The sequence below is a fragment of the Candidatus Symbiobacter mobilis CR genome (genome assembly GCF_000477435.1).
Lineage (GTDB): Bacteria > Pseudomonadota > Gammaproteobacteria > Burkholderiales > Burkholderiaceae_C > Rhodoferax > Rhodoferax mobilis.
In genome coordinates this window covers 460,696-518,366 of sequence record NC_022576.1, presented here as the reverse complement: position 1 = coordinate 518,366, position 57,671 = coordinate 460,696, and the positions used below count along the sequence as shown (strand labels likewise).

Here is a 57,671-nt window from a genome sequence, read left to right as displayed (position 1 = left end):
CTATCCTCTCAGAAATTCTCCCGGTCCTCCATTCTGGTGAAAAGGTACAAGCGCATATGGGTCGCCCAGGTATGTCGCAGTGGCAAATTCTTGTCATCGGTGTGGTTCGATTGGGTCTGAATATCGACTACGACCGATTGCAAGAGCTTGTGAATCAACATCGTACATTGCGACAAATGCTTGGGCATACTGACTGGTATGATGAGACAAAATACAACGTGCAAACCCTGAAAGATAATTTGAGGTTATTTACCCCAGAGATTCTTGATCGAATAAATCAAGTTGTGGTCAAAACCGGCCATACGCTAGTAAAAAAAAGCCCGGACGACGTTCTACACGGTCGTTGTGATTCCTTTGTAGTTGAAACAGATGTACATTTTCCAACCGATTTGAATCTTCTTTTTGATGCTATACAAAAGATCATTGCATGGAGTGCAAAATTGGCGGAAAAACATAAATTGTCTGGCTGGCGTCAGCATGAACACTCTTATCGCCAATTCAAAAAGCAGTATCGCCATATTCAGCGGCTTCGGCGCTCTCATTCCCAAAATGAAGCCAAACGTGCAGCAAAGGAAGCTGCCATCCACGAAGCATGCGAGGAATATCTCAAGCAGGCCAAAGAGCTGTTCGAGCGTGCCACCCAAACAAGGCAGGAAGTCGTCTTGGCTACATCGCAGATCGGCGCACGGGAGCAAGGGTTGGTATCGAAGCTGCAGGTCTTCATAGGGCATGCAGAAAAGTTATCAGATCAGATTCGCCGTAGGGTGATCAACGGGGAACGCATTCCGCATTCGGAAAAGATATTCTCGCTGTTTGAACCGCATACGGAATGGATAAGCAAAGGCAAGGCTGGTGTGCCAGTGGAATTGGGAGTCAAGGTTTGTATTCTGGAAGATCAATATCGTTTTATTTTGCATCACCACGTTATGGAAAAGCAAGAAGATAACGAAGTTGCTATACTAATGGTTGAAGCTGCAAAAGAACGATTCCCGACTTTGAATGCCGTGAGTTTTGATAAAGGCTTTCACAGCCAAGAGAATCAGAAGAAATTGGCAACATTATTAGGCTGTGCTGCTTTGCCAAAGAAAGGGCGCTGTTCCCAAGTGGAGAAAGAACGAGAATCGAGCGAGACATTTGTGAAACTACGGAAAGCGCATTCTGCTGTAGAGTCGGCTATCAATGGATTAGAACACTTTGGTTTGGATATGTGCCCCGATGAGGGAATAAAAGGATTCAAACGCTATGTTTCGTTGTCAGTCTTGGCACGGAATTTTTACCGAATTGGAATGGTGGTTCGTCAGCAATGGATTGATGCCAAGCGAAAAACGCCATCGCCCATCCGTCGTGCGGCTTGATGCCGCTCGACGGTCTTTTTCAAGGGATGCATGAGTGGTTGCAGAGGATAGCTTTCCCTTCATTCACCAATAATCAAATTTTTTGGGTAGGAAACATGGTTTTTGTCAGAATTCGACCGCAAAAAAATTTGTAATCCGGTCTCAATTCCGGATCACATCCCGAAAGTATCGGGTACACGCATCAAAAATCCGACTTTTCTGTCAGACACGACATAGGGGGATTCTGTCGAGCCAACCACGCGGTGCCGACCGCGCGCTGCGCCTGGTGGCAGATTACGCCATGCCGAATGTTGCCGACAAGGTGGTGCGGATCATCCACAGCTATACAGACTATGTGAACCGCGTGGTTTGGAAGCGGTATTAGGGCGACTAGGTGGCCAGGAGCAAGGAACGATGCGGCTCGCGCTGATTGCAGATACCTTTCCACCATTGCGCACTTCGGGCGCAGTGCAGCTTCGCGATTTGTCGCGGGAGTTCGTGCGCCAAGGCCATGCGCTGACGGTTCTGCTCCCCACCCCGGGGCTGGAAACGCTCTGGCGGATCGATGACTACGAAGGCGCGGAGGTATTGCGCCTGCGCGCCCCGCAAACCAAGGACATCGGTTACGTACGCCGCACGCTGGGCGAAGGTTGGATGCCGTTTGCCATGCTCCGCAACCTGCGCGCCAGCCCTTTGTCCGCCCAACGGTGGGATGGCGTCGTCTGGTATTCCCCTTCCATCTTCCATGGGCCTTTGGCCGGGGCGCTGAAGAAATCTTCCCAATGCAAAGGGTATTTGATCGTTCGGGACATCTTCCCCGAATGGGCTGTGGATATGCAATTGATGCCACGCGGCATTCCTTACCGTAAAGTGGACCCCGAATTCAAGACAAAAATTTAAGATGTTCTTCAATCCAGGGGATCCAGAATCATGAGTGAAACGAAGAAGCGCAAAGTCCACACCGCAGAGTACAAAGCGAAGGTGGGGTTGGAAGCCTTGCGCAGTGGCAAGACCATCAACCAGATTGGTCAGGAATTTGATGTCCACCCGGTGCAGGTTTGCCAGTGGAAGAAAGCCATCCAAGAGCAGGCCAAGACACTGTTCGAAGGCAAACGCGGCCCCAAGCCGCTGGATGCGCAAAGCGAACCGGATCGCCTGTATAGCGAGATCGGGCGTCTCAAGATGGAACTCGACTGGCTCAAAAAAAAGTCCGGGATGAGCCTGTCATGAAACGCCAAGACTGGATTGACATGAATGACGACCTGGCGGTCACCCGCCAGTGTGATCTTGTAGGCGTTTCCCGTGCGACGGCCTACGCCCAGCAGCAGCCCAAGGTTGTCGACGAAGACGACCAGAAGCTCAGCCGCCTGATTGATGAGGAGTACACCCGACATCCGTTTTACGGGAGCAGGCGCATGGCGGTCATGATGAGCAAGGCCATGGGTTGCGGTGTCAACCGCAAGCGCATCCAACGCCTGATGCGTCAGATGGGCCTGCAGGGGATGGCGCCAAGCCCCCACAGCAGTAAGGCACACCCGCAGCATCCGGTGTACCCCTATCTGCTGCGCGGTGTGGAGGTCACCCGGCCCAACCAGGTCTGGAGCACCGACATCACCTACATCCGCCTGGCCAAAGGCTTCGTGTACTTGGTGGCGGTGATGGACTGGTACAGCCGCAAGGTGTTGAGCTGGCGCATCAGCAACAGCATGGATGCCAGCTTCTGTATGGACTGCTTGGAAGAGGCGCTGCGCAACTTTGGTAAGCCCGAGATATTCAACAGCGACCAAGGCTCGCAGTTCACCAGTGCGGACTTCACCGGCGTACTTGAGCGAGAAAAGATCGCCATCAGCATGGACGGGCGAGGCCGTGCGTTTGACAACATCTTTGTCGAGCGGTTGTGGCGCAACGTCAAGTACGAGGACATCTACCTCAAGGGCTATGCGACGGTGGACGAGTTGCTGCTGGGACTGAGCGACTACTTCGTGCTATACAACAGCGAGCGGCCACATCAGTCATTGCAATACGAAACGCCAGATGCGGTCTATGCGAACGCTAGCGGCGGCGGCGCGTTGATCATCGACAAATACGCAGATCAGGCCAGCAACGAAAAACCAGACAACCCGAGTACGCAGGCCCGCGCCATGGCACTTGCTGGATAAGCAGGGGGTCGCTGTGGGGATGTGGACAAGCTTGCAAAACGCCCAGCTTGCCCACATCCCCACAGCTCTCACCCGTGCTTACCCACAAGGGTTTGCCTTCGGCCTGACGCGCTTCGCTTGCCAACAGCCATGGGAGAGGAAAGAAAAGGAGACCAAAGACCAAGACAAAAACCGGGGCAACGCCGTGCAGTTGTGTGTGTCAACAGCTACAGCTTAAATCAACCGAAAAATTGTCTTGACATTCGGGTCCACTTTACCGCATATTCAGCGCAATCGCAAAATATCAATATTCCGTTGCAGACATCATTGGCGTGCAATCCCCCGGCAACCTTGGCTATTTTTCCAAGCAGACAAGCGCCGGGAAGAAGATAGAGGTTTTGCAAAATTGGCTGGGCACGGTGGGAAAGAAAGCCTGCTCTATCTGCCTGCAAGATACCCACCTTGCAGGGAGAAAGGTTTTTGTTTATGCGGGGAATATGGGCGTTGCGCAAGGCATGGATATTTTCATCGACCTTGCAGAACGCTTGCAGCCACGCAAGGATGTGGGGTTTCTTTTTGTGGGCCGTGGTAGCGAAGCCAGGCGATTGCAAAAAGAAACCGTGCGCAGGCGGCTCAACAATGTGTTGTTTCAAGACGAAATCGAACCGGATGAAATCCCCGCACTGTATGCCCAATGCTGCGCTGGCATTGTTGCGCTCGACCCCAAACACAAAACCCACAATATCCCGGGGAAGTTTTTGACCTACATGCAAAGCGGGTTACCCGTGTTGGCCAACGTCAACCATGGCAATGACTTGGTTACTTTGATCCGAAAAGAAGACATCGGCAAAGTCTGTGAAACCCATTCCGTGGATATGCTGGAAACCCTGGCATTGGCATTGCTGGACAAACTCGATCAAGATACTGAATGCGCCGAATTACAAAACCGCTGTAGAAAGCTGTTCGAGAAGGAATTCGCCGTGGAACGCGCAGTCCGCCAGATTGTGTTGGCATTGGGGGGGTGAGGGAACCTGGTCCATGACATTGCACAAACGCCCTAAATCAGGAAAGTCATGGCAGTTGTCCACCACCCCTACCCTCGTGGATGGTGCCGGGCATGCAGATCATGCAGGCGTTGGCGGGCGACGTGGGTGTAGATCGTCGTGGTGGAGACATTGGCATGCCCCAGCAGGAGTTGGACGGATCGCAAATCGGCACCGTGATCCAGCAGGTGCGTGGCGAAGGCGTGGCGCAGCGTGTGGGGGGAAAGCTGTTGGGTGATGCCCGCCGCAACGGCATATTGGCGGACGAGCATCCAGAACATCATCCGGCTCATCGCCGTCCCCGGTGTGCTGCCCCGGTGGGTGACGAACAGATCGACCGAGGCCTTGCCCGCCAACAGTTCGGGACGTGCATGCGCCATATAGCGTTCCAGCCACAGCCCGGCGATCTCGCCAAACGGAACGATCCGCTCCCGGCTGCCTTTGCCCACCACACGCAGCACCAGTTCGGTCATCGAGACCTGGTGGCATTGCAGGGTGACAAGCTCGGTCACGCGCAACCCGCAGGCGTACATCAGCTCCAGCATCGTGCGGTCCCGCACGCCTTGCGCGGTGTGGACATCCGGCGCGGCCAACAGAGCTTCGACCTGGCGCTCGGTCAGGCTGTCCGGCACGCGCAACGGTTGGCGGGCGGAAAGCAGCGTGAGCGTGGGGTCCTGGGCAATGCGGTGTTCGCGTAGCGCCCAGCGGTAGAACCGCTTGCAGACCGTCAGGCGCCGGTTCGCCGTCGTCGCCTTGGTGCGCGCGTGGTGTGCTGCAAAAAACCCTAGCAGATCGTCAGCGTCGGCCTGGAGCAGCGTCTTACCGTGGCCATGCAGCCAGCGTCCCAGCGTGCGCAAATCTTGGCGATAGGCAGAAAGCGTGAGCGCCGCCAACCCTTCTTCCATCCACAGCGTGTCGAGGAACGGGTCGATCGACGCATCCGATTGCAGATCGACGACAGGGTCGGGCTGGTCGGTCAAGGGGTGTCCCCGGCGGGTTCCGTCCAATGGCGGGCGATGTACACGCCTTGCCCGAGCAGAAACACCAGCGGGAATACATAGCCCCAGAGCTTGAAATACATCCAGGTTTCGGTGCTGTAGAGCAGGACGACGTAGGCATTGATCGCTGACATGAAGACGCAATAACCCACCCATGCGTGCTGCAGGCGCATCCATACGAAATCCGGCAGATCGAGCTGGCTACCCAGAATCATTTTGAGCACATTCTTGCGCCACACCCACGCCGCAGCGCCCAAGGCAATGCCCATTGCGGCGTACAGCACCGTGGGTTTCCATTTGATGAAGCGCTCGTCATGCAGCAGCAGGGTCAGTGACCCAAACAGCAGAATCAGCCCGAGGGTGAGCTGGTGAATGGCCTGCAATTTGCGATCCATCGCCCACACCACTCCCATCTGCACAACCGTAGCCGCCATCAACACCGCCGTGGCCATGTAAATGTCATACAGCTTGTAAGCGCCAAAAAACAGCACGATGGGCAAAAAGTCAAGAAGGGTGCGCATGGGAACGGGAAATAGAGAATGTGGGAGAGAGAAAGCAGAATTGTTGCCGAGTTGCGGGCGCAGGGGAATGGGGTAACAGCGCTGGATGGAATCCGTAAACTGCCCTCCTTTTCTTCTTCCTATTCGATGCCACCCCTGCGCAATCCCATTCGTGAACTGCCCGATTTGCTCATCAGCCAGATTGCTGCGGGCGAGGTGGTGGAGCGCCCTGCCTGCGTGGTACGCGAGTTGCTGGACAACGCCATCGATGCCGGGGCTACGCAGATCGACGTGCGGCTGGCCGCTGGCGGGGTGCGGCGCATCATCGTCGAAGACGATGGCTGCGGCATTCCCCAAGAGGAACTGCCCCTGGCGTTCCGACGGCATGCGACGAGCAAGATCGCCAGTTTGTCCGACCTGGAGTCTGTAGGGACGCTGGGCTTTCGGGGGGAGGCCTTGGCTGCGGTTTCTTCCATCGCGCAGTGTTTGATCACCTCCCGCGCAGTGGGGCAGAGCATGGCCTACGTGCTCGACGCCGCGACCGGGGTACTCCAACCCGCAGCGCGAGCGCAGGGGACGACCATCGATGTGCAGGAGCTGTTTTTTTCGACCCCGGCGCGGCGCAAGTTCCTCAAATCCACGGCGACGGAGCTGGCCCACTGCATCGAATCGCTGCGCCGCCACGCGCTGGCGCACCCGGAAGTGGGCTTTGCCCTCTGGCACGACGGCAAGCTCGTCGAACAATTCCCACGCCTGGGGGAGGGAACCCACGCCGATTTGCCGGCTTTTGAAGAGCGCATCGCCCACGTGCTGGGTGCCGAATTCGTGGAACAGTCGGTGTGGATCGACCCCCCAGCCAACGCCGTGCCTGGGGTGCGTGTGTGGGGGCGCGCCGGGCTGGAAGATGCCGGGCGTGCCCGCTCGGATCGGCAGTACTGTTACGTCAATGGCCGCTATGTGCGTGACCGCGTCATTGCCCACGCCTTGCGTAGCGCATACCAAGACGTCCTACATGAACAACGCAAGCCGGTACACACACTGTATGTAGAGATCGACCCCCAGCGGGTCGACTTCAATGTGCATCCCACCAAAATTGAAGTGCGGTTTCGGGAGGGGCAGGCGGTGTACGGCGCAGTGCGCCACGCTGTGGAAGACGCCTTGCGCTGCGCCCATCCCACTGCCCGCGCAGCAACCGTGGTGGCCATGCACCGTGGCCTTGATACGCCACTGCCCCCCAACTCCGCGCCTGCACAGCCCACACCGCCTTCAGCGCCCATGCAGCGGCGCGTGGTCTACGACACGCAACAGCACTTCGACGCTGTGGGCATCGCGCACGGCGTCGAAGCGCTGCAAAAGCTCTGGAGCCCGGCGCCCTCCCCTGCTGCGGTAGGCAGCCCACAGCAAAGCGACAGTGGCCAATCAGATATGGGCGAACAGCCATCGACCACCCAGCCGCTAGGTTTTGCGCTGGCCCAGTTGCATGGGGTGTACATCCTGGCGCAAAACACGCTGGGCTTGGTGATCGTTGACATGCACGCCGCGCACGAGCGCATCGTGTACGAGCAGCTCAAACAACAATGGGGCGCACTGCGTGTGGATGGCACGCAAACGGATGCCTGCCCCCGCCTGCCGGTGCAGCGGCTGCTGATTCCGGCCAGTTTTGCTGCCAGCCCCATCGAATTGGCAACGGCGCAGACGCACGAACATACGTTGTCTGCGCTGGGGATGGAAGTGGGACAGATCTCCGCCCGCTCGTTGGCGATTCGCGCCGTGCCGAGCGCGTTGGCCCAAGGGGATGTCGTTGCGCTGGCCCGCGACGTGCTGGCCGACCTGGCCGAGTTCGACGCGAGTACCGCCTTGGAACGCGGTCACCAACGGCTGCTGGCGACGATGGCCTGCCACGGCGCCGTGCGTGCACACCGCAACCTTGGCATCGACGAAATGAATGCGCTATTGCGAACGATGGAACAAACCGACCGCGCCCACGTCTGCAACCACGGCAGGCCAACGTGGAAACAGCTCACCATGCAAGACCTCGATGCGATGCTGCTGCGTGGGCGGTAGGGGGGTATCTGTGTTTTGCCTATCCGCCCGTCGAGTCCACAGGATTTGGCTCAGGCTCAGGGCTGTCGCCAAAAAAATGGGCTTCCATCTGCCGGGCCAAGTATTGGCGGGCACGCGGGTCGGAGAGGTTCAGGCGGTATTCGTTAATCAGCATCGTCTGGCGCCGCACCCATTGTGCATACGCTTCCTTGCTCACGTTGGCCCAGATGCGCTGCCCCAAGGGGCCGGGGTAAGGGGGGATGTCAAGCCCTTCAGCTTCGATGCCAAGCTTGACGCAATGAACAGTTCTTGCCATGGTGTATTGAGAGATACGAGAGCCTCTTGCAAAACCCCGATTCCGAGGCTGAATTTTTGCTGGTTGAGGCAAGAAAATCGGGTGCGGGCGCGCCATTTCTGGCAAGATGAAGTTCTTCAATCCGACATCGAACGCCCGCAAAATGAATAGTAATCGACGCGAACTTCTCATGCAACGCTGGAGCATTGTCCAGGAAGAGCTTTTGCCCGAACTCTGGAATGAGGTGGGGCCGTTGACACCCAAACTGGAGAAAGTGATCCATACCCTGGAGTGGGTTCGCCTTGAGGAGTATGTACGGGCATCGTGGTGCGGTCTCGGTCGCCCGCCGCACGAACGCTCGTGGCTGGCAAACGCTTTTGTCGCCAAGGTGGTATTGGGGATTACCACGACGGTGGGGTTGATCGAACGTCTGTCCGTGGATCGTTCCTTGCGCCGCATCTGTGGTTTTCCGACCCAAAAAGTGCTGCCTTCGGAAGCCACCTTCTCGCGCGCCTTCGACGAATTTGCCAAGGCCCGCTTGGCCGAGCGGGTGCATGAAGCCTTGATCCAAAAACACCTCGGCAAGGAGCTGATTGGGCACATCAGCCGGGATGGCACAGCCATCGAAGCACGCGAGCGCCCCTGTTCGGTCAAGGCAACACAAGCGCCGTCATCCGTTCCCACAACCACCCCAGCGACCGACGCTCCACCAGCATCCCAGCCAACGGCCACAGTCTGCGATACGCCGGTCGCGCCCAAGCGGCGGCGTGGGCGCCCAAAGAGTGGGGAAGAACGCCAGCAGACGGCCAAAACCTCCCCATTAGCGCGTCAGCGTATACAAACACTGGCTGAGATGATCGAGGAGATTCCCACAGCTTGTGATCGGGGTACCAAGTCCAATGCTCAAGGCTACAAGGTCAGTTGGAATGGCTACAAATTGCACCTCGACACGGCCGACTGTGGCGTGCCTATCGCTGCATTGCTGTCCTCGGCCTCGATGCACGACAGTCGTGCTGCCATCCCCTTGTCGCGGATCAGCGCCCAGCGGGTGACGAATCTCTACGATCTGATGGATGCAGCCTATTGCAGCCATGATCTCCGGGAGGACAGCCGAAACCTGGGCCATGTCCCGCTGATTGACCACAATCCGCGTGGAGGCGAGAAGATCGAGTTTTTGCCTCACGAAGCCATTCGCTACAACGAACGTACCGCTGCAGAGCGCACCAACGCTCGCCTCAAGGACGAGTTTGGCGCAAGCCACCTCATGGTCAGGGGCGCTACCAAAGTAATGAGCCACCTGATGTTCGGCGTACTGGCGTTGTGCGCCGACCAATTGATGCGATTGCGATCATGATCCCCCTTTCTCCCGCCTTGGAATCCACGGCATCCGCAGATGTCGGCTTCCGTTCGCGCTGAATCATGAAATATCGACCTTCAGGATAGATACAGGAACGATTCCACTCCGGAATCAGCCCTTTGACTCCAAAAAATCGCAATTTATAGGCGACAAATGCAGTCGGCTATTCGCTTCGGCAGGAATTTTGCAAGAGGCTCACGAGAGATGCGAATAGGAAATGCGAGAAAAGAGCGAAGCGCAGGAATGTAGCGTTTCCTCGGTATCGCCATTTCGGGTACAGGTTCGCATCGGAAAGTACCCCAGTCTGACGAGGTTTGCTCCGCATGCCCCTGGTATTCCATGGTCAAGCCGCCGTAAAATTCGCATACCATGTCTAAAGCTGATACCAAAACCAAAATCGTTGCCGACGGCTTGCGCTACAAGTCCAAGGTTTCCGGGTCTCCGTTCACCGCTGCATCGTCTTTCGGTGCTGCGACCATGTCGTGCTTCTTGTGCGGCAAGCATCGCGCGCGATCCCAAATGGTTTCCAAGAAAATTCTGGGCAAGTCGCAAGCTGTGTGCTCCCCGTCGTGCAAGGCGCTCGATGAACTCACCAAGCAATCCTCCAACTCCTCCGCAAGCGCCCCTTCCAGCGCAGCCGGTCCAGCCGGAACCCCCGGCAGCGCCCCGGCAAGTTCCTGACGCCTCTGCGGCGCCAGGTTCCTTCATCGTCTCCCCATCTTCCAACACCTCCACCCGCACTGCGGGGGAGGTGTTTGATTTTGCGCGTGCTATCTATCTATACCGTCGATTCCTCGCATGGTTTAGCGGCCGAGCTGTGTTCGCTTTCGTTGGCATCGCCTGTGTGATGATGGTGAGTTACGGGGTGTATTTGCAGCACCAAACTGGCGTGGAGCCTTGCCCGATGTGTATCGTCCAACGGTATGCGCTGCTTGCGCTGGCACTCGTCGCCGGGCTGGCTGCGCTGGTTCGTCGGCGCGTCGTGCATGGTGTGTGTGCTACCTTGTTGCTGATGTTTGCACTGTTTGGCGCGGTCGTCGCTGCACGCCAGAGCTGGATCCAGTGGTATCCGCCCCTGGAAGGTAGTTGCGGGCGGGACTGGTACAGCCAGATCACCAATCTCCCCTTGGGGAAGGCCTTGCCGATGTTCTTTGATGCCACCGGCGATTGCTCTTCTTCCGACTGGGTTTTTCTGGGTGGCACTATCGCGAATTGGACGTTCCTCTGTTTTTCGCTGTTCGCGGTGCTCTCGATACGGGAACTGTTCGCATTACGACAGTCTGTACCTGCGGCATCCCCCGCGTCTCCATCATGCCCCTCTCCGTGACGGCTGATAGTCCCACAAGTAGCCGACCGGTGAATAGCCGATGAGTGCGCGCGTGCGATGGGCCCTCGTAGCCCTGTTATTGGTTCTGCTCACTGTCAGCATAGGACGTGCGCTTTGGGATCGTGTACGTCGGCAAGAGGCCGGGGTGCGCCAGCACGCCGCATTGCAATCCGCAGTCACAGTCGACCTCGCTGCCGGGGATGTGGTGCAGGCTACGTCCATAGACCTCGCACAAATCGTCTTCGCTTCCGGCCCTGTCGAAGCGCAACGCACCGCGCTCATCAAGGCACGCATCCCCGGCGAGGTTGTTACTTTGCGGCTGCGTGAGGGCGACCCCGTTCGCACTGGGCAGGTTGTCGCGGAAATCGATGCGATGGAAGCACGGTTGCGTCACCAGCAGGCACTAGAGACGGTTCGTGCTGCGCAAGCGCAAGTGGACATCGCCTTGCGTACCGACCGCAACAACCAGGCGCTGCGTGCCAGCGGTTTTTTGTCGCCCACCGCGTTCGATCATGCCCGCTCGGCCTTGGATGCCGCGCAGGCCAACTTGGCGCAGGCCAAGGCGGCTGCAGGCGTGGCAGCCAAGTCATTGGCCGATGCGACGCTGCGTTCCCCCATTACAGGGTACGTTGCCCACAAATATGTAGAGCAGGGAGAACGCGTCGGAGTTGAAGCCCGGCTGCTCGATATCGTCGACATCACGAGCATGGAATGGCAGGTGTCGCTCAGCCCTGCGGAAGCTGCTCCGGTTCGCGTTGGGCAATCCGCGACTTTGCGTGTCGATGGCATCCCCACAGCATTGCATGCCCGCGTCGCCCGCATCAGCCCTGCGACGAGCGCACGCGCTGTGCCCGTGACCCTCGTGCTCGAAGCTGGCTACCCCCCACTGCGCCATGGATTGTTTGCGCGGGGCAGCGTGCAGACGGGGTCAGTGCGCACGCTGGCTGTTCCCCTCAGCGCGGTTCGTACAGACAAGGCTTCCCCTTACGTGCAACGGATCGTGGAAGGGAAGGTACAACACCAGACCGTGCGCACTGGTGCTCGCGGCGACTACGACGGGCAAACCTGGGTCGCCATCGAAGGGTTGGCCCAAGGGGCATCCCTGGTAGACGGCACCGTCGGCACCCTGCGGCCCGGCACCAGCGTGCGCATCCGGCCCTGACTGCGCCATGTGGTTTACCCGCGTCAGCCTGGCCAACCCCGTCCTGGCCACCATGGTCATGCTTGCACTGGTAGTGCTGGGGTTGTTTTCGCTGCAACGCTTGCAGGTCGATCAGTTCCCCAACGTCGATTTCCCCGTGGTAGTCGTCACCACCGAGTACCCCGGAGCGTCTGCGGAAATCGTCGAATCCGAAGTCAGCAAAAAGATCGAGGAAGGGGTCAATGCGATTGCGGGGATCCAAGCGCTGACCTCGAACTCCTACGAGAACCAGTCCGTCGTCGTCATCGAATTCGGCCTGCACATCGATGGGCGCAAGGCTGCTGACGACGTGCGGGAAAAAGTGGCCACGCTGCGCGCATCCTTGCGCGACGAGGTCAAGGAACCCCGCGTGCTGCGGTTCGATCCAGCCAGCCGCCCGATCTGGTCCGTCGCCGTCTCGCCCAAGGAGGGATCGGCTTGGTCTCCCGTCGAATTGACGGTGTGGGCCGAACAGACGCTCAAAAAGCGCCTCGAAAACGTACGGGGCGTTGGTGCGGTGACGCTCGTCGGCGGAACGTGGCGGGAAATCGGTATCCACCTCGACCCCCTTGCGATGGAGGCGTACCACGTCACCGCAGACATGGTCGTTGCCGCCCTGAGCCAGGAAAACCAGGACATCCCCGTCGGCGCGATCCGTTCGACCAAGCAGGATCGGCTGATCCAGATTGCCGGGCGCATCAACCGCCCCGAAGACTTTTCGCGGCTGATCATTGCCAGCAATCAGGGCACGACGGTGCGCCTGGGCCAGGTCGCCACGGTCGTCGATGGCGCCAGCGAGGTTGACAGTCTGGCGCTCTACAACGGCCAACGCACTCTGCTGCTGGAAGTGCAAAAGTCGCAGGACGAAAACACGATCCAGGTCGTGGACGGGCTGTACCGCACTATCGAGACGCTGCGCGCCGAACTGCCGGAAGGCGTGGAACTCACCCCCATCACCGACGGTGCGCGGCAGATTCGTGTGGCCGTCTCCAACGTGCGGCAGACGCTGTTCGAAGGGGCAATGCTGACCATTCTGATCGTCTTCCTGTTTCTGAATTCGTGGCGGTCCACGGTCATCACAGGGCTGACGCTGCCCATCGCGCTGATCGGAACGTTCTATGTGATGCACCTGCTCGGGTTCACCATCAACATGATCACGATGATGGCGCTGAGCCTATGCGTGGGCCTGCTCATCGACGATGCCATCGTCGTGCGGGAAAACATCGTCCGCCACGTGCGAATGGGCAAGGATGCGTTTTCAGCGTCAATGGACGGCACGCAGGAAATCGGCTTGGCAGTGCTGGCCACCACGCTGTCCATCGTCGCCGTGTTCCTACCTATCGGGTTCATGGGCGGGATCATCGGCAAGTTTTTCCATGAGTTCGGCATCACCATCGTTGCTGCGGTGCTGATTTCGATGTTCGTCAGCTTCACGCTCGACCCCATGCTCTCCAGCATCTGGCATGACCCCCTGCTCGAAGAACCAGGCACGACGCAACGCACGCTGTATGACCGAACGATTGGGCGCGTCACCGGCTGGTTCGACCATGCGACGGAAACGATCGCGCAGGAATACCAGGCTTTGCTGCGCAAAGCGTTGCATCACAAGGCCATCACGGTGTTGCTGGCCATCGGGGTCTTTGTGGCCAGCGTGGCATTGCTTCCACTGCTAGGCACCGAGTTCGTTCCCAAGTCGGATTTTTCGGAAATCACGCTCTCTTTCCATACCCCTGTCGGGTCTGCGCTCGAAGTGACTGAAGCTAAGGCCCGCGCTGTCGACGACATGCTGCGTGCCATGCCCGAGGTGCGCTACACGCTGACGACGATCAACGTCGGTTCCGCGCAAGGCAAGAACTACGCCAACACCTACGTGCGGCTACACGACCGCAAGCATCGCACGCGCAGCGTCGAAGCCATGTCTATCCTGCTGCGCGAGCGGCTGCGGCAGGTTGCCGGGGTCACCGTGACGCACGTTGGTTTGCGGGACCCCGTAGGCGGGCAAAAACAAATCATGTTTTCGATCCTGGGGTCTGACCAGGGAGAACTCGCCCGCCTGAACGCACTTGCTCTCGAAAAAGTGCGGGCCATTCCCGGGCTGGTCGATATCGACTCGAGCCTTGAAAACGACAAGCCCACCCTGGACATCGACCTCGACCGCGATTTGGCCGCCGACCTGGGCCTAACGATTGGACAGGTGGGTTCAGCGCTGCGCACCCAAGTGGCCGGCGTGACGGTAGGCAATTGGCGCGCGCCGGATGACCAGACTTACGACGTCGTCGTCCGCCTTCCCCCCGCCCTACGCGTACGGCCAGCAGATGTGGAGCGGCTCCCCCTGGCGAATGTCGCCTTGGCTGACGGGAGCGTGCAGATGGTACGGCTCAACCAGGTGGCCCATGTTCGCGAGTCGACGGGGTCGAACCGCATCAACCGCCGGGATTTGACGCGCGAGGTATCGATCACCGGCAATGTGTCGGGCCGTTCGGCCGGGGAAGTGTCCGAAGACATCCGCAAGGCCATGGACAGCATGGCCTTGCCACCGGGGTACAGCTACAAGTTCAGCGGTTCGGTCAAAGACATGGCGGAAGCCTTTGGCTACGCGCTGTCTGCGCTGGTACTGGCAGTGATCTTCATTTACATGATCTTGGCCAGCCAATTCCACAGCTTTTTGCAGCCGTTGGCGCTAATGACGTCGCTACCGCTGACGCTGATCGGCGTCGTGCTCGCGCTGATGTTGTTCCATTCGACCCTGTCGCTGTTTTCGGTGATCGGGATCGTAATGCTGATGGGCCTGGTGACCAAAAACGCCATCTTGCTGGTGGACTTTGCGATTCGCGCACAAGCTGATGGGATGGAACGCAACGAAGCCCTGCTGCTTGCCGCCCGCGTGCGGCTGCGCCCTATTCTGATGACGACGCTGGCGATGGTGTTCGGCATGCTGCCCTTGGCGCTGGCGCTGTCCGAAGGATCGGAAATGCGCGCCCCGATGGGACAAGCCGTCATCGGCGGGGTCATCACCTCGTCGCTGCTCACCCTTGTCGTCGTCCCCGTCGTCTACTGCCTCCTCGACGACGTGGCAAAGTGGAAGAGCCGTTGGTACAAGAAACGGGGCACATAGCCACCTTGGTAGGCATCGCCCCGTGTAGGCATGGCCCCCTTGTAGGAGCGATGGAAGTCGCAATGGGCGAGAGTGGCCTAGGCTTGTAGCCTACCGAAATAGGCCCTGATAGGCCCTTACTCTTAGCGGAACTTTCTGCGCACCATCGAACGCGAGACGGCGTCCAAGTGCTTCAGCTCGGCGGGGTCGCGCGATTCGGCGCCGTAGCTTGCCATGCTAGCCATATCTCCTCCCCGGCTACGCATGATGTCCACGCTGGTACGCATGGGATCCGGCTGGCCATTGTCCTTGTTGAAACGCGGCCCGGAAAACCCTCCGCGCCCAGGGGATAGGAGAGCCAATTCCGCAGCCGTCAGGTGACTGCGCGGCTCCTGCGTACGGGGTTCCTTGTTGCGGCGTGGGATGTCCTCACGTACCTTGGTAGCGGGCTTGGGTACGCTGGAGCGCACTTTCGGTTTGGTACGCATTCCCGTTTTTGGCTGCGTAGCAGGGGCAGATTCCTTGATGATGAGGATCCCTGCAGCACCACCAGTAGCACCGGCAACGCGGGGGGGGCGTTGCGGCCTACGGGCTGGCCTTTCCAACACAGGTTGATCCGTCTGTACTGCGGCGTCGTCCTCCCGAGGCGGTGGCCCCAGGAGTTCTTCGACGACAACAGGGCAACCCAGTGCTTGCTCAATGGTCTGCAAGCTGGCCTGCTCTTCCGCGCTACGCAAAAACACAGCCGTTCCAGGGGTTTCCCCATTCTCCAAATGCGATGCACGCCACGCAAAATCGGTCAGGGAAATTGGCGTGTCGTACTGCACGACCACTGCACAGCGCCCAAGCTGGACACCGCGTGCCCAAAAATCCGTTGCGATGAGGACACGCGCCTTGCCCTCCAGCAGACTGCGTGCGGCAGCTTCGCGTGCGGCAGGGCTTTTGTGCCCGTGCGCGACGACGGCTTCGACCCCAGCGCGGCGCAAGCCAGACACCAACGCATCCGCCACATAGCGTGTGCGTGCAAACACCAGCACTGGCGACGCATATCCGGGTAGCAAGCGCAACAGCAATTCCCTTTTTCGATCACGCCCCACCGGGTGCGCACGCAGTCCACACATTGCTGGCTGCGTCGATACGTCGGAAAGATCGAGCAGCCTGGGCTCCCGAAGGCGCGATTGCGCCCATGCGCATGCCTCTTGCCCCAGCCTACCCACAAAAGCCACGACTTGCGCGGAAGCAGGCAGTGCAGCTTGCACCCGGTGCAGCGAATCCTGCCAGCCCATCTCCAGCACACGATCAAGGTCATCGACGACAACCCTCTGCACCTGCCCAAGGTCGAGGGTTCCGCGCTCTAGCGCTTCGACCGCACGGTTCCCGGTCACGACGACGACATCGGCCTGCGTGAACGCAACCTTGGCTGCTGCGGCACCCAAATCCACACAGAAGAAAGGCAACGCCGCTGATTTGGCAAGCGCAAAAAAAGCCTCTTCCACTTGCGCGGCACGATCCCGGTGGGCAACCAGTACAAGCACCCTGGGGCACAACCGTTCCTGAGGTGCAGACTGCGCAGTGGATTGCACAAGCGGCTGCGAATCCAGCACATGGAGCAGTGCTGCAGCGCAAGCGATGGTGCGTTCCGCCCCCGATGGAGCTGCGCAGAGCAGATCCGTGGATTCCCACAACGCAGGGATGAGCCGTTGCTGCAACGGCGTGCATTCGGCGTGGCCCTGGGCTTGCAGGGATTGGGCGAGGGATGGTGCCAGGGAAATTTCGTCAGATTGCATAAAAGCACACCCTATGTGCAGCAGTTCCCTGCACGACTGCCAAAGCCATCGACGCACCAGCTTGGCGCACGACAACACCCAGTCTATGCTGGGTGGCAGACGTCGGGGAAACCGTCAGGCGGGAACATCGATAGCAAGAAGCGGCCTTGGGAAGGCCCGTTGATGCCAATGGAGGCCACATGTATTGGCCGAATTAGCGATCCCAGAACCTAGCCGCAGGCTAGGCAATACAACAAGCAATTTGCCAAAAAAGGGGCAGAAAGTACATCGTTACAACAGGGAACATTGCGCAGCCGATGCTTTCAAATTCCAACCGGTTCTTGAAAAAACCAAGGATACCGGGGCAGGCAGAAAACCACGTGGCACGTTACCAGCAATAGTTTTCTTTCGGAGATTCTCGCATGGTCGATGGCTATACTTTTTGGGTTCCTGCCTCTCATCCATGTCTCTTGCTTTCGACTGGCATCCCCTGCATCGCTTATGGCTAGCGCTGTCTCTGCGCGCATGGCTCCTGCTTGCGGGAGGATCTTCCGTCTTGGCCTTGCTTTCCGGGTTGTACCTGGCAGTGTTGGCGGGGTTGCCACTCCCCCATCCATGGGCACAGTGGTTCGACCAAACCGAGTTGTTCATTCGGGACACTATCCGCCTGACTTTCCGTGACCGTCGGCCCCGGCAGCAAGGCCGCGCAGACTATGTGGTGACCACGGCGCCTGTGGGCATCCTCGAGCCCGCGTATGACTTTCAATGGCTGACCCCTGCCGAGGTAGATCGCATCCACAGTATGGTGTCCGATTCCCTGACCTCCTCGCAAAAGCTGCCCGGAGCACCTGCGAGTGTGCTCGACCCTTCGTGGAACCCGGTGCGTCCGTGAATGCCTTGCGCGTTGTCGGGGCACGCAGCGTCGCGCCGGAGTGCTTCTTTGCATGGATCCTGGTATGGTGCTTCGCGTTCGTACCTGGTTCTGCCGCATGGGCATTTGCCTCCTCTTCTGGTCCACACTACCTATACCAAAGCCCGGCGACACACGCTTTTTTTGCCGCCAACGGCGCCAACTACGATGCACTGACCGACCGTTGGCGTACCTATTTGCGTCGCTCGACCACCGAATTTCGGGAAGTCTCCCGTCCTCAACTTCTCGCCGGGTTGGCTCCCGGTGTGCTGGTGCTCGGCTCTGCGATTCTGCTCGACGACCAAGAACGCGCTGCAATCACCCGCTATGCGGAAGCCGGGGGCAGCGTTCTGTTGACGTGGGGAACCGGAGCGCGTGATGGAACCGGTCGCTGGGTGGGGTACGGCTTTCTGGAAACGATGCTGGACATGCGTGTGACCGGCAAGGTGGCATTGGGTTCGAACGAGCGCTTTCTCCAACCCTTCGGTGATGGCCCGCTGACTTGGCCCGTTCCAGTCGGCGAGCGTATTTTTCTTGGTGAAGTAGCGGAAACCCCTGTGCGCGTCCAGTCTGCGAACCTGGCCGCACGCTATGTTGATTGGCAGCGCTTTCCTCAGCCGCCAGAGACCAATGGCGCCATCGCTTTCCTGGAAAAAGGCGCATCCCGCAGGGTGTACCTGGGGTTTGCGGAATCGAGCTGGGATTACGACGAACGCAAACGGCTCTCCAGCTTGCTCGACGGCGCCATGGCATGGTTGCAACGCCAACCCACCGTCAGTCAGGCAAGCTGGCCCAATGGCCACATTTGGGCACACACGTTCGTGATGGACGTGGAAGACGGCTTTGCCAACGCGGAACACTTTGCTTCGCACCTGGAACAGTTCGGCCTGCGCGGATCGTTTTTCGCCGTGACTGGCGCTGCACTGGGATATCGCAGCGTGCTCGAACGCCTTGTTCCTCGGCATGAAATCGGCTATTTGGGCGATGCAGGGTATGGCTTCAAAGGCAAGCCGAAAAATATCCAGAAAGGTCGGCTCGAAGCGATGGTGGCCGACATGAAGAACGTGCTCGGCTCCCGGCTTACGCTATCAGTAACAGGGTTCAGGGCTCCGGCAGAGTCTTGGGATGCCACGACGGAACAACTGCTGCGTCCACTGGGAATTCGCCACCACGTTGCCGGGCCTGGGGCTTGCGAAACCCGGGTTCCGTGTTTTTCCCAGTCCGAACCCAATCTCGGCCCCGAACAAGCCTTGGTCGTGTTGCCCAGAACCCAAGGCGACGATCTGACGTACCTGGGGTTGAAATTGGATACCGAAACCCTGCGCACCACGCTGCAACGGGATGCGGAATACCAGGCGGAAGCAGGAGCGCTAGGGGTGTTGGCCGTGCATTCCCAGCACTATTCCCCACAAGGGTCGATGGCCACGCAGGTTCCCGCCTATCTTCAGCGGATTCGCCAGCAGAAGACAAAAGTGTGGGCTGCGACCAGTGCAGACATCGCGCAGTGGTGGCGGATGCGCGAACGTGTGTCTTTTCTGCCGGGGCCGCTACTGCAAAACCGCTTTACCTTTACAGTCCGGGCGCCAGGCCAGGTTCGCGGGCTGACGTTCGTCATTACCCACCCTGCCCGGGATCGCACGCCCCGCCGCGTGCTACCCAACGCCGCCACGATGCCCCAGCCCGAGCTGGTACGCATTGACGCTTGGCGCTCTGCGATCGTATTTCGGCAGGAATTGGGTACGGGGCACTACGGCTATTCGGTGGAATTCTGAAGCGAAAACCATCGCAACCACCGAAGTTCCCACCCCAGCACAACGCTTCTGCCCCCCCGTTGTAGGAGCGACGGAAGTCGCGATCGCGGCGCTGGGGGAGGGAAAAGTCGTGCTGACCGTAGCCCTGCATAGCCCCGCAGACCCCCACGAGTAGGCGCCGATAATCCCCACCTTATCCCATAGACGAAAGTGTTTTCATGGCTCAGTACGTCTTCACGATGCAGCATCTCGGCAAAATCGTCCCTCCCAAACGACAGATCTTGCGGGACATTTCGCTGAGCTTCTTCCCTGGCGCCAAGATCGGGGTGCTGGGCACCAATGGCAGCGGCAAATCGACGCTGCTCAAGATCATGGCGGGGTTGGATCGGGACATCGAGGGCGAGGCCACTCCTATGCCGGGGCTGCACATTGGCTACCTTCCGCAGGAACCGCAGCTCGATCCCACGCAAACCGTACGCGAATGCGTCGAATCCGGGATGCAAAAGGTGCTTTCCGCCAAAGCCCGACTCGAAGAAATCTATGCCGCGTATGCCGAAGAAGGCGCGGACTTCGACGCGCTGGCCACCGAGCAAGCCGAACTGGAGGCCGTCATCTCCGCTACCGGGCTGGAAGGCGAACACCAGCTCGAAATCGCCGCCGATGCTCTGCGCCTACCCCCATGGGATGCGCGCATTGAGGTGCTCTCCGGCGGCGAAAAGCGCCGTGTCGCCCTGTGCAGCCTGCTGCTATCACGGCCGGACATGCTGTTGCTCGATGAACCGACGAACCACCTTGACGCCGAATCCGTCGAATGGCTCGAAGTCTTTTTGCAGCGCTACCCGGGAACCGTCGTCGCTGTGACGCACGATCGTTACTTCCTCGACAACGCAGCGCAATGGATTCTGGAACTCGACCGGGGAGCGGGGATCCCGTTCAAGGGCAACTACAGCGCGTGGATGGAACAGAAGCAAGCCCGGTTGGCGCTGGAACAACGCAGCGAAGATTCCCGCGCCAAGGCGCTCAAGAAAGAGCTGGAGTGGGCACGCCAAAACCCCAAAGCCCGCCAAGCCAAAAGCAAGGCCCGCTTGGCGCGATTCGAAGAGCTGTGCGACCACGAATACCAGAAGCGCAACGAAACGAATGAAATTTTCATCCCCGTTGGCGACAGACTCGGTAACGACGTCATCGAGTTTTGCAACGTCAGCAAAGCGTATGGGGAGCGGGTGCTGATCGACAAACTCAGCTTCCAAATTCCCCCCGGCGCCATTGTTGGGATCATTGGGCCGAATGGCGCAGGCAAATCCACGCTGTTTCGCATGATTTCCGGTCAGCAAACCCCGGATAGCGGAACGATCAAGATCGGCAGCACCGTCAAGATGACCTTCGTCGATCAACATCGCGACGACCTCGCCAACGAAAAAACCGTCTGGGAAGATATTTCCGGTGGATTGGACATGCTCACCATCGGCAAATTCACCCTGCCGAGCCGTGCCTACTGCGGCCGCTTCAACTTCAATGGTGGCGACCAGCAAAAGCGCGTCGGCACCCTTTCCGGTGGTGAACGCGGGCGGCTGCACCTAGCCAAGACGCTGATTGCCGGGGCCAATGTATTGCTACTCGACGAACCCTCGAACGACCTCGACGTGGAAACCCTGCGCGCCTTGGAAGAAGCGTTGCTCGAATTTCCTGGGGCTGTCTTGGTCATCAGCCACGACCGCTGGTTCCTCGACCGCATCGCCACGCATATCCTGGCTTGCGAAGGTGATAGCCAGTGGTTCTTCTTCCACGGCAACTACCACGAGTACGAGGCCGACAAACGTCTGCGCCTGGGTGAAGAAGGCGCCAAGCCGAAACGAGCGCGGTTCAAATCTCTGCACTAGCCCCCCGCCAACAGGATCGGCCTGTGCCCCGCTTGGATTCGGATCAACGCCAAGCCTTGCTCTTGGACATCCTTGAGCAGGCTGCCATGGATGGCAAGCCGTTGCTCATGCAAGTGCTGTCTGCCGTGCGGCGCGCGCTGGAGACCGCCGCACGGCAGCAGTCCAGCCCCATGGAACGCGACCGGCTGCGTTTGAGCATCAAGCTATTGGAAGACAAGGCTCGCGCACTGGCGGAGCGCTTTGCTGTCGTTCTCCGTGGATACCTCGAAGACCGCCGCATCCCCGATTCCCCGCTGGAATCCATGGCCTGTGCCGGGCTGCACCACAAGCAGTTGCAGCACATGAATACACGCCAGATGCAGGAACAGATGCAACTGGTTCGCGCCTTACAGGAGATTCGCCAGATCACGCAACAGTCGCTGACCGAGCTGGACGGCTTTGTCTGCGCCATGCTGGGGCTGACTGCCGTTCGTCCCACCCAAAACCCCTTGCGCCCGGTGGTCTACCTCACTGCATTGCAGGAGTCTTTCGTCCACACAGCCATTCCTGCCCAAGTGCGCATGGACTGGCTCAACCACACGATGCCTGCGGTACTGGGCAAGGCCTTGCAGGACTTGTATGCCGGGCTGTGTGGTTATCTGCATAGCCAGGGCGTGGCTGCCTTGGCTGCTGCATTGCAGAAATCCGCCACGTCAGAATCTGCCTCGCCGCCTTCTTTCGCGCCGACTGGTCACCTCACGATCGACAACCTGCACTCGCTGCTGACCGGGGAAGATACCCACCCTGCCTCCTGCGATGAGGGCATCCGCTACGCTGGGACGGTGCCCGCCGCATTCGACGACGCCACGCCCACGCAACCCGATGCAGTGCTCGCTACAGACCAGCGCGCCTTGCTCGAAGCCACTTTGCAAGAATCCACTCCACAGGCTGTACGCCAAATGCTGTTGACCGGATGCAGCGATACCCAACAGTTGTTGGGCATTGAAGTCGTATCCCTGATGGTCGACAACATCGTTCATGACAAGCGGCTGCTCGAACCTATCCGCAGGGTTATCGAAAACCTTGAACCCGCGCTGCTGCGCATGGTCATCGTCGATCCCCGGTTTTTTCGGGATCGAGAACACCCGGCACGTGCGCTGCTCAATGAAATCACCGAAAGAGGCCTCGCGTTTGCTTCGGTCAATGCCCCGCACTTCGGGGCATTTGTGATGTCGCTATACCGCTGCGTAGTGCCGTTGTGCAAACAGTTCATTGAGGACGATGCGCCCTTCGTCGATGCATTGGAAAAGCTCCGCACGATGTGGGCCGCGACGTGTGACCGCAAGTCCGGCGCTGCCCCCGAAACTGCGGTGAAAGCCTTGCAGGAGGCCGAAGCGCGCAATCTAATCGCCGCAAAAATGGTCGCTGCCTTGGAGCTATTGCCGGAGCTACGGCGAGTTCCCGCGCCCATTGCGGAGTTCCTCTGCGGCCCCTGGACGCAAGTCATGGCTTGTGCCGAATTGCACCACGGCAAGAATGACGAAGACCCCGGGCATTACAAGGAATTGGTCAACGCCCTGCTGTGGAGCGCCCAGCCCGACTTGACCCGGCAAAACGTCAGCAAGCTAACCAAACTCGTTCCCCGCCTGCTCTCCACGCTGCGCGAGGGCCTCAAGCTGATTGACTACCCATCCACTGCAACGAGCGCATTCTTCGATGTGTTGATGAAGCTCCACCAGCAAGCGTTCCAGACCACCTCTCCTCCAGTGGTCGTTCCTCCGTCACGCCATGGGTTGGCGCCAAGCCTGACTTCGCCACACGACCACTGGGTAGCTCCTGCGGAAGCCAAGGCTTCCGGGTTTATGGATATGCCGGAAGAAGACGAGCTTCCCACCGTTCGTCCCGATTTGCCGAAGTCAGATGCCCTGCCCCCCGCCACACCAACCCCGGCAGGCTTGGAGGTGGGAACCTGGTTCGAACTATGGAACAAGGAGACCTGGGCGCGCATGCAACTGACGTGGATCAGCCCACAGCGAACCATGTTCCTCTTTGCGGACGCGCATGGACAGACACAGTCGATGACAAGCCGCACCGTCGAACGGCTGCTCGAAAGCTATAGCTTGCGCGTATTGGCAGACCAATCCGTCGTCGATAGTGCCTTGGACGACGTAGTGCATCGTGCGATGCTCAACAGCTTGCACACTGTGGGAGCCAAGCCCTGAATGGGGGCGTGCTACGATCTTTCGCGCCATTGTCCCCACTCCCCGTCCAAGTCATGGGTTTACAACGGTCGCAGAAAGGAAGGCGTATGTCATTGCTTCGGTGGTTCCTACGCAGGTCGATTCCAGCGACCAACCCCCACACCGCGTCGTCCCGGCCGCAACCCGGCTCACCCCCTCCCAAGACGCAACGGCAGGATCACCGACAGCATGTGTACCAAGTCGTTCGCGAGGTCATGCTCCGTAGCGAGATCCTCGCAGCCAGCTATAGCTTCAAAGTGCTGACTCTGGATCGGGAAGGCCGCCAATTCGTCGTGATGATCGATGTACGCGACCCCCGCATCGTCCGCCAAGACATCATGGCAGACTTGGAACGTTGCATCGTCGATAGCGCCCAATCCCAGCACAGCCTGCTGATCAAATCGGTGTACTGGCGCTGCACGTCCCCTCTTTCGGCTACCAACGATGTCGGCATGACGACCGCCGCACGCATCGCTGCCTCCGCCACCTCTGCGGGCCATACCAGCACTGCTACCGCTCCCGCTGCTGCATCCCCTGCCGCATCGGCTTCGGCATCTGCTGCCACCTCTACTGTGTCGCCCCCACCACGAACTGGCCTACGTACCACAGCGCGTGATCCTGCCCGTTCGGGGACGTTTTTTGACCCTATCGGCACCGACGAGGTACTGGCTTTCAGGCAAGCCCTCGACCCCACTCCCACTTCCTCCGGCCTGCGCAAAACCCCCGACCCCAAGAAAAAACGCCCTACGGGCTTCGAAGACACCGAGTTGCTGGAAGAGCATGAACCCCCCTCGCCTCTCAGCAACACCCAGTACGGGGATTTGTGAACGCAGCTATCGCTACAATGTTTGGCTTCGTGGCCCGGTAGCTCAGTCGGTAGAGCAGAGGACTGAAAATCCTTGTGTCGGTGGTTCGATTCCGCCCCAGGCCACCATTACATCAAGCCCAACCGTTCTCGGTTGGGCTTTTTCACTTCTGGCCTTCCCTTGAGGACTGCCGCATCTTCGGGATGATGGCCCGCGAGCGCCACGACCCACAGGTTGCGGATTCCGGATTGTCGGAAGGGGTGGGTTTGCGCGAGATGTGGGAAATGCGCTGATTGAAGGCACTGATATGGCAGATTTGCCCTGATATCCCGACCGAATGTTCCCTGGATCGATGGTGACGAGGGCCAAACCCAAGGCAGAACGCTCGAAATTCATGCATTCAGGCCCGCAAGGAAGGTGCTAGTCGAAGGGAACACGGATTCAGGTTTTTGTCTTGAATTCGGGGCCCACTTTATCGAGTATTACAATGAATATATTTGTAATACAACAGGAGCCGTGACATGTCGACGACACTTACCAGCAAGGGTCAGGTCACCATCCCCAAGCAGATTCGCGATGCGCTGAATCTGGCACCCGGTTGTTCGGTAGATTTTGCGGTCAATCGTGAAGGGGATGTCGTCATTCACAAGGTAGGCGTACGGCTCAGTCGCAAGCCCGACCACTTCGAATCGGCCCGTGGTAAGGCAGATGTCAAATGGCGAACTGACGACCTGATGGCGCTACTGCGTGGCGAAGGCTGATGTTGCTGATCGATACCAACGTATTGGTGGACGTTCTGGAAAACGATCCGGAATGGGCGGACTGGTCCATTGGCCAACTGCGCGCGCAATCGAAAGTTCACCGGCTGGCGATCAACCCGATCATCTACTCCGAACTGTCGCTGACCTTTTCGACCGTTGAGGCACTGGACGAAACAATCGAGCAGTTAGGGCTGGTGCTGATTGAGTTACCGCGCCCGGCATTGTTCCTCGCCGGCAAGGCTTTTGTACGTTACCGCCAACAAGGCGGGACGAAGAGCAATGTTCTCGGCGATTTTTTCATCGGTGCGCACGCAGCAGTGTCAGGTCATCCAGTCCTGACCCGCGATACGCGCCGCTACGCCGCATATTTCCCTGGCGTAACGCTAATTGCGCCAAGCGTCACCACATGAACAAATTGAAAACTGTCGAGATATATGGAGTCGATGGCTAAGAACCTATTTCAGTAGGCAGGCGAGCCGAAGCAGTGTGCGTGGCACCGGAGCGCAGGAACCGGAATGTACTTACACCACATGAGGATTCCGAGCACCGCCCGCCGCGTGCAATGCGATGGTGCAGCCCCTACTGGAATAGGTTCCAACAGAAGTCGCGATTGCCCTCATTGCAGAGGGCAAGATTGCGCGAGTCCGAATCAGTAGTGATAGTGTCCGCAAAAACGGCACCCCAGCAGCCACAAGCTCCTACACCAGATCGAAGCGATCGGCGTTCATCACCTTCGTCCAGGCTGCCACGAAGTCTTTGACGAACTTCTCCCGGTTGTCGTCCTGGGCGTAGACCTCCGCATAGGCGCGGAGGATCGAGTTGGAGCCGAATACCAGATCGACGCGGGTTGCCGTCCACCGCAGCGTTCCCGTCTTGCGCTCCCGCACTTCATAGAGGTTGGCGCCCGTCGGCTTCCACTCGTAGGCCATGTCTGTCAAGTGGACGAAAAAGTCCGTGGTCAAGGCACCCACACGGTCGGTGAACACCCCGTGCCGGGTTCCGCCATGGTTGGTTCCCAGCACGCGCATTCCGCCCACCAGCGCAGTCATTTCCGGGGCGGTCAGCCCCATGAGCTGCGTGCGATCAAGCAGTAGCTCCTCCGGCTTGACGACATAGTCTTTTTTCAGCCAGTTGCGGTACCCGTCGTGCAGGGGTTCGAGCACATCGAAAGACGCTGCGTCGGTCATCGCATCGGTGGCATCGCCACGCCCAGGGGCAAAGGGAACGGTAATGTCAAAGCCCGCAGCCTTGGCAGCTTGTTCGATGCCGACATTGCCCGCCAGCACGATGACATCGGCCACGCTCGCACCTGTTGCGGTGGCGATGCCTTCCAGCACGCGGAGAACCCTCGCCAGCCGCGCTGGCTCGTTGCCTTCCCAGTCCTTTTGCGGGGCCAGGCGAATACGCGCACCGTTCGCTCCCCCGCGCATGTCGGAACCACGGAAGGTGCGTGCGCTATCCCACGCGGTGCTGACCATGTCTGCGATGGAAAGTCCGCTGGCGACGATCTTGGCCTGGACTGCGCCGATGTCGTAGTCTTTGCGGCCTGCGGGAACGGGGTCTTGCCAGATCAGGTCTTCCTGGGGCACTTCGGGGCCGATGTACCGCGCCTTCGGGCCCATGTCGCGGTGGGTCAGCTTGAACCACGCACGCGCAAACGTTGCCGAAAAATACGCGGGATCCTTGTCAAAGCGTTCTGAAATCGCTCGGTACGCAGGATCCATCTTCATCGCCATGTCGGCGTCGGTCATGATGGGGTTGTAGCGGATCGACGGGTCTTCCACATCGACCGGCTTGTCTTCTTCCTTGATATGGATAGGCTCCCACTGCCAAGCACCGGCGGGGCTTTTTTTCAGTTCCCAGTCGTAGTGCAGCAGCAGGTGGAAATAGCCGTTGTCCCACTGGGTGGGATGGGTCGTCCAGGCGCCTTCAAGGCCGCTCGTCACCGTATTGCGGCCCAGGCCCCGGCTGGTTTTGTTGAGCCAGCCCAAGCCCTGGTCTTCGACGTCGGCAGCTTCGGGGTCAGGCCCCAGCAGCTTGGGGTCGCCATTACCGTGGCACTTACCCACTGTGTGTCCCCCGGCTGTGAGGGCAACAGTTTCTTCATCGTTCATCGCCATGCGCGCAAAGGTCACGCGCACGTCATGCGCGGTGCGCAACGGGTCGGGCTGACCATTCACGCCTTCGGGGTTGACGTAGATCAGCCCCATCTGGACGGCTGCGAGCGGGTTTTCGAGCGTCTGGCGGTTTTCTCCGTCGTAGCGGCTGGTTCCCAGCCACTCCTTTTCCGAACCCCAGTAGGTGTCTTTTTCGGGGTGCCAAATGTCTTCCCGGCCAAAGGCGAACCCATAAGTTTGCAGCCCCATTGACTCGTACGCGACGTTCCCGGCCAGAACGATCAGATCAGCCCAGCTCAGCCTGTTGCCGTACTTTTTCTTGATCGGCCAGAGCAGCCGACGCGCCTTGTCCAGGTTGACGTTGTCGGGCCAGGAATTCAGGGGCGCGAAACGTTGGTTGCCCGTCCCGGCACCGCCACGACCGTCGGCCACGCGGTAGGAACCCGCAGCGTGCCATGCCATGCGAATCATCAATCCACCGTAGTGCCCCCAGTCAGCGGGCCACCAGTCCTGGCTATCGGTCATCAACGCACGCAAATCCTGCTTGAGCGCGGCGACGTCGAGCTTTTGGACCTCCTCCCGATAGCAAAAGCCTTGCCCGAGTGGATGGGTTTTGGTGTCGTGCTGGTGCAGGATGTCCAGATTCAACGCATGCGGCCACCAATCCATATTCGATGTGCCGGTGGCTGTATTGCCGCCGTGCATCACTGGGCAAGTTCCGGCAGTCTTCGGGGTCTTTCCATCCATGTCGATCTCCTTCAAGTGGCGTGGGCTTCGTGGAATGCGATGCGCGAGGATCAGCGCGGCAACAGTCTCAGGCAGCACCCACCGGTACTTGCACAAGCCCCCACGCAGACGACCTTTCGCGCCCTCAGCGTAGCAGAAGAGCAGGATAGCGAGGTGTGGAGGAATCGAGGCTCCACCAATAGAGGCTCGACCTTTACCGCCCGAACAATTCGAGCAAGCGATCCATCCCCCCCTCTTCAATCGACACCATAGCCTGGGCGCGCACCGCAGGCTTGGCGTGGTAGGCCACGGAAAGCCCTGCTGCGTGCATCATCGGCAAATCATTGGCACCGTCCCCCACGGCAATGGCTGCACGGGGAGAGATGCCCAGTTGTGCGCACGTTTGCTCCAACATACGGCGTTTTTCCGCGCCATCGCAAATATCACCCCAAGGTTGCTCGACAAGGCGGCCCGTCAGTGCATCCCCTTCCACTTCGAGCACGTTGGATCGGACGAAATCGAACCCCAATCGATCACGGATGTGGTCGGTGAACAGCGTGAATCCGCCGGAGACGAGCAACAACCGCAACCCGGCTTTTTTGCATGCTGCAACCACTGCTTCCACCCCCGGGTTCAGCCGCATCCGCTCCCGCACCACGGCGTCTACCTGGGATAGCTTCACTCCCCGGAGCAGCGCGACCCTGCGGCGCAGACTTTCCTTGTAGTCTGTCAGCTTGCCTTGCATCGCTGCTTCGGTAATCGCTGCCACCTCCGCCTTGCAACCCGCGATGTCGGCCAGTTCGTCCACGCATTCGATGGCGACGAGCGTGGAATCCATATCGAAGGCGATCAGCCCATAGTCGGCCCAACGCAAGGGGAGATGCACACCCACAATGCGCAGGCCAGCAGTTGCAGGTGGAATGTCGATCTCATGGAGGGGAAAGGGGACTTCGTGATTCATGTTGGCAGGATCAAGCCATGGAACCTGCAGCGCATTCGCAGGCTAGGGGTGCCGCAAGAATGTACCTGACCGGGATTCCTGCGCATCCGTTTCACAAAAACCCAAAATTGGCCTTGAGGCCCCCAACCTATAATCGAGGGCTTTTCGGATGCAGGAAGCTTGACGCTATAGCCCCTCCAATATGGGCGACGATCTGTCACTGCTTCCCTGCCATCGCCACTTTTCTCATCACCCAGACGACATGGAGAAACAATGAAAGAAGGAATTCACCCGGAATACAGAGAGGTCTGTTTCGTAGATCTGTCCAACGGATTCCAATTCGTGACCCGTTCTTGCGCCAATACGCGGGAAACTATCGCGATGGAAGACGGGCGCCGCCTACCGCTCTTCAAGCTGGATACATCAAGCGAGTCGCACCCCTTTTATACGGGGACGCAAAAGTCCGTCGATAGCATGGGTGGCCGGGTGGAAAAGTTCCGCAACCGTTTTGCGCGTTCTGCTGCCAAATAACCCGTTCTTCTCTTCTTTTTTCTCCTCCCCTCGCGGGGTTGACTCGTGGTTCCACCACGCTCCCCCCCGCAGCCCATCCCGGATTCGGGCGAAGCACCACTGCTGTGCTTTGCGGGCACCCTCCCTGTTTACCTCCCGACTGTAGGAATTGATCTATGACTGCCAATTCGGCTCTCATTCTGGCGCTGGCCTGTGGCCTGGTCGCCGTGGCGTATGGATTCTGGGCACGCAACTGGATCCTCTCCCAAGATGCTGGCAATCAGCGTATGCAAGACATTGCCAGTGCCATCCAGACTGGTGCCGCTGCGTACCTTGCCCGCCAATACAAGACGATCGCTATCGTCGGGATGGTATTGGCGGTGCTGATCGCAGTCTTCCTTGATTACTCCACCGCCGTGGGATTCGTGCTGGGGGCCGTACTGTCGGGCGCTTGCGGGTTTATCGGGATGAACGTCTCCGTCCGCGCCAATGTGCGTACTGCGCAAGCCGCCACCCGGGGCATCGGTCCAGCGCTGGATGTCGCCTTCCGTGGCGGTGCCATCACGGGCATGCTCGTCGTTGGCACAGGGTTGCTCGGTATTACGGGGTTTTCCTGGTTCCTGTTGGGGGCAGCCACGACTGTCGATCCCCATTTGCTGGATCCGCTCATTGGCCTGGCCTTCGGTTCTTCGCTGATTTCGATCTTTGCCCGGCTTGGCGGGGGGATATTCACCAAGGGAGCCGATGTAGGCGCTGACCTCGTCGGCAAAGTCGAAGCCGGCATTCCAGAAGACGACCCCCGGAACCCCGCCGTCATTGCCGACAACGTCGGAGACAACGTGGGCGACTGCGCAGGCATGGCTGCCGACTTGTTCGAGACCTATGCCGTCACGATCATTGCCACGATGGTGCTTGGTGCGCTGATGTTGCCTGGCGCGGGAACTGCCGCAGTGGTGTATCCCCTGGCGTTGGCCGCAGTCTCCGTCATTGCATCGGTCATCGGGTCATTTTTCGTCAAGGCAACACCAGGGATGACCAATGTCATGCCTGCCTTGTACAAAGGGCTGATCGTTGCAGGGTTGCTGTCCCTCGTTGCCTTCTTCGGCGTCACGCAATGGATGTTGCCAGACACGCTCACGCTCTCTAGCGGAGTCATCGTCGCCAGCACGAACCTTTTTGGTGCCTGCATCGTCGGCTTGGTGCTGACTGCGCTGTTGGTGTGGATCACCGAGTACTACACCGGAACGCAGTACCCGCCCGTTCGCCACATTGCGCAGGCTTCCACTACAGGCCATGGAACCAACATCATTGCCGGGCTGGGGGTATCGATGCGCTCGACGGCGTGGCCTGTGCTCTTCGTCTGCGCGGCTATTTACACGGCGTATGCGTTGGCTGGGCTGTACGGCATTGCCATCGCAGCGACATCGATGCTGAGCATGGCCGGGATCATCGTTGCGCTGGATGCCTATGGCCCCATCACCGACAACGCTGGGGGCATTGCGGAAATGTCCCACATGCCCAAGGACGTGCGGGACATCACAGACCCCCTCGACGCCGTCGGCAACACGACCAAGGCTGTGACCAAAGGCTATGCGATTGGTTCCGCCGGGCTGGCCGCGCTGGTGCTCTTTGCCGACTACACCCACAAGCTCAGCACGACAGGGTCGACGATCACTTTTGACCTCAGCAATCACATGGTCATCATCGGTCTGTTCATCGGCGGGATGATTCCCTACCTCTTCGGCGCCATGGCAATGGAAGCCGTGGGCCGCGCAGCCGGTGCAGTCGTCGTCGAAGTGCGTCGTCAGTTCAAGGAAATCCAGGGCATCATGACCGGCAAGGGCAAGCCCGATTACGGCACAGCCGTCGATATCCTGACTTCAGCAGCGATCAAGGAAATGATCATCCCCTCGCTGCTACCCGTTGCCGTCCCCATTGTGATTGGGTTGGTCCTCGGGCCTGCCGCGCTGGGTGGTGTATTGATGGGAACCATCGTGACCGGGCTATTCGTCGCCATCTCGATGTGTACGGGGGGTGGGGCCTGGGACAACGCCAAGAAGTACATCGAAGACGGCAACCTTGGTGGAAAAGGCTCGGAAACCCACAAGGCCGCCGTGACCGGCGATACCGTGGGTGACCCCTACAAGGACACGGCCGGCCCTGCCATCAATCCGCTCATCAAGATCATCAATATCGTGGCGCTGCTTGTAGTGCCGATCATGATGAAATTTCATTGAGTGCCGGGAGTCCGGTTCCAGCGCTCTTGACGACGCCCCTTCGGGGGCGTTTTCATTGCTATCGCGACTGCCTTCGCACCTACCCCAGTGCGCAACGCATCAATCCCTTCTAGGAGCGGCGGCTGTCGCGATGGCAGGGGCACATCTACCGGAAAAAGCACTATGGCTGTTTCCGATCGAATGGGGATAATGTTCAATACATTGGGAGTGATGCCGTGGATCTCGTAGTCTTGTTCCAAGCCGTGGTGCTCGGCGTCGTCGAAGGACTGACAGAGTTCCTACCCATCTCCTCGACAGGGCATTTGATCCTCGTCGGGGCCCTACTGGGTTTTGACGATGCCAAGGCCAAAGTCTTCGATATCGCAATCCAGACTGGAGCCATCGCTGCCGTGGTGATGGTCTATTGGCCCAAAATTTCTCACGTCACTACAACCTTCTACCGAGACCGCCACGCCCGTCGTTTCGTAGGGAATGTGCTTGTAGCGTTTGCCCCAGCCGTCGTATTCGGGCTGCTGCTGGGCAAGACGATCCAAACATATCTGTTTACCCCCGCAGTCGTGGCCACGACATTCATCCTCGGTGGATTCGTCATCTTGTGGGCGGAACGCCTCCACGATAGGCACCCTGCCCTGGTCGATGTGCATGATATCGACGATATGCACTGGCGCGATGCGCTCAAGGTGGGGCTGGTGCAATGTCTGGCGCTGATTCCGGGAACCAGCCGCAGTGGAGCGACGATCATCGGCGGCATGCTCCTGGGCCTGTCGCGCAAGGCGGCAACCGAGTTTTCTTTCTTTCTGGCTATCCCTACCCTTATCGGCGCCGGGGTCTATAGCTTGTACAAGGAGCGTGCATTGCTGTCCGTGGCCGACTTTCCGCTTTTCCTTGTAGGCATGGGCGTATCGTTTCTGAGCGCATGGCTTTGCATTCGCTGGCTGTTGCGCTACGTGTCCTCGCACAGCTTCGTCGGGTTTGCGTGGTACCGCATCGCTTTCGGGGTTGTGGTCATCCTGACTGCGTGGACAGGCGTGGTGGACTGGACGACGCCCTGATGCCCTGACGCTATGGCAGAGGAACAGTTCGTCACGATGGATCAACTCCAGGTGGGTTTGTATATCCACCTGGATATGAAATGGTTCGATCACCCTTTTCCGTTCAGCCACTTCAAGATCAAGAACGACGAGCAGATTCAGACCCTGCGCAGCCTGGGGTTGAAGGCACTGCGCTACAGCGCGGATCTCAGTGACCCCAACATCCATCTGCACGAACCTGGCAGTTCCCCGCCACCGCCTTCGCTGCCCATCCAGCCTCTCGAACCGTCCCCCGCCATGCTCGCCAAGCGGGCGATGATGGAACAAATGCGCCTGCGCAGGGAAGCAGCGGAACGTATTGAAAAAGCCTTTGTCAACACAGCGCACACGGTGCGTGACATCGAAAAAAACCTCTACTGCAAACCGGCAGAGACACTCAAGCAAGCCACCCAGCTCGTACACCAGATCGCAGACTCGATCCTCAGTTCCCCGGAACTCGCCATCCAAGTCATGGGCGACAAGCTCGGTGGGGAGGAGTTGTATTTCCACTCGCTCAACGTCACCATGCTCTCGCTGATGATGGCGCGCGATTTGAAATTTCCCCCAGAAATCGTCGGGGCCTTGGGCGTAGGCGCTTTGCTACACGACATTGGCCGCAAGGAGGTGCCCGACAAAATCTTGCTGAAGACCGAGCCACTCACCCCGGCCGAGCGCAATTTCTTCGAGCTGCATCCCACGTACGGAGTGGAAATCGCCAAGAAGATGCAGCTCGCCCCAGCCTCGCTTCACATCGTCGGCGAGCACCATGAGCTGTTCGACGGAACCGGCTACCCCAACAAGCTCAAAGGCGACGGCATCAGCCTGCTTGCGCGCATCGTCGTCATCGCCAACGCCTACGACGAGCTGTGCAACCCGCCCCTCATCATTGATGCCCTCACCCCGCATGAAGCCTTGTCGCTCATGTTCGCCAAGATGCGAAGCAAATACGACCCCAAGCTGCTCAGCGCCTTCATCCGCTGCCTGGGGGTTTACCCGCCCGGGACGATCGTTCAACTTTCCAACGGGCTGATCGGGATGGTCTCCACCGTCAATACCGCGCACCCCATGAAACCGATCGTCGTCGTCTACGACGCTGATGTCCCCAAGGAAGAAGCCATCATTCTGGACATGGATAGCCAGCCGGAGCTGAACATCAGCAAGGCCATCCGCCCCAGCCAGGTACCCCGCGAGGTGTATGTGTACCTAAGCCCACGCAAGCGCGTGAGCTACTACTTCGACGCCAACCCTGCCCGCCCCACTCCCGGCAAAAAATGAACGGCCTGTCCCAACTGGTACTGGATCACTGTCCAGAGCTGCTACTCGTCGTCGACCCTGACACCAGCGGGATCGTGATGGTCAATCATGCCGTGGTGCAGGCGCTGGGGTATTCCACCGAGCACTTGCTGAGCATGCCGATCACCGACATCGAATGCTCTTTGCAAGATGTGTTTTTCTGGGACGATGTGCGTGCGGGAAACTACCCGGAAATCCACAACCAGGAAGGGCAGTACCGCACTGCGGATGGGGAACTGCTCACGGTGGCCAAAACAGTCCACCTGCTTCAGCATGAGGGCAAGACCCTACTACTGATGATGGGCGTCACACGCGAGCAAAGCGTGCAGCAGATGCAGGACACGCTGGCACAAACGCTTTCGCAACTGCGCGCCACGCTGGAATCGACGGGGAACGGGATCCTCGTGCTCGACTGGCACGGCAAGATCAACGGCATGAACCGCCAGTTCAGCAATTTGTGGAAGCTGCCGGACACCTTGCTGCAAGTGCAGGACGACGCTGGCGTGCTGGAATTCATCGCTACGTCCGTCGAGGACAGCGAAACGCTGCGTGCCCGGCTACATGCCATCGTCGACCATACCGACACCACCGACACATTGCACCACAAGGATGGCCGCGTTTTCGAGCTGACATCGCATCCGCAGTTCCTCGAAGAACAGATCATTGGGCGCGTGTTCAGCGTGCAGGACATCACCCAGCGCACCCTGGATGCGCAAGCGCTGCTCGAATCGCGCAATAGGCTGGAAGAGCGGGTCATGGCGCGTACTGCCGACCTCCACCGGCTCAACGAATCCCTGCGACAGGAAAAAGAGCGCCTGGCCGTGCTCGTCAAAGAGCTGGAGGCCGCGCAAAACCAACTTTTGCAGTCCGAGCGCATGGCGTCGATCGGGCAGCTTGCTGCTGGCGTTGCCCACGAAATCAACAACCCCGTGGGTTTTGTCAATTCCAACCTGGGTTCGCTGGAACACTACGTCGCCAACCTGTTGCGCCTGCTTTCCGCCTACGAACAAATTGAAGAGCAATTGCCTCCACACTGTGCGCAACAGATCCGCGCAGTCAAGCAGGAAATCGACTTCGAGTTCATGTGCGACGACATCACCGCGCTGCTGACGGAGTCGCTCGACGGCCTCAAGCGGGTCACGCGCATCGTGCAGGATCTCAAGAATTTTTCGCACGTCGATGAGTCCGAACAGCAGCTCTCGGACATCGAAGCAGGCATCGACAGCACACTGCGCGTCGTCTGGAACGAGCTGAAATACAAGGCCGAGGTCGCCAAGGAATTCGCCGGGATCCCCAAGATCACTTGCTACCCTTTCCAGCTCAACCAGGTATTCATGAATCTGCTGGTCAATGCTTCGCACGCCATTGATGGCAAGGGAAAAATCACCATTCGCACAGGGTTTGATGACCAGCAGATTTGGATTGCAGTGCAAGATACCGGCAAAGGCATCCTCCCGGAACACTTGCCACGCATCTTCGACCCCTTCTTCACGACCAAACCGGTGGGCAAAGGTACGGGACTAGGGCTGTCCTTGTCTTACGGCATCGTCAAAAAACACCAAGGGCATATCGAGGTGCAAAGCACGCCAGGCGAGGGAACGACGTTCACGGTGTACCTGCCCAGAACGCCACCAAGTTAAAGCGCAAACTTGCGCCATTCTTATCGGAGCACTTTGTGGATGTACTGCTCGCCTTGATGGACTTCATCTTGCATGTGGATGTCCATCTGCACAACTGGGTGCAAGCGCATGGAACATGGGTATATGCCCTGCTCTTCGCAGTGATCTTCGTGGAAACGGGCGTCGTTGTCATGCCCTTCCTGCCGGGGGATTCGCTGCTTTTCGTCGTCGGAGCGCTATGTGGGCTGGGGCTGATGGACTACGGGTACGCCGTCGGACTGCTATGGCTGGCCGCAGTCGCCGGCAACCAATCGAACTACGCCATTGGGCGCTACCTCGGCCCCAAGGTGTTCGGGTGGGGAAACTCGCGGTGGTTCCGCAAAAGCGCTTTTGACCGTGCGCATGCGTTTTACGAGCAATATGGCCCCATCACCATCGTAGCGGCGCGCTTTCTGCCTTTTTTGCGCACCTTCGCCCCCTTTGTCGCTGGCGTTGCCCAGATGGATCGCAAACGCTTCACTTTCTATGACGTGACTGGCGGAGGGCTGTGGGTGGGCAGCATCATTACCGTCGGATACTTTTTCGGCAACATCCCCTGGGTACGCGAGCACCTCGACAAAATCATCTGGACGCTACTGCTCGCGCCCGGGGTGTTTGTCCTGATCGGCGCCTTGCGCAAGCCTCGCAATACTAGCAAGCCCATAGCAACGGATACTTGCTGAGTGTGGATGGAATCGCAGCCCATCCCCTCACCATCCGGGCATCCTCACGATGTACGCTGACGCCGTGCCTCGTACAAACACACACCGCTGGCGACGGAGACATTGAGGCTTTCCACCGCACCGAGCATAGGGATTGACACCAGCTCATCGCAACATTCCTGCGTCAGGCGCCGCAAACCTTTGCCTTCGGCCCCTAGCACGAGCGCAACAGGGCGGGTCAAATCGGCAGCGTAGAGTACCCGTGCGGCGGTGCTGCCCAGCCCGACAAGGGTCACGTCCCGATCCTGCAAGTCGCGTAGGGTGCATGCGAGGTTCGTGACCAGAAAGTAGGGAACGGATTCGCTTGCGCCACTGGACACCTTGGCCACGACGGGGGTCAGCCCACAAGCGTGATCCTTGGGGGCGATGACTGCATGTGCCCCGGCGCCATCCGCCACGCGCAGGCACGCACCCACGTTGTGCGGGTCGGTCACCCCATCCAGGACCAGCAACAACAGAGGATCCGGCGCTACGCCGGACGTAGGGGAACTGTCCCGTCGATCGAGCCAGTCCTCCAGCGAATGCTCCCGGCCCAACGGCACTACCCTTGCAACGACCCCTTGGTGTGACGTGCCCCCACACAACCCTGCCAACCGCGCTGCATCGACTACCTGCAGGGGAACGCCCAATGCATCGGCACGGCTGCAAAGTTGACGCATGCGCGCATCGCGCCGGTCGGCATCGACGTACAACTCGACGATGCTGCGCGGCGCAACCTTGAGCCGCACGCCCACGGCGTGAAAACCGTAGAGCAGCGTCGATGGGGCTGGAGAAGGCTTGACCTTCACTGCGGCGGATTCCCGGTGACAGGACACACTGGCAGGGTCATGCGAAACACAGTCCCCTCTCCTGGCTGCGATTGCACAGTCAGGCTGCCCTGATGTTGCTTGGCGATGTTCATCGCAATCGACAAACCCAAGCCCGTTCCCTGCCCCACGGGCTTGGTTGTGAAAAAGGGGTCGAAGATGCGCGCCTGTTTGGCGAGGTCGATACCACAGCCCGTGTCCTGCACCTCGATCCACACCTCGTCACCTACTGCGCCGGTGCGCACGGTGATGGTGCCGCGTGTCGTCATAGCCTGCGCAGCATTGATCAGCAGGTTCATGAAGACTTGATTGATTTGGGATGCCACGCAAAACACCAAGGGTAGTTCGCCATATTCGCGTACCACGTCGGCCTTGTATTTCAGCTCGTTCCACACGACGTTGATCGTGCTTTCCAGCCCTGCGTGGATGTCCGCCCAGCCGAAGTCCGAGTCCCCCACACGGGCAAAGTTCTTGAGATCCATCACGATCTTTCCGACACGCTCAACCCCCTCGCGCGATTCCTCAATCAGTTCGGGCAAATCGGTCAGCAGGAAATCGAAGTCGGCCTCCGCCTTGCGGCGGCGCAGTTCCTCGAAGGCGGGACTATGAATACCCTGGGCTTCCAGCTCATCTTCGGTATGCGCATACGCCTTGGCGATATCGAGCAGCTTGGCGACGTAATCCGCCAAAGAACCCAGATTCGATTTGATGAACCCAATGGGATTGTTGATTTCGTGCGCCACCCCGGCTGCGAGTTGCCCGATAGACGCGAGCTTTTCCGACTGCAGCAATTGGGACTGCGCTTCGGCCAGATCCCGATACAACGCACTCATCTCCTGCAGGCGCTGCTGCAAGGCACGCTCTGCACGCATCCGTCCGATGATTCGCCACATGCCGTTGCCCACGAGCAGCAGGGTATCGGTATCGATCTGGTCATACGCATTCCTTTTGTTCCCCACGCCAATCAAAATGCGAGCAAGCCCATCTTCCATGATTGGCACCGTGATGAACCGATTCAGTGCAGGATGCCCCTCTGGCAAGCCGTGCTTATGGGGCACGGTGGAATAGTCGTTGTAAATGACAGGGCATGCCTGACGCAAGCAGTCCGCCCATACCCCCGCAGTATGCAGAGAACCATGAGTGGGGTAGTCGGCACTACAGAAATTCCGCGTCGATGCCGTCCACACGGCCATTTCGTAGTGTTGCTGGTCCGCGCTGACGAAATGCAGAAAGCCAATCTGGCTTGATGTCAACGATTGTGCAGATTCCAGCCCCTGCAACAGAAAGGCGGGTTCGTCCATCTTGCTTGCAAACTCATTGAGTTGAAGCAAGCCGCGAGTGCGTTCGCGGATCCGGCCGGGATCCGTGACATCAATGCTAAGCCCACCCAAAAACCGTTCTCCGGTATCGTCCTCCATCACAAACAAGGTGGTTTCGGCATGGCGCCCTTCAAAGAATTCGTCCATGGTGCGGCTTTTGCCGTCGGCCAGCACCTCCTGATCGAAATGGGTCGCGTTATGGGCAAACTCCGGGGGAAACAAGTCGTAGGCCGTTTTGCCGACCAGGGTATGGGGTTCCGCGCCAAGCATAGTGCCGAGGTGCCGGTTTACCACTATCAGCCGCAAGTCCTTGTCCTTGACGAAGGCAGCGCCGGGAAGGTGATCGATGAATCGCTGGGTCAGGGCTTGCGCGCTGCGCATCTTGGCATGGAGGCGCTTGCGCTCACTGACGTCATGCACGGCCCAAATCAGAAACTTGCCTCCGTCGATGTGAATTGGGCTAGAAAAAATTTCCACATCGCGCACTTCGCCACTGTGTAAACGGTGCCGATGTTCCAGACTGACGAAGGTGCATTCCGCAGCCTCATGGAGTTCGCGCATCGCAGTTTCAGGATCGCAGACGTAGATTTGCGCAACGCACATCGAGGTGAACCCCGCGTGGTTCCAGCCATAAAAATCAAGGGCGCGGATGTTGGCATCCACGATACGGCCGCTTTTGGGGTCCAGAACGATGAGCGGCATGCAACTGCTGGCAAACAGCGCGTTGTAGCGCACTTCGCTTTCCTGCAGGGCAAATTCGGCCTCGCGACGCTGCGCATCGTTTTCAAAAATGTCCAGGGCATGGCTGATATTGGCCGAAAGCTGCTCGAAAAGGCTGCGTACCCCTGCGTCAAAAGCCTTGCCTTGCTCGGCATAGACATTGAGCACCCCCCATGCTGCCCCCCCAAGCTGCAACGGCACCACCAGCGCAGACCGCCACTGCAGCGGACTCGCCAGCTCGCGCAGCGACTCCATACCGGGGTCTGTGGTCACGTCGTCAGACCACACCAGCTCGTTGCGGGCAATGGCCTGCTCGGCAAGGCTGCCACCAAGGTGTACCCCCACCTTCCCCCCCAGACTGAGCGCTTGCAAATACCCCAATCCCTTCCCATAGCGCGCCGTAGGCCAAATCCGGTGCTCCAACGGATTCCAGATGCCCACCCACGCAGCGCGCATACCACCAGCATCGACGAGATGCCTGCACACGTCACCGAACAGCACACCCCGGCTGCGGCTGCGAATGATGGTTTGCCCGCACTCGACCATCGCAGCATAGAGCTGCAACAAGCGCTGATCCGTGCTGGGAACCGGGCGCTTGTTCTTTGCGGTGCTGCCCGGACTAGCCCGACGGCGTGGGCCCGAAACTGAAGGCCGTTGCGTAGTCACGATGCCTTGACTTCCGCCATCAGCCGCAACCCCATCGATTTCTCGAAATCGACAATCTTCTGAATCACCATCTCGTCGAGAACGTAGCCCGCAGTCAGCATCAGCAAACCGCTTGGGGTGACGAGGTCGTGCGCAAGCACCATCCCGGGCTGTAGGTCGCGTGTCGAAAGCATCAATTCCGCAAGCTGCCCTGTTCCACCGTTACGCCGGGTGGCATCGCACAACAGCGCGACAAGGGCATCGACGACGAGAGGGTCGTAACGCCGACCACGGCCCTGAATGATGACCGCCTTGGCTTGCGCGGGGTCGAGCTTGCGTTGGGCCAGCACGCCAATTTGCAGACTGTCGTAGTCACAGGCGACGATAAGAATGCGTGCGCCCATCGAAATCTGATCCCCACACAACTGGTAAGGGTGGCCCCCGCCATCGAAGCGTTCAAGCTGGTTGGAGATGATTTCTGCAGCCCCTCGGAGATCACTCAACGGCAGCAACAACTGCGCGGCACACGCAGGGTGTCTTCGGAACATGTCGAGCTGCTTGGTCGTGAGCATGACGACCGAGGTGCTGAGCATGTCGTCGTCAAAACCGACTTTGCCAATCTCGTGCAACAAACCTGCGACGAAGACTTCCTGCGTCTGTTTTCCGTCCAGCCCCAGGCGTGTGGCCAGTTTGCGGCACATATCCGCCACCCTGCGCGAGTGCCCGGCGATGTGGCTGTTGCGCAGCTCGATGAGGCTGGTAAAAACCTTGATCGAGGTGATGAAGTTGGCTTTGAGTAGCTCGTTGGCGTCGGAAAGCGCAGCATTCGCTTTTTGCAGTTCATCGGTGCGCTCCTGCACCTTGCGTTCGAGACCCGCATTCAGCTCCTTCAGCTCCTCATTCTGTTGCTGCACCAGCGCTTGCAGTCTGCGCTGTTCCAGCACCATCGCACGCTGCTGCAAGGCGCCGCGAACAATCAGGACGATGTCGTTGTCGTCCCAGGGCTTGGCAACGTAGCGGTATATCTCTCCCCTGTTGATGGCACCCATCACGGAGGTGACGTCGGCATAGCCCGTCAGCAACAGCCGCATCGAATCTGGCCAGCGCTGGCGCACTTGCTCCAGAAAGGCGACCCCATCCATCTCCGGCATTCGCATGTCGGAGATGACGAGGTCTACCGGCTCGCTTTCCAGCAAATCCAGCCCCGCCTGCCCGCTTTCGGCCACCCGCACCTGAAAGCCCTTGGCCCGGAACAGACGGCGCAAGGCAGAGAGGATGCTAGGCTCGTCATCGACGAACAGCAAGGTGCCAATGCCAGCGCTTAAAACATTGGTGCTGGAAGGTTGAACGTCTGTCATGGGGCTATTCCCTCGACCAAATCGGATTGTGCGTAGTGTTTTGCGTCTTCCAGCAACGCGGAAATATCACCGAGGCGGCGTACCAACTCTGGCAGATCTGCGCCAAGACGTTTGATTACCGTATGCGGCAGAGGCTGCACAACACCCTCCCTCGCCCCAAAACCGTAACCAAGGTGATTGCTAATACGAACCGCTGCTACCAAGTGCGCCATCATGTTTGTATCCATCGCCAATGGGGTGTTCTGGTAGCGAATGGATTGCACCAGGTCATCGGGGAAATGCCATTGTTCGATCAATCTGGCGCCGACGAGGGCATCATCGACGCCCACCACATCTTCCAACGCCTGGTGCAACGTCAAAGAATTCCAAAAACTCATTTCCAGCGCCCGGCAATACATCTTCGGCATAGCGTGGGCAATGACCACTTTGCCGAAATCGTGGAGCAAGCCGACCATGAAATAGTCGTGCGACGCACTGCCGTGTTCGAGCCTGCTTGCCACCGAGGCAGTGACGAGCGAATGCATGAGATAGCGGGGCGCATCGAAATGGGACAAAGGGCTGGCATGGACTGTGTGCAGCGCAGAAATGCTTAGCGCCAGGTTTTTGATCGTGTTCAGCCCCAAAAAAACGACGGCGTGGTCGATGGACGCGATGGGGTCAGGTAGGCGGTAGTACGCGGAGTTAACGACGCGCAGCACCTTGAGCGTCACGACCGGATCTTTTTCGATGACCCTGGCAAGCTCTTTGGGCGAACAAGCCATGTCTTGCGTCAAAGCCAAGATAGCCTGCGCGCTCTTCGGAAATGCTGGCATGTCCTCGACGGCAGCCAGCAACTGGGGCGACAGTTCGGTATCCACGTGGGCGATTTTCATCCCAAAAAATCCCATCGTCTTTTCTACCACCGATTTCCTAGCAACAGTGCGGCATAACCATTGCGTTGTGCGAGCGACGGCAGTCGCGATCAGCGCCGGGGATGTGCAAAGCCCGTTGCCAACGGGGAGGCGTCTGGCGCAGAGCACTTCTACAATGAATTTGTGTCCTCAGGCTTGGCGCCTGCTTTGCGCTGATTTCGACGCTTTTTTCCGTGTAGTTCCCATGACCCAGCATCTATTGCGGCTCTGGTTTGCGTCGGATCTGGTGCTGTTGCACAAGCGTCGGGAGCGCCGCATGCTCATCATGACGAGCCTGACGATGATCGTCATGGGCATGTTGTGGGGCACCATCTTCCTGTGGCAAGGGCACTGGATCCTCGTCGGGATGGATCTGGTACTGATCGGTTCCGGCTTGGCTGTGCTGACACTGCTCACGCGCGGACAAGTGCGCTACGCCAATGTGCTGCTCTTTTCCATACTCTCGGTACTGGTGGGCACCATTGCCCTGGTATTCGATGCGCCCACCATTTCCGCCCCCCGTTCTACGCATTTGTACCTGTTGCCACTGGGGCTTGCGGCGTTGATCGCGTTTCGGGAAGAACCCCTGTGGATTCGCCACGCAATCGCGATGCTATGTATTGGGGCGTTCATCACGCTGGCTTCTTCCACGGCAATGCTATTTCCAGGCTACAACCTGGACGATACGCTGCGTGTCCCCGGGACGTGGGTGCAAACCTTGGCCGCAACGACCCTGCTATTCCTTCTTTTCCACATCGTGCAAACGGATGCCACCGAAAGGACGACGCTTGAAGGGGAACTGCTCCAAGCGCTGGCCCAACAACAGTTCCGTATGCACTTTCAACCCCAGGTCAATGCTGGGGGCCTGGTCGTCGGCGCTGAAGTATTGCTGCGCTGGCAACATCCCAGGCGTGGCCTTATCGGCCCAGCCTACTTCATTGGCGCAGCGGAGACCAACGGCCTCATCCTCCCTATCGGGCAGTGGGTACTCGAACAAGCCTGCGCCCAGCTCCAAGCATGGTCGCAGGATGCGGTATTGCGCACACTGGCACTGGCCGTCAACGTCAGTCAACGGCAATTTCGCCAGCCGGACTTCGTCGAACGCACCCTGGATGCCATCCAGCGCCACCGTATCCATGCAGACCAACTCGAACTAGAACTGACCGAGACGATGCTGATGGAAGATATCGAAGCCGTTCGCGAGAAGATGCTTCTGTTGTGCAGCCGTGGTTTGAGTTTTTCGCTGGACGATTTCGGTACCGGGTATTCCTCTTTGAGCTATCTCAAACGGTTGCCATTGCACAAACTCAAGATCGACCGTTCTTTCGTTTCCGACGTGCCGGAAGATTCGCATAGTGCATCCATCGTCCGATGGGTGGTATCGCTGGGGCAAAGCCTCGGTTTGTCGGTGATCGCCGAAGGGGTGGAAACCACCGAGCAGCGCACCTTTTTGCAACAAAACGGTTGCGTGCTGTACCAGGGTTACCTATTCCGGCCTGCGCTGCCGCTCGAAGAATTCGAGGCCTATGTTCGCCATGCCAATGGCCCTACATGACGTTTTGCCCATGTTGCTTGGCTATCGCAACCTCAGACCGTTCTCCCGCTGCTGCTTCACGTTCCCCACCCCACGATGGCTACAAGTCTTCTCGCCCTACTGGACGACATCGCCAGCTTGCTCGACGATGTGGCAGTTCTGTCGAAAGTGGCAGCCAAAAAAACCGTGGGGGTACTGGGGGACGACCTGGCCCTGAACGCCCAGCAGGTGTCCGGAGTACATGCCGACCGCGAGCTACCGGTGGTGTGGGCTGTATGCAAAGGGTCTTTTCGCAATAAGCTGGTGTTGGTGCCTCTGGCGCTCGTCCTGGTGACGCTCGTGCCCTGGGCCGTGACGCCTCTGATGGTGATCGCCGGGGTGTATCTGGCCTACGAAGGGGTGGAAAAGCTCGCTCATGCCCAGCACCACCCTGCCCATGCGCATGTGGTCGATGTCGATCACACTGCCCACGCTGCCGACCTTGCAGCACAGGCTCCGGAGCACGAATCCTCGCGCATCCGAGGGGCGATTCGCACCGACTTCATTCTCTCGGCGGAAATCATCGTCTTGTCGTTGGGCACCGTGCGGGAGAGTCCATGGCCGGTGCAAGCAGCCGTGTTGTCCGCAATCGCCGTGGCAATGACCGTGGGTGTCTACGGTGTTGTGGCACTGATCGTCAAGCTCGACGACCTGGGCTTGTATTGGAGCCAGCGCACAGGTACTACCCCCCTGCGTGCCTTGCAACGCCGCGCAGGGGTAGGCATCCTCGCCCTGGCTCCCCGGTTGATGCAGGCCATTTCTTTGCTGGGGATGGTGGCGATGTTTCTCGTCAGCGGGGGCATCCTAGCGCACGGCATCCCAGCCATCGAACACGGCATCGACCACATCAGTGCCATGGCTGGGTGGGCCGCGCCGGTAGTCGCGCTGGGGGCGGATGCCCTGGTCGGTCTGGTCGCAGGGGTTTTGGCGCTGGGGATTGCACTGGCTGCCAAGCGCCTCTCGCACTGATCCTTGTCAGCGTCATGACAAGCAAGTATCTGGGGAAACGCGAGCTACATGGGCTTTCACTTGCGAGACACGATGCAGACACATCGGGTGCCAACAATCCGTGGCGCTGGCGTTGGATGCCAGGATGATTGACGATCACGGAAAGGATACAACGATGGGTTCCATTGCAAGCATTGGCGCAGCAGGAAGCACATGGCTCCAACGCAGTCCGATGCAAGAAAAATTGTTTGCCAAGGTCGATGCCGACAGCAGCGGTAGCGTCAATTCGACAGAGCTGCAAAGCATGCTGGATGATGTGGGAACGAAGACGGGACAGTCCTTCGACTCGAAGGCGCTGTTTACGTCGATGGACACCAACAGCGACGGCAGTCTGGGACAGGAAGAGCTTGCCGACGGCATGCGCGGAGTATTGCCACCCCCTCCTACGACGATGGAGTTTGCCCAAAGCCGGGGCATGTCCGACAGTGGCGAGCCATCGGCCCCTGGCGAGGCCAATGCCGCAGGCCAACCCCCCGGCGGCCCGGGCGGGATGCGGCCAGCCGGTGGGCCCCCTCCGGGTGGTGGGCCTGGCGCGGCGGGGGGGCCTGGTGGGGGTTCAGGCGGTGGCCCCGGTGGCGCACCCGGGGCGGGTTCCGCGACATCACAGACCAATGCAACGTACGACCCTCTCGATACGAACGAGGACGGTGAAGTCTCCGAGCAGGAACGCCTGGCCGGGGAGATCAAGAAGGCAGCGGAAGAAGCGGCTACCGAAGAAGGGTGGGTTACGCTGCTACAGCAGGTATACGAACCTGCCGAATCGACCAGCACTGTGGACACCATGGTGTAGAGCCATGCGGGGTGCTTCTCCCCATGGCCCCATGGCTCTACGGTATGCACCAACTACGTTCTACGCATACCCTTTCCGCTGGGACACCATCGGTGGGAGCTTTGCGACGTGGACGTGGCCTACACCATCGTCAACCAGTGCGAGTACTTGGGATTGCGGTGATGGACGATGTCGAAAAACGCCGACTGGATTTGTTCCGTCACCGGGCCACGACGACCAACGTGAGCGCCTTTGCCGAGTTCGATGCGGTCCAGTTCGCGGATGGGCGTGACTTCTGCGGCAGTCCCTGTGAAGAAGGCTTCGTCGCAGACGTACACCTCGTCACGGGTGATGCGTTTTTCCACGACCCGGATCCCCAGATCGCTGCAAATGCCAAGCACCGTATTGCGCGTGATGCCGTTGAGCGCGCCGCTGGAGAGATCCGGCGTGTAGACGACGCCGTCGCGGACGAGGAACAGGTTTTCTCCCGACCCTTCAGAGACGAAGCCGTGGGGATCGAGTAGCAAAGCCTCGTCGTAGCCGTCTTCCGTGGCTTCCATATTCGCCAGGATCGAGTTGGTGTAGTTGCTCACCGCCTTGGCTTGTGTCATCGAGACATTGACATGATGCCGGGTGTAGCTTGATGTCTTGACGCGAATCCCCCGGGTCAAGCCTTCATCGCCCAGGTAAGCACCCCATGCCCATGCGGCGACCATCAGATGCACGGTATTCCCTTTGGGGCTGATGCCGAGCTTGTGGCTACCAATCCAGGCCAGAGGGCGCAGGTAGCACGATTCCAGTCCGTTGGCCCGGACCACGTCTCGGTGGGCTTGCATGATTTCCTCCATGCCAAACCCGATGCGCATACGCAAAATTTTGGCGCTATCCAACAAGCGGCGCGTATGGTCTTCCAGCCGGAAGATGGCTGTGCCAGCGTTGGTCTTGTAGGCACGCAAGCCCTCGAACACTCCACAACCGTAGTGGAGGGTATGGGTAAGAACGTGGATCTTTGCGTCCCGCCATTCCACCAACTGCCCATCCATCCAGATTTTTCCATCGCGATCCGACAAAGCAGGCAGTGTCATGGTGGGCCTTTTTTCAGTGCATAGCCAAAGGAACGCAGGATTTTACGTGCGCCCCTTTCCACCCTAAAAACCGCCCGAGGCGCCTATTTCCGTAGGCTGCTGCATAAGCCGTCATCACTTCCGTCGCTCCTTCCCGGCATAACGCTTCTATTTCCGTTTTCTGTTCCCGTTGTAGAAGCGACGGCATTCGCGATGTGATACGGCGGCCTATGCAGCGCCTTGCAGTCACAATGGCACGATGGTTTCCGCCCCTGCTGCCACCGCCGTGCTGTACTGCAATCTGGGCACACCTGCTTCCCCCACCGTGCGCGATGTGCGCCGGTATCTGCGCGAATTCCTCAGCGACCGTCGCATCGTGGATATGTCACGGCCGCTATGGTGGTTGCTGTTGCATGGGGTCATCCTGCCCACGCGCCCCCAGTCTTCCGCAGCCAAGTACGCGCATATCTGGACTGAGGAAGGTTCCCCGCTGCTGGTGTGGACACAGCGCCAGGGCGCAGGGCTCCAGGCCGCGTTAGCCCGGCGCGGCCATGCGGTAACGGTATATACGGCGATGCGCTACGGTCAACCCGCCATTCCGGCTGCGCTGGATGCATTACAAGAGCAGGGGGTTCGGCGTGTGCTCATCGTGCCGGCCTACCCGCAGTATTCGTCAACGACCACAGCCAGCGTCAACGACGCCGTAGGCCAATGGGCAGCCGCAGCACCTAACCAGCCGGAGTTCCGATCAATACGGAGTTTCGGAGACGATGACCGATATATCGCAGCGCTGGCGGCGACGGTTCGTCGGCACTGGGCACAACATGGCCAGCCTGATGTGCTGCTGATGAGTTTTCACGGGCTACCCCAACGTACCGTGGATCGTGGAGACCCCTACCGCGACGAGTGCTTGCAGACTGCGCAAAAACTTGCCCAAGCCTTGGCTTTGTCCCCTCCGCAATACCGCATCACCTTCCAGTCCCGGGTGGGGTGGGCGCGGTGGCTGGAGCCGTATACGGAAGCCACACTCGTCGAGCTGGCCCGGCAAGGCATCCGCCGTGTCGATGTGGTGTGCCCGTCTTTCGTTTGCGACTGCCTCGAAACCCTGGAAGAAATCGGCCACGAAGCGCGTACCACCTTCCTTGCAGCGGGGGGGCAATGGCTGGGTTGCATTCCCAGCCTCAACGACAACCCGGAATGGATTGCCGCACTCGCCAGCCTCGTCGAAGACCACCTACAGGGATGGCCCACGGATGGTTCATGACAAGGCCCGTTGACCCAACCCACGTCGGCTAGGGCGCAGCAGACTCGTGCAACTTCTTGACGAGGACGATGCTGCGCCGATCCCAGTTGTATTTGCGCTTGCGCGCTTCGGGCAGCCACTCGGGGTCAACCTGCATGAAACCCCTTTTGAGGAACCAGTGCATGGTTCGGGTCGTCAGCACGAAGATGCTGTCCAACCCTGCCAGCCGCGCACGCTGTTCGATGCGCTTGAGCACACGCTCTCCATCGCCTTGCCCCTGCACATCGGGGGATACGGTCAACGCGGCCATTTCTCCGGTACGCGCTTCCGGGTAGGCATAGAGCGCAGCGCAGGCAAAGATCACTCCATCGTGCTCAATGACGGTATACAAGCCGATGTCCCGCTCAATTTCCGTGCGGCTGCGCTTGACCATCGTTCCGTCCTTTTCGAAAGGTTCGATGAGCTGGAGGATGCCGCCGACGTCGTCGACGGTGGCCTCACGCAGGCTTTCGAGCTTTTCATCGACAACCATCGTGCCGATGCCATCATGCACGTAGACCTCCAACAAGATCGACCCATCGACGGCAAAAGGAATGATGTGGCTGCGCTCCACCCCTCCCTTGCAGGCCTTGACGCAGTGCTGCAAGTAAAAGGCTGGGTTGGTGGGTTGATTGGCTTCGGGCAGCTCTGCGAGGAACTTTTCTGCCAAAGCCAGCGAGAGTTCCGTATCGATAGGGTTGTCCGGCCCCACGGGCTGGGTGGGAATGGCAGCGATACCGGGAATTTCCGTCACGAACAACAATTTGTCGGCCTGCAATGCCACAGCCACGGACGTGGCCACTTCTTCCATCGTGAGGTTGAAGGCTTCCCCTGTCGGTGAAAAGCCGAACGGAGACATCAGTACCAGCGCGCCCATGTCTAGCGAGCGAAGGATTCCGGCGGTATCGATCTTGCGTACCACCCCGGAATGCTGAAAATCTACTCCTTCGACGATGCCCACAGGCCGTGCAGTCAGAAAGTTGCCGGAAATGACCCGCACCGTCGCCCCAGCCATCGGGGTATTCGGTAGCCCCTGGCTGAATGCGGCCTCGATTTCGTAGCGAAGCTGGCCGGCTGCCTCCTGCGCACAGTCAAGCGAAACCTCGTCGGTGATGCGAATCCCTTTGTGGTAGCGGGACTGGTGTCCCTTGGCTCGAAGTTGTTCGTTAACCTGTGGACGAAAGCCATGGACCAGCACGACCCGCACACCCATGCTCTGGATCAACGCCAAATCTTGAGCAAGACTGGGAAGCTTTCCTGCGGCGATGGCCTCCCCACATAGCCCCACAACAAAGGTCTGGTGCCGAAATTTGTGGATGTACGGAGCGACCGACCGAAACCAGGGAACGAAAGTGAAATGGAATACAGAGCTCATACGCCTGCACTATGCCGGTTTGCCTGGCTGCACGGTATGCAGCCAGGAATCCAACGACTGCCTGAAACCTTGCACAGCTTCCATGTGCGACGGGTTACGGAGTTGCCGGGGGGTAGAAGGCAAACCCCACCGCACACGCCAGGCATAAAAAAGCCATGGCGTAATTCCAGGCAAACCGCTCGCGCAAGACGAGCATGGCAAAACCGATGAACACGGTGAGCGTGGCCACTTCTTGGATGATCTTGAGCTGGAACCCGCTGAACTGCCCGTAACCCATCCGGTTGGCCGGTACGGCCAGGCAATATTCGATCAACGCGATTCCCCACGAAACGACAATCGCTTGCCAAAGCGGCCAGTCTCTGCCAAATTTGAGGTGTCCGTACCACGCCACCGTCATGAAGACGTTGGAGGCCAGTAGCAGGAGAACGGTTTGCACGCCAGCACAGCGCAAAGACGCCTCGGTCGACGCCACTTCGGCAACGAACGCAAGGGGAGGAACAGGGAAGGGAAACGAACGGGGAGTGTTGGTGGGATGTGCGGGGATCGAACCCACGACAAACGGATTAAAAGTCCGCTGCTCTACCGACTGAGCTAACATCCCGAAGCGCCCGCAGGGCCAAGCCCGGAACGGAACCGAAGATTGTATCGAGTCAGGAATGCGGCAAAACAGCCACTGTCCGCTCCCCGGCACACTCTACGAGACGCTGCACGATGCAGCCCGCAGCGCAGTGCCCCAAAGTGGCGGTCACACTCACCAAACAACCCCACCCGTGGTTTCCCAGCCCCCAAGTCGGGCAGGACTGCTGCGCAGTGGGAGATAGGGTCGGCATAGGCTCCGGGCTGTACACAGTGCAAAGGCCCGCCTTGCCGCGACAACGTGGCATGGCCAGGTTTCGGCGCAATGCGTTGCGCACCTTGGCCAGCAACGGGTCGTGACAAACCTCTGCCAAGTCGGCAACGTCCACGAGGTGCGCGCAGCGCTTTCCCGCAGCCGCCCCAACCATGACGAAAGCACACTGCGGATGGGCCAGCGCCCATTGCGCGAGGGCAACCTTGGCACGGACCTCGTCGCAGGCATCGATCAAGGCGTCTACCCCCTCCAGACAAGCCAACGTAGTCTGTTCCACGCCTATTCGCTGCGGCACGCAATGCACGAGACACTGGGGATGGTAGGACAGCACCCGGTCACGCATCGCAGCGACCTTGGGCATTTCCACTGTGGCATCGGTGGCATGCAATTGGCGGTTGATGTTCCCTGGCGCCACGTCGTCGAAATCGACGAGCGTCAGAGCGCGTACCCCGCTACGCGCTAAAGACTCGACAGCCCACGACCCCACCCCACCCAGCCCCACCACGGCGACGTGGGCGCTGGCAATGGCCTGCGCACCGACGGAACCCAGCAATCGCTCGACTGCGCCAAAGCGCTCCTGCCATGAAAGGGTCACGATGGGTCGATACCGCTGGGGTATGTGCCGATTTGCTGAGGGAGATTACTTGTTGAGGGCTGCCAAACGTTCCCGGGCTGCAACGGCAGCTTCGGACTTCGGGTACGTCTGAATCAGCTCCTGGAGCGTCTTGCGCGCTGCCCGCACATCCTTGAGTTCGAGCTGACAACTGGCTACGGCGAGGATGGCCTCCGGGGAACGAATGTGCTTGGGAGCGCGGGAGACCATCGCACGGAAGTTGAAGATCGCTTCCTTGTAGTCCCGCGTCGCGTACTGGGCATTCCCCAACCAGAAGAACGCGGACAACAGGTAACCACTGCCCGGATACCGCTCAATGAACGCAACGAACTGCTGCTGCGCGCCAAGATAGTCGCCCTGCTTGAAAGCCTGCATTGCCGCGTCGTACTCTCTGCGCTCGGCAGGATCTGCGACAAATTCGGCTCCGTCAACATTGACCTTGGCAGGTTCGAGCTTCCCGAGGCGGTCGGCAACACTACGTGTCTCATCCTTGCGCTGACGCTGCTCTTCGGCCAGGGCGGCGGCCAGCTTTTCCTGTTCCCCGCGCAACTGCGCAAGTTCCCCACGCAGCAGCTCGATTTGTCGCTGCAAAGCCAATAGGCTATCTGCCTGCGAAGCACCATGGGTAGTACATGCCTGCTTGGCCTGTTCCACGGCCAGCTTCTGGCTTTCAAATTTCTGGCGCAGATCCAGGATGGCTTTGCGCGCCTCGCCGTCTTCAAACAAGGCGGCGCTGGCACTGACGCTACCGCATACCCCAACGGCAAACACCATCGTTCTGCACCATGATGCCACCGAATACTGCCCAGGGCAGATCGGCCAAGTCATGGATAGCGCACCTCCACCCGACGATTTTTGGCATACGCATCATCGCTGGCTCCCAGTACGGCGGGCTTTTCCTCGCCAAAGCTGATGGCTTCGATTTGGCTGGAAGGGACTCCCAGGATCGTCAAGGAATTGCGCACCGACTCTGCCCTGCGCTGCCCCAAAGCCAGGTTGTATTCGCGGCTGCCCATTTCGTCCGCATGACCTTCCAGCACCAACCGCAGCGAGGAGTTGCCCAGGGCCTTTTGCGCGTGGCCTGCGACGACAGACTGGAACTCAGGTCTGATCATGGTACTGTCGTAGTCGAAATAAATGATGTTCGTGAGGGGGGCACCGTCCACGACAGTTTCTGTGGTAGCGGGGGAAAGATCGGTGGCTGCTGGCTGCGCAGTATCCACGGCTGCGGCCCCATCGTCTTGCTGCTGCGTCATAGGGTCAGGCTCGGCAGTTTCCACCGGCACTTCATTCAAGGGAACCTTGGTGGCACAACCAGCCAAGGCAACCACACAAGCCATCGCTATCCACCATGTTTTCATCGTTCCACTCCTTTGGGTTACTACAACGTTACTGTTCCAGAAAAGGGCTCCAGTCCGGCTCGCGGATATCGCCGCTCTGCCCGCTCAACCGCGCCTTGACCCGTCCATCCAACGTGGTGGTCATCAGCGCTTCCATTCCGTCGATTTGCGTAGCGTAGATCAACATCTTGCCGTTCGGTGCGAATGCAGGGTTTTCATCCGCGACGGTCGACGTGATGGCGCGAAGCTCTTTGGTCTGCAATTCCATCAGATGCAGTTTGAATTCATTGCCCACCCGCGCAACGTAAGCCATCCAGCGGCCGTCGGGGCTGATCGACGGGGAAACGTTGTAATTCCCCACGAACGTGACCCGTTCCACGTTACGCCCGGTCAAGGTCGTGCGGTAGATTTGCGGCGCCCCTCCCCGGTCGCTGACGAAATAGATACTTTTGCCATCTGGCGCAAAGGTGGGTTCGGTATCGATGCTGGAGGATTGGAGCAACCTGCGCGGCTCCCCTCCGTCGGCATGGAGCAGGAAAAGCTGCGAGCCACCGTCGCGGCTCAACGTCAGAGCCAAGGTTTTGCCATCATCAGACCAGGCTGGGGCGCTGTTGGAACCCTTGAAATTGGCGACGATACGGCGCCTGCCGGTACCAATGTCATGCACATACACGACAGGTTTGCGCGCCTCGAACGACACGTATGCCAACCGATTGCCATCGGGTGACCAAGCAGGGGAAATGATCGGTTCCGGACTGGTCAATGCAGATTGCGCGTTGTCGCCGTCGGCATCGGCAACCCAAAGCTGATACCGGGAGCCAGACTTGGTGACATAGGCAATCCTGGTCGAAAAAACGCCCTTGTCTCCAGTCAATTTTTCGTAGACGTAATCTGCCGCTTTATGCGCTGCTAAGCGCAACCGATGTGGGGGGACGACGTAACTATGCCCGCCCAAGTCTTTGCCTTGGACGATATCCCATAAGCGGAAACGGACGTCGAACTTCCCATCTGCCAGCCTGGTGACGCTGCCCACAACCACAGCGTCTGACCCTGCCTTCCGCAACGACCCCAGAGGAGGCATCGCGTTTTCATCGACCGCACCTAGCGTGACGTCAACAGCATGAAAACGACCGCTGCGTTCCAGATCGGCCAAGACGATCCCGGACATCTTTTGCCCTGCCTCCTCTTGTCCCCGAAAGGGCGCGACGGTGACCGGCAACTGGGTCAACCCTACGCCGGAAACCTCGACGCGAAACTGTGCCCAGGAGGGGGCAAGGCCCATGCCCAGCAAGCACAGGCAGCACCAACGCAATACACAACGAAGCATGGGAGACATGGAAAAGTCGACTCGGTTCCCATCTATCCCAAAACCAGCCCGATCAACGGCTTAGCCTAACCTGGGAATGGGAAAGATCGCTGGGACGAAAAAACAGGTATAGAGGAACAGACAGCGCGTATCCAGTCCAAAGAGCATGGAAACAGCCAACCGCCAGCTACCCCCTGTTTTGGGCAGTGTACCCACCCAGTTGAACGCATGGCAGCGACTGCTTCACAACCCGTCCTTGTGGATTACCGGATCGATCGCAGTGATGGATTCCCCATTCGTTTGGCACAACCGCCACAGTTTCAGATGGTTGTAGTAGCTCCCTTGCGCTCTGGCAATGGCCAGCACCAATCCATGTTCGCCGTCCAAAAACCCCGCTTGCAAAAAGAAAGTGCGCAAAAACGCCCACAACCCGTGGCCCATGGCGCCCAGCACGCTGGCACGCTTGCCACGTGCATAGGCCTGCGCGCTGGAAGCGGTGGAATACCGGTCGATCTTGCGCAGCACATCAGAAAAATCCCGGTAACTGAAATGCAATAACGGCGTACTCAGCCGGTGCGAAGGCCCCTGGGGAAGCAGCTTTTCATGCACCAGATCGTTGGAAAACCGTGCAGTCCCGGCCTTGAAAAGACGATCGACAAGGTCGGGCGCCCAGCCGGAATGGCGAATGAACTTGCCACAGAACCATGACAGCCTGGGAAGGGCAAAACAGTCTGCGGTATCGCAGGCAATCGACCGAAGGATTTCTTGCCGCAGCTCCGGGGTGACGCGCTCGTCGGCATCGATAGACAAAATCCATTGCCCTTGTGCCAGATCAAGCACACGGTTCTTTTGCGGCCCAAACCCGGGCCAATCGTCGGTGGTATGCACCCGTGCGCCCAAGGACCGGGCGATGTGTACGGTGTCGTCCGTGCTCCCATGGTCGAGTACGACGACCTCATCGACAAAGTCGAGACAACGAATGCACTCGCCTATATTGGCCTGTTCGTTGTGGGTGATGATGATTGCGGAAAGTTTCATGCAAATAGGGTAGTACATCTACCGTGCAATACCCATAGCCCGGTAAAGGGAGAGCCAAAAATTGTAGACATAAAGACCACCACCTGCATCCCAGGGGCGGTTCGTACAATGGCAACGCGCACATTTTGCGGCGTTTTCATGGCGCCGTGTACGGTCAATACAGAGGCTGTTGGCACATATCCGAAGTCGAAGTAGGACTTACGCAAAACCACCCCAGCGTCGTGATCCCCACTTGCCGTACTGTTTTGTACTATCTGCGTGGGTATGCCTTGCTGGGGCAATTTTGCGTCAGTCCTACAAAGAACTGTGGAGGGATGCCATAAACGGCTATTCCCGGCTATTCCCGGATGCTTGCAGTGCCCTTGTTTGCTGATGGCCCCGTCCAGTTGGCCCCATCTATTTTCCGTTGTCCCCCCACTGGCCCCCTCACTGTACTAGGCGGCCGATTACTCGGTGACGTTCCCATGCCCGATTCCCTGCACCAACCAGCGCTGCAAAGCCTTTCCAAGTCTTTCGACCCCGCGTCCATCGAAGCCCGCTGGGGCCCTGAATGGGAGACCAGAGGATACGCATCCGCTGGCTGGCGCGGCACGGGCAGCCCCAGCGAACAGGCTGCCATGGCGGGGGACAACTTTGCCATCCAGCTCCCTCCCCCCAACGTCACGGGAACGCTGCACATGGGGCATGCGTTCAACCAGACGATCATGGACAGCCTCACGCGCTACCACCGCATGAGGGGGTACAACACCGCGTGGATTCCCGGGACCGACCATGCAGGCATCGCGACCCAAATCGTCGTGGAGCGGCAGCTCCAAGCACGCGGGCTGGATCGCCGCACTTTGGGGGAGACGGTAACGGAGTCACGTGAACGCTTCGTTACCGAAGTTTGGGCCTGGAAGAACAAGAGTGGCAAGACGATCACCACGCAAATGCGCCGCCTCGGCGCGAGCGTGGACTGGGGTCGCGAATACTTCACGATGGATACGGAACGCTCGCGTGCCGTGACAGAGACCTTCGTTCGTTTGGCCGAGCAAGGGCTGATCTACCGTGGCAAGCGGTTGGTCAATTGGGATCCCGTGCTGCACAGCGCAGTCAGCGACCTGGAAGTCGAGAGCGAGGAAGAGGATGGGTCGCTATGGCACATCCTCTATCCCTTCGTCGAAGGAGAGCAGGAGGTCGATGGCTCACTCCAGCGCGGGCTGATCGTGGCAACGACGCGGCCGGAAACCCTGTTGGGCGACGTGGCCGTGATGGTGCATCCCGCCGATCCGCGCTATGGCCACCTGATCGGCAAACATGTGGCATTGCCGCTATGCCAGCGCACCATCCCCATCATTGCCGACGAATACGTCGATGCAGAATTTGGTACCGGTGTGGTCAAAGTGACCCCCGCGCACGATGCCAACGACTACGCAGTCGGGCAGCGGCATCGGCTCCCCATGGTGTGCGTGCTGGGGCTGGATGCAACGCTGCGCGATGCCCCCTTGTATTTCGATCCAGACACTGGCGCTGGTGGCACCGGGGATGCCCGTCCTACGCTGATGCCTACGGCGTACCAAGGGTTGGATCGTTTCGTCGCCCGTGATCGCATCGTGGCCGACTTGCAAGCACTAGGGCTGCTTGTGCGGGTGCAGCCCCATAAGCTGATGGTGCCGCGCTGTGTACGCACGGGGCAGATCATCGAACCGATGCTGACCGACCAATGGTTCGTGGCGACCCGCAAAGTTGCTACTGGCGATCCGACCCAGCGCAGCATCGCGCAAAAGGCGATTGATGCCGTCGAATCCGGAGCTGTGCGGTTTGTCCCCGAGAACTGGAACAGCACCTTCTTCCAGTGGATGCACAACATCCAGGACTGGTGCATCAGCCGCCAGTTATGGTGGGGGCACCAAATTCCTGCCTGGTATGGCGATGATGGCGCCGTCTACGTCGCCCGCAACGCCGACGAAGCCGCATCCCAAGCCCGGGCAGCGGGCTACGACGGCCCGCTGCGACAGGATGAAGACGTGCTCGATACCTGGTTTTCCTCCGCCATGGTGCCTTTCAGCACCGTCGGTTGGCCATGGAAAGATGCCAACGATGCTGCGGGGACCGTAGCTTTGTCCGACCATGCGCTGTACTTTCCCTCTTCGGTGTTGGTGACTGGGTACGACATCCTGTTCTTTTGGGTCGCCCGGATGATCATGATGACGACGCACTTCACCGGTCAGGTTCCCTTCCGGCATGTATATCTGCACGGGCTGGTGCGTGATGCCCAGGGCAAGAAGATGAGCAAGTCCGAAGGCAACGTGCTCGACCCCGTCGATCTGATCGACGGCATCGCCCTGCCTGATTTGCTGGCGAAACGTACCGAAGGACTGCGCAGACCCGAGACGGCTGAACAAATCCGCCGCAACACCGCCCAGGAATTCCCCCAAGGTATTGCGGCCTACGGTGCGGATGCCTTGCGACTGACTTTTGCGTCCCTTGCCACGCTGGGGCGCACCCTCAATTTCGACACCAAGCGTTGCGAGGGATACCGCAACTTCTGCAACAAGCTGTGGAATGCGAGCCGGTTCGTGTTGATGCACTGCGAAGGGTACGACTGCGGCCTCGATACCCCTGCCGTCGGCACGAGCGTTGCCGACCGGTGGATCGTCTCCCGTCTGCACGCAACGATTGTCGAAGTGCATGCCGGGTTTGCCGCATACCGCCTCGATAACGTTGCCACCGCGATCTATTCCTTTGTGTGGAACGAATACTGCGACTGGTACCTGGAAATCGCCAAGGTGCAGTTGCAGACTGACTCCGAGGCACAGCAACGTGCGACCCGGCGCACCCTGTTACGCACGCTGGAAGCCATCCTGCGGCTGGCGCATCCGCTGATTCCTTTCGTTACCGAGGAGCTATGGCAAAAGGTCGCCGATGTGGCCGGATCCCGTACATGCACGGACCGACCGGCTATGCCAGTCACTGCGTCGTCTCTCTCCGTGGCTCCCTACCCAGAATCTGACGCTGGCAATCAGGACGATGCAGCAACCACGGCGATGCAGCGATTGCA

Annotated in this window: 47 protein-coding genes, 2 tRNA genes and 1 pseudogene (2 of these 50 only partly in view); 30 read left to right on the top strand and 20 right to left on the bottom strand. The window is 59.2% G+C overall.

The genetic code is table 11. The features are described 5' to 3' along the window. The 4 genes and pseudogenes from CENROD_RS02080 to CENROD_RS02065 form a co-directional block, all read left to right on the top strand. Positions 1-1,355: the 3' portion of an ISNCY family transposase gene (locus tag CENROD_RS02080; RefSeq protein ID WP_022771411.1), read on the top strand. It extends 151 nt beyond the left edge of the window; the window shows 1,355 of its 1,506 coding nt (coding positions 152-1,506); its start codon lies off the left edge, out of view; it ends in the stop codon at positions 1,353-1,355. 220 nt (positions 1,356-1,575) lie between these two features. After that, positions 1,576-1,719, top strand: a pseudogene (locus CENROD_RS14240) (UDP-N-acetylglucosamine 2-epimerase (non-hydrolyzing)); the annotation flags it as partial. A gap of 29 nt (positions 1,720-1,748) precedes the next feature. Next, a complete protein-coding gene (locus CENROD_RS02075) occupies positions 1,749-2,234 on the top strand; it encodes a glycosyltransferase family protein (RefSeq protein ID WP_022771410.1) in 486 nt (161 codons plus the stop codon). A gap of 30 nt (positions 2,235-2,264) precedes the next feature. Further along, positions 2,265-3,493 (top strand): IS3 family transposase gene (locus CENROD_RS02065; RefSeq protein WP_238551782.1). Its coding sequence is split into 2 segments (ribosomal slippage): positions 2,265-2,562 and positions 2,562-3,493, totalling 1,230 coding nucleotides; the frame shifts between segments, so codons are not numbered across the junction. Between the two features lie 218 nt (positions 3,494-3,711). Here CENROD_RS02065 and CENROD_RS14030 read toward each other — a convergent pair. Then, positions 3,712-3,984, bottom strand: coding sequence for a hypothetical protein (locus CENROD_RS14030; RefSeq protein ID WP_202961170.1), 273 nt, complete (start codon positions 3,982-3,984; stop codon positions 3,712-3,714). A gap of 3 nt (positions 3,985-3,987) precedes the next feature. Between CENROD_RS14030 and CENROD_RS02055 the strand changes: the two genes are divergently transcribed. Further along, positions 3,988-4,497: a glycosyltransferase gene (locus CENROD_RS02055; RefSeq protein WP_238551805.1), complete on the top strand. Its 510-nt coding sequence runs from the start codon at positions 3,988-3,990 to the stop codon at positions 4,495-4,497. Positions 4,498-4,565: 68 nt separating this feature from the next. Here the strand turns inward: CENROD_RS02055 and xerD are convergent, their stop codons facing one another. After that, positions 4,566-5,495, bottom strand: coding sequence for a site-specific tyrosine recombinase XerD (xerD, locus tag CENROD_RS02050; protein ID WP_274518150.1), 930 nt, complete (start codon positions 5,493-5,495; stop codon positions 4,566-4,568). After that, positions 5,492-6,034, bottom strand: coding sequence for a septation protein A (locus CENROD_RS02045; RefSeq protein ID WP_022771404.1), 543 nt, complete (start codon positions 6,032-6,034; stop codon positions 5,492-5,494). The genes xerD and CENROD_RS02045 overlap by 4 nt, the downstream gene beginning before the upstream one ends. A gap of 126 nt (positions 6,035-6,160) precedes the next feature. On the opposite strand from CENROD_RS02045, the gene mutL reads away from it, so the two are divergent. Then, the gene (gene mutL, locus CENROD_RS02040; protein WP_041193191.1) at positions 6,161-8,077 is read left to right on the top strand and encodes a DNA mismatch repair endonuclease MutL; all 1,917 of its coding nucleotides are present in this window, start codon (positions 6,161-6,163) and stop codon (positions 8,075-8,077) included. 19 nt (positions 8,078-8,096) lie between these two features. On the opposite strand, the gene CENROD_RS02035 is transcribed toward mutL, so the two are convergent. Continuing rightward, positions 8,097-8,372 carry an oxidative damage protection protein gene (locus CENROD_RS02035; protein WP_022771402.1) on the bottom strand — a complete coding sequence of 92 codons (276 nt, stop codon included), beginning with the start codon at positions 8,370-8,372 and terminating at the stop codon, positions 8,097-8,099. 142 nt (positions 8,373-8,514) lie between these two features. On the opposite strand from CENROD_RS02035, the gene CENROD_RS02030 reads away from it, so the two are divergent. From CENROD_RS02030 to CENROD_RS02010, 5 genes are all read left to right on the top strand, one after another. Further along, positions 8,515-9,705 (top strand): IS1182 family transposase, encoded by a 1,191-nt coding sequence (locus CENROD_RS02030; RefSeq protein ID WP_041193817.1) that lies wholly within the window; start codon positions 8,515-8,517, stop codon positions 9,703-9,705. Between the two features lie 372 nt (positions 9,706-10,077). Continuing rightward, a complete protein-coding gene (locus CENROD_RS02025) occupies positions 10,078-10,389 on the top strand; it encodes a hypothetical protein (RefSeq protein ID WP_022771400.1) in 312 nt (103 codons plus the stop codon). A gap of 136 nt (positions 10,390-10,525) precedes the next feature. Continuing rightward, positions 10,526-11,035, top strand: coding sequence for a disulfide bond formation protein B (locus CENROD_RS14235; RefSeq protein WP_274518149.1), 510 nt, complete (start codon positions 10,526-10,528; stop codon positions 11,033-11,035). A gap of 52 nt (positions 11,036-11,087) precedes the next feature. Further along, positions 11,088-12,197: an efflux RND transporter periplasmic adaptor subunit gene (locus CENROD_RS02015; protein WP_187292319.1), complete on the top strand. Its 1,110-nt coding sequence runs from the start codon at positions 11,088-11,090 to the stop codon at positions 12,195-12,197. Positions 12,198-12,204: 7 nt separating this feature from the next. Beyond that, a complete protein-coding gene (locus CENROD_RS02010) occupies positions 12,205-15,330 on the top strand; it encodes an efflux RND transporter permease subunit (protein ID WP_022771397.1) in 3,126 nt (1,041 codons plus the stop codon). Between the two features lie 122 nt (positions 15,331-15,452). Here CENROD_RS02010 and CENROD_RS02005 read toward each other — a convergent pair whose 3' ends face one another. Next, on the bottom strand, positions 15,453-17,096 hold the full coding sequence (locus CENROD_RS02005) for a DEAD/DEAH box helicase (protein ID WP_022771396.1): 1,644 nt from the start codon (positions 17,094-17,096) through the stop codon (positions 15,453-15,455). Positions 17,097-17,538: 442 nt separating this feature from the next. Here CENROD_RS02005 and CENROD_RS02000 point away from each other — a divergent pair, with 442 nt between their 5' ends. From CENROD_RS02000 to CENROD_RS01965, 8 genes are all read left to right on the top strand, one after another. Next, on the top strand, positions 17,539-17,967 hold the full coding sequence (locus CENROD_RS02000) for a hypothetical protein (protein WP_022771395.1): 429 nt from the start codon (positions 17,539-17,541) through the stop codon (positions 17,965-17,967). Continuing rightward, entirely contained in the window at positions 17,964-19,757 is a 1,794-nt protein-coding gene (locus CENROD_RS01995; protein ID WP_022771394.1) for a polysaccharide deacetylase family protein, read from the top strand. The genes CENROD_RS02000 and CENROD_RS01995 overlap by 4 nt, the downstream gene beginning before the upstream one ends. 197 nt (positions 19,758-19,954) lie before the next feature. After that, on the top strand, positions 19,955-21,616 hold the full coding sequence (gene ettA, locus CENROD_RS01990; protein ID WP_022771393.1) for an energy-dependent translational throttle protein EttA: 1,662 nt from the start codon (positions 19,955-19,957) through the stop codon (positions 21,614-21,616). Positions 21,617-21,639: 23 nt separating this feature from the next. Continuing rightward, entirely contained in the window at positions 21,640-23,817 is a 2,178-nt protein-coding gene (locus tag CENROD_RS12310; protein ID WP_051360275.1) for a DUF1631 family protein, read from the top strand. An 86-nt stretch (positions 23,818-23,903) separates the two neighbouring features. Continuing rightward, on the top strand, positions 23,904-24,662 hold the full coding sequence (locus CENROD_RS01980) for a hypothetical protein (protein WP_022771391.1): 759 nt from the start codon (positions 23,904-23,906) through the stop codon (positions 24,660-24,662). Positions 24,663-24,693: 31 nt separating this feature from the next. Continuing rightward, positions 24,694-24,769, top strand: a tRNA-Phe gene (locus CENROD_RS01975). 393 nt (positions 24,770-25,162) lie between these two features. Next, the gene (locus CENROD_RS01970; RefSeq protein ID WP_022771390.1) at positions 25,163-25,402 is read left to right on the top strand and encodes an AbrB/MazE/SpoVT family DNA-binding domain-containing protein; all 240 of its coding nucleotides are present in this window, start codon (positions 25,163-25,165) and stop codon (positions 25,400-25,402) included. Then, positions 25,402-25,812 carry a type II toxin-antitoxin system VapC family toxin gene (locus CENROD_RS01965; RefSeq protein WP_022771389.1) on the top strand — a complete coding sequence of 137 codons (411 nt, stop codon included), beginning with the start codon at positions 25,402-25,404 and terminating at the stop codon, positions 25,810-25,812. Before CENROD_RS01970 ends, CENROD_RS01965 begins: the two co-directional genes overlap by 1 nt. Before the next feature lie 288 nt (positions 25,813-26,100). On the opposite strand, the gene katG is transcribed toward CENROD_RS01965, so the two are convergent. Beyond that, entirely contained in the window at positions 26,101-28,266 is a 2,166-nt protein-coding gene (gene katG, locus CENROD_RS01960; RefSeq protein WP_022771388.1) for a catalase/peroxidase HPI, read from the bottom strand. A gap of 193 nt (positions 28,267-28,459) precedes the next feature. Continuing rightward, the gene (serB, locus tag CENROD_RS01955) at positions 28,460-29,206 is read right to left on the bottom strand and encodes a phosphoserine phosphatase SerB (RefSeq protein ID WP_022771387.1); all 747 of its coding nucleotides are present in this window, start codon (positions 29,204-29,206) and stop codon (positions 28,460-28,462) included. Positions 29,207-29,458: 252 nt separating this feature from the next. Here serB and CENROD_RS01950 point away from each other — a divergent pair, with 252 nt between their 5' ends. From CENROD_RS01950 to CENROD_RS01925, 6 genes are all read left to right on the top strand, one after another. Beyond that, a complete protein-coding gene (locus tag CENROD_RS01950; RefSeq protein ID WP_022771386.1) occupies positions 29,459-29,716 on the top strand; it encodes a type B 50S ribosomal protein L31 in 258 nt (85 codons plus the stop codon). Between the two features lie 155 nt (positions 29,717-29,871). Continuing rightward, positions 29,872-31,932: a sodium-translocating pyrophosphatase gene (locus tag CENROD_RS01945; RefSeq protein WP_022771385.1), complete on the top strand. Its 2,061-nt coding sequence runs from the start codon at positions 29,872-29,874 to the stop codon at positions 31,930-31,932. Between the two features lie 215 nt (positions 31,933-32,147). Then, on the top strand, positions 32,148-32,984 hold the full coding sequence (locus CENROD_RS01940; protein ID WP_022771384.1) for an undecaprenyl-diphosphate phosphatase: 837 nt from the start codon (positions 32,148-32,150) through the stop codon (positions 32,982-32,984). A gap of 12 nt (positions 32,985-32,996) precedes the next feature. Beyond that, positions 32,997-34,277, top strand: coding sequence for an HD-GYP domain-containing protein (locus CENROD_RS01935; RefSeq protein WP_022771383.1), 1,281 nt, complete (start codon positions 32,997-32,999; stop codon positions 34,275-34,277). Continuing rightward, positions 34,274-35,935 (top strand): ATP-binding protein, encoded by a 1,662-nt coding sequence (locus tag CENROD_RS14460; protein WP_022771382.1) that lies wholly within the window; start codon positions 34,274-34,276, stop codon positions 35,933-35,935. Before CENROD_RS01935 ends, CENROD_RS14460 begins: the two co-directional genes overlap by 4 nt. 35 nt (positions 35,936-35,970) lie before the next feature. Further along, on the top strand, positions 35,971-36,636 hold the full coding sequence (locus tag CENROD_RS01925; RefSeq protein ID WP_022771381.1) for a VTT domain-containing protein: 666 nt from the start codon (positions 35,971-35,973) through the stop codon (positions 36,634-36,636). Positions 36,637-36,680: 44 nt separating this feature from the next. On the opposite strand, the gene rlmB is transcribed toward CENROD_RS01925, so the two are convergent. The 4 genes from rlmB to CENROD_RS01905 form a co-directional block, all read right to left on the bottom strand. Then, positions 36,681-37,490, bottom strand: coding sequence for a 23S rRNA (guanosine(2251)-2'-O)-methyltransferase RlmB (gene rlmB / locus CENROD_RS01920; RefSeq protein WP_238551804.1), 810 nt, complete (start codon positions 37,488-37,490; stop codon positions 36,681-36,683). Further along, positions 37,460-40,087, bottom strand: coding sequence for a GAF domain-containing protein (locus CENROD_RS12305; RefSeq protein ID WP_051360274.1), 2,628 nt, complete (start codon positions 40,085-40,087; stop codon positions 37,460-37,462). The genes rlmB and CENROD_RS12305 overlap by 31 nt, the downstream gene beginning before the upstream one ends. 95 nt (positions 40,088-40,182) lie before the next feature. Next, on the bottom strand, positions 40,183-41,523 hold the full coding sequence (nosR, locus tag CENROD_RS01910) for a response regulator c-di-GMP phosphodiesterase, NosR family (RefSeq protein ID WP_022771378.1): 1,341 nt from the start codon (positions 41,521-41,523) through the stop codon (positions 40,183-40,185). Further along, complete coding sequence (locus CENROD_RS01905; RefSeq protein WP_041193189.1) at positions 41,520-42,395, bottom strand: HDOD domain-containing protein; 876 nt, start codon at positions 42,393-42,395, stop codon at positions 41,520-41,522. Before CENROD_RS01905 ends, nosR begins: the two co-directional genes overlap by 4 nt. Positions 42,396-42,618: 223 nt before the next feature. On the opposite strand from CENROD_RS01905, the gene CENROD_RS01900 reads away from it, so the two are divergent. The 3 genes from CENROD_RS01900 to CENROD_RS01890 all read left to right on the top strand — a co-directional run bounded on the left by CENROD_RS01900 (position 42,619) and on the right by CENROD_RS01890 (position 45,784). Then, entirely contained in the window at positions 42,619-43,968 is a 1,350-nt protein-coding gene (locus CENROD_RS01900; protein ID WP_022771376.1) for a putative bifunctional diguanylate cyclase/phosphodiesterase, read from the top strand. A gap of 75 nt (positions 43,969-44,043) precedes the next feature. Beyond that, positions 44,044-44,955 (top strand): DUF808 domain-containing protein, encoded by a 912-nt coding sequence (locus CENROD_RS01895; protein WP_022771375.1) that lies wholly within the window; start codon positions 44,044-44,046, stop codon positions 44,953-44,955. A gap of 154 nt (positions 44,956-45,109) precedes the next feature. Further along, a complete protein-coding gene (locus tag CENROD_RS01890) occupies positions 45,110-45,784 on the top strand; it encodes an EF-hand domain-containing protein (RefSeq protein ID WP_022771374.1) in 675 nt (224 codons plus the stop codon). Between the two features lie 119 nt (positions 45,785-45,903). Here the strand turns inward: CENROD_RS01890 and CENROD_RS01885 are convergent, their stop codons facing one another. Next, entirely contained in the window at positions 45,904-46,848 is a 945-nt protein-coding gene (locus CENROD_RS01885) for a branched-chain amino acid transaminase (RefSeq protein ID WP_022771373.1), read from the bottom strand. Positions 46,849-47,086: 238 nt separating this feature from the next. Here CENROD_RS01885 and hemH point away from each other — a divergent pair, with 238 nt between their 5' ends. Further along, complete coding sequence (gene hemH, locus CENROD_RS01880; RefSeq protein ID WP_022771372.1) at positions 47,087-48,091, top strand: ferrochelatase; 1,005 nt, start codon at positions 47,087-47,089, stop codon at positions 48,089-48,091. Between the two features lie 28 nt (positions 48,092-48,119). Here hemH and argA read toward each other — a convergent pair whose 3' ends face one another. The 8 genes from argA to CENROD_RS01840 all read right to left on the bottom strand — a co-directional run bounded on the left by argA (position 48,120) and on the right by CENROD_RS01840 (position 54,631). Next, complete coding sequence (gene argA, locus CENROD_RS01875) at positions 48,120-49,484, bottom strand: amino-acid N-acetyltransferase (RefSeq protein WP_022771371.1); 1,365 nt, start codon at positions 49,482-49,484, stop codon at positions 48,120-48,122. A gap of 94 nt (positions 49,485-49,578) precedes the next feature. After that, positions 49,579-50,037, bottom strand: coding sequence for a DMT family protein (locus CENROD_RS01870; RefSeq protein WP_081699788.1), 459 nt, complete (start codon positions 50,035-50,037; stop codon positions 49,579-49,581). Then, positions 50,010-50,085: transfer RNA gene (locus CENROD_RS01865), tRNA-Lys, on the bottom strand. The genes CENROD_RS01870 and CENROD_RS01865 overlap by 28 nt, the downstream gene beginning before the upstream one ends. 49 nt (positions 50,086-50,134) lie before the next feature. Beyond that, positions 50,135-50,929 (bottom strand): tRNA threonylcarbamoyladenosine dehydratase, encoded by a 795-nt coding sequence (locus CENROD_RS01860; RefSeq protein ID WP_022771369.1) that lies wholly within the window; start codon positions 50,927-50,929, stop codon positions 50,135-50,137. A gap of 45 nt (positions 50,930-50,974) precedes the next feature. Further along, positions 50,975-51,775, bottom strand: a complete 801-nt coding sequence (gene ybgF / locus CENROD_RS01855; RefSeq protein WP_081699786.1) for a tol-pal system protein YbgF — start codon at positions 51,773-51,775, stop codon at positions 50,975-50,977. After that, entirely contained in the window at positions 51,772-52,308 is a 537-nt protein-coding gene (pal, locus tag CENROD_RS01850) for a peptidoglycan-associated lipoprotein Pal (RefSeq protein ID WP_022771367.1), read from the bottom strand. Before pal ends, ybgF begins: the two co-directional genes overlap by 4 nt. A 28-nt stretch (positions 52,309-52,336) precedes the next feature. Continuing rightward, positions 52,337-53,614, bottom strand: coding sequence for a Tol-Pal system beta propeller repeat protein TolB (tolB, locus tag CENROD_RS01845; protein WP_022771366.1), 1,278 nt, complete (start codon positions 53,612-53,614; stop codon positions 52,337-52,339). A gap of 222 nt (positions 53,615-53,836) precedes the next feature. Beyond that, positions 53,837-54,631, bottom strand: coding sequence for a glycosyltransferase family 2 protein (locus tag CENROD_RS01840; protein WP_022771365.1), 795 nt, complete (start codon positions 54,629-54,631; stop codon positions 53,837-53,839). 464 nt (positions 54,632-55,095) lie between these two features. Here CENROD_RS01840 and CENROD_RS01835 point away from each other — a divergent pair, with 464 nt between their 5' ends. Continuing rightward, positions 55,096-57,671, top strand: partial view of a valine--tRNA ligase gene (locus tag CENROD_RS01835; RefSeq protein WP_041193185.1) — the 5' portion only. 454 nt of this gene lie beyond the right edge of the window; 2,576 of the gene's 3,030 nt are visible here — the first part of the coding sequence; it begins with the start codon at positions 55,096-55,098; its stop codon lies beyond the right edge, outside the window.

Coding starts and splice junctions, on each gene's coding strand:
- CENROD_RS14460 (WP_022771382.1), top strand. CDS start 34,274: ATGAACGGCCTGTCCCAACTGGTACTGGATCACTGTCCAGAGCTGCTA.
- CENROD_RS01900 (WP_022771376.1), top strand. CDS start 42,619: ATGACCCAGCATCTATTGCGGCTCTGGTTTGCGTCGGATCTGGTGCTG.
- CENROD_RS02055 (WP_238551805.1), top strand. CDS start 3,988: ATGGATATTTTCATCGACCTTGCAGAACGCTTGCAGCCACGCAAGGAT.
- nosR (WP_022771378.1), bottom strand. CDS start 41,523: ATGACAGACGTTCAACCTTCCAGCACCAATGTTTTAAGCGCTGGCATT.
- CENROD_RS02000 (WP_022771395.1), top strand. CDS start 17,539: ATGTCTCTTGCTTTCGACTGGCATCCCCTGCATCGCTTATGGCTAGCG.
- CENROD_RS01905 (WP_041193189.1), bottom strand. CDS start 42,395: ATGAAAATCGCCCACGTGGATACCGAACTGTCGCCCCAGTTGCTGGCT.
- CENROD_RS01945 (WP_022771385.1), top strand. CDS start 29,872: ATGACTGCCAATTCGGCTCTCATTCTGGCGCTGGCCTGTGGCCTGGTC.
- CENROD_RS02025 (WP_022771400.1), top strand. CDS start 10,078: ATGTCTAAAGCTGATACCAAAACCAAAATCGTTGCCGACGGCTTGCGC.
- CENROD_RS01950 (WP_022771386.1), top strand. CDS start 29,459: ATGAAAGAAGGAATTCACCCGGAATACAGAGAGGTCTGTTTCGTAGAT.
- CENROD_RS02030 (WP_041193817.1), top strand. CDS start 8,515: ATGAATAGTAATCGACGCGAACTTCTCATGCAACGCTGGAGCATTGTC.
- CENROD_RS02010 (WP_022771397.1), top strand. CDS start 12,205: ATGTGGTTTACCCGCGTCAGCCTGGCCAACCCCGTCCTGGCCACCATG.
- ettA (WP_022771393.1), top strand. CDS start 19,955: ATGGCTCAGTACGTCTTCACGATGCAGCATCTCGGCAAAATCGTCCCT.
- hemH (WP_022771372.1), top strand. CDS start 47,087: ATGGTTTCCGCCCCTGCTGCCACCGCCGTGCTGTACTGCAATCTGGGC.
- CENROD_RS01885 (WP_022771373.1), bottom strand. CDS start 46,848: ATGACACTGCCTGCTTTGTCGGATCGCGATGGAAAAATCTGGATGGAT.
- CENROD_RS01970 (WP_022771390.1), top strand. CDS start 25,163: ATGTCGACGACACTTACCAGCAAGGGTCAGGTCACCATCCCCAAGCAG.
- tolB (WP_022771366.1), bottom strand. CDS start 53,614: ATGCTTCGTTGTGTATTGCGTTGGTGCTGCCTGTGCTTGCTGGGCATG.
- CENROD_RS02045 (WP_022771404.1), bottom strand. CDS start 6,034: ATGCGCACCCTTCTTGACTTTTTGCCCATCGTGCTGTTTTTTGGCGCT.
- CENROD_RS01840 (WP_022771365.1), bottom strand. CDS start 54,631: ATGAAACTTTCCGCAATCATCATCACCCACAACGAACAGGCCAATATA.
- serB (WP_022771387.1), bottom strand. CDS start 29,206: ATGAATCACGAAGTCCCCTTTCCCCTCCATGAGATCGACATTCCACCT.
- katG (WP_022771388.1), bottom strand. CDS start 28,266: ATGGATGGAAAGACCCCGAAGACTGCCGGAACTTGCCCAGTGATGCAC.
- CENROD_RS02005 (WP_022771396.1), bottom strand. CDS start 17,096: ATGCAATCTGACGAAATTTCCCTGGCACCATCCCTCGCCCAATCCCTG.
- pal (WP_022771367.1), bottom strand. CDS start 52,308: ATGAAAACATGGTGGATAGCGATGGCTTGTGTGGTTGCCTTGGCTGGT.
- CENROD_RS01980 (WP_022771391.1), top strand. CDS start 23,904: ATGTCATTGCTTCGGTGGTTCCTACGCAGGTCGATTCCAGCGACCAAC.
- CENROD_RS01965 (WP_022771389.1), top strand. CDS start 25,402: ATGTTGCTGATCGATACCAACGTATTGGTGGACGTTCTGGAAAACGAT.
- CENROD_RS02035 (WP_022771402.1), bottom strand. CDS start 8,372: ATGGCAAGAACTGTTCATTGCGTCAAGCTTGGCATCGAAGCTGAAGGG.
- CENROD_RS02075 (WP_022771410.1), top strand. CDS start 1,749: ATGCGGCTCGCGCTGATTGCAGATACCTTTCCACCATTGCGCACTTCG.
- CENROD_RS01890 (WP_022771374.1), top strand. CDS start 45,110: ATGGGTTCCATTGCAAGCATTGGCGCAGCAGGAAGCACATGGCTCCAA.
- argA (WP_022771371.1), bottom strand. CDS start 49,484: ATGAGCTCTGTATTCCATTTCACTTTCGTTCCCTGGTTTCGGTCGGTC.
- mutL (WP_041193191.1), top strand. CDS start 6,161: ATGCCACCCCTGCGCAATCCCATTCGTGAACTGCCCGATTTGCTCATC.
- ybgF (WP_081699786.1), bottom strand. CDS start 51,775: ATGACTTGGCCGATCTGCCCTGGGCAGTATTCGGTGGCATCATGGTGC.
- CENROD_RS01935 (WP_022771383.1), top strand. CDS start 32,997: ATGGCAGAGGAACAGTTCGTCACGATGGATCAACTCCAGGTGGGTTTG.
- CENROD_RS01895 (WP_022771375.1), top strand. CDS start 44,044: ATGGCTACAAGTCTTCTCGCCCTACTGGACGACATCGCCAGCTTGCTC.